The organism is Methanothermococcus sp. (assembly GCF_015523155.1).
Classification (GTDB): domain Archaea; phylum AGJL01; class Methanococci; order Methanococcales; family Methanococcaceae; genus Methanofervidicoccus.
Map to the genome: position 1 here is coordinate 1 of NZ_WAKW01000067.1, position 44,593 is coordinate 44,593.

Sequence of the window (44,593 nt, forward strand, 5' to 3'; positions counted from 1 at the left end):
TTTCCTGGCCAGTTGTGGTTCTAACGGCAAAAATCATATATATCACCAGATTAAATAATAAAAATTAGAAAAGTTTTTTATATCTATAAAAGCCATATTAAAACTTTTAAAATAGAATTAAACATCTTTAAAAGAAATTATAAAGTTTTCAAAAAAATATTAGGTATTTATTTTATATATATCTTATGGTTTTATAAAATCTTTAATGTATGTTATTGGAACATGTATTACATAGCCAATAGCACCAAGAAGGCATATTCCAAGGCCTGTTACTTTGGATACATTCAAAAATTCATCTTTTGTAGGTTTTCTTGAAATCATTAAAACCCTTTTACATTGATTTAGAAATGATTTTAATTCATCAATTTTTGTATTTATTTTTGATTTATTTATATTATTAGCATTGTTGGAATTATTCTTTTTTACCTCTTTTGCCATAATATTCCTCTATAAACTTATTAGATTGTAGGGATATCTATAAATACTTTCTTAGTTCCCTTGGGTGTATTAAATGGACATATACCTGAGGATTTTGTTCCAGTAATTATTAACAATACCCTTAATACATTCTCAGAATTTTCATCAATTGTAGTTCCCCAAATTATTTTTGCATTCTCATCTAACCTCTCTGAAACTGTTGAAACTATTTCTTTTGCTTCATCAAGGCTCATATCATCAGGACCTATTATATGAATCAGAGCTCCCGTGGCTCCATCTACATCAACACACAACAATGGACTGTTCAATGCCATATTTATAGCTTCTTTTGCTCTCTTCTCAGAGTCACTTTCGCCAATACCCATCATTGCTATACCGCCATTACTCATAACAGCCCTTACATCTGCGAAATCTACGTGTATATCCCCAACATTTTGAACTAAATCAATCATTCCTTTTACTGAATTTATTAATAACTCATCTGCAACTTTAAACGCTGTCCTCAAAGGCATATTTGGGACAATCTCTAACAATTTATCATTTGGTATAATAACAATTGTATCTGCTGCTTCTTTCAATTTATTCAATCCTGTAATTGCATTATCCATTCTAACTTTCCCTTCCATTGAAAATGGCAGTGTAACTACTGCAACAGTTAATGCACCCATTTTTCTGGATATTTCTGCTACAATAGGGGCTGAACCAGTTCCAGTTCCACCACCCAAACCGCATGTGATGAATACCATATCTGAATCTTGGAGTGCTTTTTTAATATCTTCTGCATTTTCTTTTGCGGATTCTTCACCCTTAGTAGGATCTCCTCCAGCACCTAAACCCCTTGTTAGGTTTCTGCCTATCAATACCTTTTTATCAGCTTTTGTTTTTATTAACTGCTGGGCATCAGTATTTATTGCCACAGTTTTTGCATCCTTTACTCCTTCAATTGTAAGCCTATTTATAGCGTTATTTCCTGCACCGCCACAACCTACCACTGTAATTCGAACTTTTGATTCATTTATTAATTCCAAAAGTTCTCTATCAACATCGGAGAGGTTATCCATATTTTCTTGCAAGGGATTATCTTCAATTGATATGTTTTTTAAGAATTTCAAGATATTACCTCCTAATAACTTATATATCTTATAATAATAGATATATATTTTTACGATAATGTTAAATAAATTATTTTAAAGGATTATAATATATAAATAATAATTATATATATAAACATAATCAATATTTTTATTTTTTATGTTATTAAATATAAAAATTATCATATAAAAATCATACTAAATATTAAACTACTATAATTTACATATATTTTAATTTATTTTTAATTTAATATATTAAGTTTAACGGTGGAACTATGATATCATCAAAAGCAAGAGAAGATGCCAAGAAAAAAATTATTGATGTTGCAAATCAGATGTATAATTGCTTACTTAATGGAAAAAGACCAAAACTCAAATTTCCAGTTAGAAGTTTAGCAAATGCTAAGTTTGACCGGGAAAGGGGAACATTCGTATTGATAGGCAAGGAAAAAGAGAGGACTTTAACAGTTAATCAGGCTAAAATATTTGCACAAACTGTAAAAATGATGGAATTTTCAAAAGAGCTTTTAGATACCAACGATTTTTCAACACTTAGGGAAGCATATTATGTTTCAAAAAACTGGGGAGAAGCAAGATTTGATGACCAGCAGCCTTCAAATAGTGTTATAGAGGACCTTGAAGCTGCTTTGGATTTTTTAAGAGAGGAACTTGGGTTTATACCTGAAGAAGATGGTTCTTCTGTTGTTGGACCTCTCAAAATCGTTGATAAATCACCAGAAGGAGAGGAATTAAAGATAGATTGTGAAAAATTGGGCACTGGTGCATACAACATCCCAAACGATATTACAAGATTGGAATTTGAAACAGATGCAGATTTTATACTTGCAATAGAAACAGCAGGTATGTTTGCAAGATTGAATGCTGAAAAATTCTGGAAAAAACACAATTGCATTTTAGCATCCTTAAAGGGTGTTCCAGCTAGGGCTACAAGGAGATTTATAAAAAGATTAAATGAAGAACAAGGTCTGCCTGTTTTAGTATTTACAGACGGTGACCCCTATGGTTATCTTAACATTTACAGGACATTAAAGGTAGGAAGTGGTAAAGCCGTTCATTTAGCTGAAAAACTTGCAGTTCCTGATGCTAGATTAATTGGTGTTACGCCTCAAGATATTATCGATTATGATTTACCCACCCATCCTTTAAAAGACCATGATATTAAAAGATTAAAGGATGGTCTAAAAAACGATGATTTTGTAAAAAGTTTCCCTGAATGGCAAAAAGCATTGAATCAAATGATTGAAATGAAAGAAAGGGCAGAACAACAATCTCTGGCAAAATACGGTTTAAAGTATGTTGTTGAAGAGTATCTTCCAGCAAAGATTGAAGATAAAAGAACATGGTTACCTTAATTAAATCGAAAATTTATACCACATATTATTTTATTTTTTAAATTAGGGGAAAATATGGCTAAAAAACCAATTATGGCGAAGCTTTCAGATGAAAGAGTTTTAATATTCAGTAGAGATGGTATTTCAAGATTAAATGCAAAAGGATACGGCGAATTAAATGATAATTTTTTATCCATTTCATTAATAGAATCTCTATATTTGGTTTCTAAAAACTGGATTAAGATTAAAAAAAAAGATAAATTTTTATCTTTTGAAGAATTATATGACTATGCACACAGCATTGATGAGAGATTGTGCATAAAATATTTAGTTTATAAAGATTTAAAAAATAGAGGTTATATAGTTAAAACTGGTTTAAAATACGGTTCTGATTATAGATTATATAGTAGAAAAAATATCAACGAAGTTCATTCTGAATATCTTGTTAAAGTTTTTTCCGAAGATAGACCTTGTGCTATTTCGGAGCTCACAGGTTTTGTAAGGGTGGCACATTCTGTAAGAAAAAAACTTATAATTGCCATTGTGGATGATGATGGTGATATTGTTTATTATAATATGGGATATTTACGACTTTAAATATATGATTAATATAATTAAATAAATAATCAAATAAATGCATAAATAACTAAATAAGGTGATACTTTGAAACTTATGCCAGAAAATGAGAAAAAACTTATTATAGATATCTTGATGAAATATGGGGTAAATAAAAAAGACGCAGAAACCACAGCAAATATATATGTTGAGGCGGATTTAAAGGGTTTTACATCGCATGGAATTGGAAGATTCCCTCAAACAATAATAGGTCTTGAAGTGGGAAATATCAAACCAAATCCAAAAATAAAAGTCATAAAAGAAAGCCCCGCAACTGGGACAATTGATGGTGGTATGGGATTGGGTTATGTAATTGGTGAAAAGGCAATGAATATGGCTATTGAAAAGGCTAAAAATGTAGGTATTGGTGCAGTTGCCACTGTTAATGCAAATCACTTTGGCATTACGGGACATTACTCAGAAATGGCACTTAACGAAGATTTAATAGGTATGGCAATCACAAACACAGAACCTGCAATGGCTCCCTTTGGAGGAATCAAAAAGATTTTGGGGACAAATCCAATAGCAATAGCAATTAAAGGAAAAAAACATAAATATTCTCTCGACATGGCTACTGCATCCATTGCCCGAGGTAAAATATACGAAGCTTTAAGAATTGGTAAAGAAATTCCAGAGGGCTGTGCAGTGGACAAAGATGGAAATATAACTACAAACCCAAAAAAAGCATTAGAGGGTAGCATACTTCCATTTGGGGGACCTAAGGGATATGGTCTTGCTTTGGCTGTTGAAATCATTTCAGCAATAGGAGGTGCCCAAATGGGAACAAATGTAAAGGGAACAGCAAATCCAAAGGACAAATGCACAAAAGGAGATTTCTTTATGGCAATAGACCCTGAATTCTTTGGAGATAAAAATGAATTCATGGAAAAAGTAGATAATCTTATAGAGGAGATAAAAAATTCAGATCCGGCAGAAGGATTTAATATATTAATTCCAGGAGAAATTGAAAAAATGAATATTGAAAAAAACAAAAATGGCATTGAAATAGATGATAAATTATATTATAAATTAAAAGATATTTGCGATAAAAATGGAATGGCTATTGAAGATTATTTTTAAAAATATATTTATATAATATTTTGTTAAATAAGAATTATTATTTATATTTATTATTAATTGGAGGGAATTAAATGAAAATAAACTATAAAGTAATGGCAAGTATTCCCATAATATTAACCATTATTTCGGCTGTTTTTGTATATGCCCATGGATTGAAGGAGAGTATCGATGTAAGCGGAGGTACAGAAATAACAATAACATCACCTAACAATGTAGATATCATTAAACTAAAAAATATGCTTCCAAATGGAGTTAAAGTTAAGAAATCCCAATCTGCATCTGGGACATTTGTTATAATAGATGCTGGAAAGAATACAGATGTATCTCAAATTGAAATAACTTTAAAAAAATTTTTTGGTGTGAATGATCTAAACGAGCTTCAATATTCACAAAAACAGATTGGAGCATCATTGAGTGAAAAGTTCTGGAGGGATGGATTTAAAGCTGTTGGATTTGCATTTCTCTTTATGGCTATTGTTGTATATCTTGTATTTAGAACGCCAATACCAAGTGCAGCCGTTATTCTTGCAGCAGTGTCAGATATAATAATTGCAGTTGGCTGTATGAGTTTATTTGGGATACCCATATCAACAGCCACAGTAGCAGCCCTTCTTATGCTCATTGGATACAGTGTTGATACAGATATTATGCTCACAACAAGGGTGCTAAAAAGAAGATTAGGAAGTTTAGATGAAAGAATAAAATCATCTATGAAAACTGGAATAACAATGTCTATAACAACTATTGTAGCTATGTTTGTATTGTATTTGGTAGTATCCTATATCGTTCCTGCTGCAAGTTTATTGAAGAATATATCTGCTGTTATATTATTTGGATTAATTGCAGACTTAATGACTACCTGGATGACAAATGCGGGAATTTTAAGATATTATGTTTCAGAGTATAAAGGTAGAAAATAAAATTTAAAAATCTCTATGAATTTTAAAATAATTGAGGGATATATTATGAAACTACTGAAAGATAGTAAAATACTAATCCTAATTGGATTTATTATTTTATCGATACTTTTAATATCTTTTAAAGGAATTTCCTTTGGGGTAGATTTAAGTGGTGGTTCTACAATTGTGCTAAAAACTAATGAACCCCTTTCAGAACAGAACATGACTGTTGTAACTACCATATTAACAGAAAGACTTAATGCAAATGGTTTAAGTGATATAACAGTATATCCAAGGGGAAATGATGAAATAATTGTTGAAATTCCAAAAAATGCTGATTTAGATAGAATAAAAAAGATTTTAACACAGCAAGGGGTGTTTATAGCTAAAATTGATAACATCACGGCATACACTGGACAGGATGTAGCTTATGTTGAAGAACCTGGAATAACACCATCAGGATATGGCGTAAGTTTTGAATTAACATCAGAGGGAGCCAATAAATTTGCAAAAGTTGCATATGGAAAAGGAGGTCATAAGGTTGAACTTTATATGGATGGCAAATTGGTAAGTAATCCCACACTTTCCCCAGGATTGGCAGACGGAAAACCCCATCCCGACCAAATAATTACTGTTTCAGGGAAAAATCCTACCAAAAATGATGAAGACGAGGCTTGGGCAATATATACCGCATTGAAATCGGGTTCTCTACCAGTTAAAGTTAGTATCGAATATGTAAATTCCATATCTCCAACACTTGGGAAAGATTTTATTAAAGGAGCAGGGATAGCTGGATTAATTGCATTTTTAGCCGTTGGAACTGTTGTTGCCATTAGATATAAAAAACCAATAATTGTGCTTCCTATTATGCTAACCTGTGCCTCTGAAATTTTACTTATACTTGGATTTGCGTCGGCAATTGGCTGGAAACTCGATTTAGCCTCAATTGCTGGAATCATAGCATCTGTTGGGACGGGGGTTGATGACCAGATAGTAATAACTGATGAAATATTATCAGGGGAATCGAAAAAAGTAAAAAAAAGTATTAAACAGGCATTCTTTATCATATTTGCAGCAGCAGGGACTACAATTGCAGCAATGCTTCCATTATTTGTTATGAGTATTGGAATGTTAAGAGGATTTGCTATTACAACAATAACGGGGGTATTAATTGGTATATTCATTACAAGACCTGCATTTGCAAGAATTGTTCAATATGTGGTAAAAAAAGGATATTAAACTTCTTCCTTTTTTATATTTTTTAAATTAATTAAAATAATTTTTAGAGTAATTATATCTAAAATTTAGGAGCACTATTTTTATTATGATATGCATTATTAGTAATTAGATGTAGAATGATATTTTATAATATTCTATAAAAATATTCTAAATTAGGGATGTGTATGGATATAAAGAGAATTTTAAAAAATATATTATTATATGGCATAGGCATTATTATCATATTGTTGATAATGTGGCATATAGGTATTAAAGAAATCATTGTAGTATTTTTATCTATGAATATATATCTTTTTTTAGTAGCATTATTTATGTATCTTCTAACTATTTTTATCATTGCGATGCGTTGGAGGTCCATATTACTAATAAATAATTGCAGTGCAAAATTTATAAATTTACTTTTGTTGATTTTAATGGGTCAATTTATAAACAACATAACACCATCTATGAAAGGAGGAAGTGAGCCATTTAGAGCATATTATCTTTCAAAATTAGAAAATATCCCAAATCATATTTCATTTTCAAGTGTAGTAATTGAAAGATTGTTAGATACATTGGTATTTTTAATATTAACATTTTTTGTAATTATATATTTTGTGATAAATGGAATTATCTATGTAAAGGAACTCATATTTGTATGGGTTGTTATTGGCGGATTAACTATTTTAGGTTTATATGTTATAATGCATAAAACACTAGCTTTTAAAATCGCATTAAAAATAGCAAAAATTGTAACAAAATATTCTTCAAAAACCATAAATGAAGATAAGATAAAAGAATCCATACGTTTATTTCAAAATAATATAAGATTTTTTAAAAATAATAAGAGTAAAATAATCATACCATTTATACTATCATTTGGCTGGTGGATTCTTGATATTATAAGAATATACATATTATTCTTAGCAATTAAATGTAATATTTCACTTTTAGCTGTATCCTCAACATATTTGGTGTCTCTTCTTATAGGAATTATTCCAACATTGCCTGGAAGTCTCGGAACCTCAGATGCTGTAATGATTGGTATGTATTCGCTATTTAATGTATCCTATTCAAAAGCCGCCGCTGGAACAATTTTAGATAGAATAATTTCCTATGGATTAGCCACAATAATGGGGGCTCTTGCATATGAAATAATAAAAAAGAAATTAAAAAATAAAAAATAATATAAAAATATAAAAAAAAAAGATAATAAATTTGGTGAAACAATGGTAATCAATATTATCACTGGAAGAATGATGAAATCTATTAAAGCATTTAAAGGTTCAAAACCAATTTATAATAAAAATGGGCTTTTAATTGTAAGGGGTGTTTGTAGAGATAAGGACTTTGAAAATTACGATTCAATTAAACAATATCTTGAAAGTAAATTGAAAGAAAATGGTTTTGAAATTATAGATAATGATGAGATGGTTTTATTTATGGAAAAAATAGATGATAAACTTGGGGAAGAAAGCACCATATACCCAGATACCTTTGGATTTGAGATTTTAAAAAAATCTTTTGAGGATATGGGATGTAAATGTGATTATGCCGTTGGAAAAAAAGGAGAGCTCATGCTTGGAATAAGTTTATGGTATGATAAAGTTAGAAGAGCTCCGAAGTTTGTAGAGGTTGTTTGTTGCTAAATTTATTTTTTTATTTTTTATTCTTTATATTTTATTATTCTTTTATTAATTCATTCCTTGTTTTTTCAATAAATTCGATGACTTTATCAATTCCTTCATCATTTTTTATCGAGGTTAATATTACATCCATATTATCGTTTAATTGTTCTGCATCTTTTTTCATCTTTACAGGGTCGGCACCAACGGCATCTGCAATATCTGTTTTATTTATAATAGTCAAATCTGCGGTTTTAAATATCATAGGATGCTTTTCAACTGTATCATCTCCCTCTGTAACGCTGACAACCACTATTCTTTTATGAGTTCCTAAATCAAAATCAGCAGGGCATATCAAATTTCCAACATTTTCTATAAATAATATATCGATATTGTCCAAATCTAAGTCTGTTAGAGCATGCCCAACCAAATGTGCATCTAAATGACATTCTTTTCCTGTATTCAAAGGTACAACTTGAACATTGTGGCTTTTCATTCTCTCAGCATCGTATTTTGCTATAACATCACCTGCAATACAGCCTATTTTATACTTGTTTTTTAAATTTTCTATCAATTTTTCTATAAGAAGTGTCTTTCCGCTTCCTGTTGCCCCCATAAAGTCAAAGGCAACTACCTTATATTTATTTAATAATTTTCTATTTTTATCTGCATGTTTTTTATTAGCTTTAAGTAAATCTTTTCCTATATCTAATATACTTACAAAATGCATGTTATCACCCTATAATTATATATTCAAACTCTAAAAATTATAATATTAAAACCTATTTATTAATTATGACATACATATAATATAATTTATAATAAATAAAAATATATATCGAAAATAAAATTTTGGTGAAATAATGGGGTATATAGACATATTTAAATTTAATTCCAAAGAAATTAAAGATTTATCTATCTCAACTTTTGCAATTGCATTAATATTTGCATGGTATGGTAGAGGAATACCCAATATAGATTTTTGGTTTATATTGCAATTTATTATAGCAGTATTTGCGGTTGGAAGTGGGTTTATACTTCATGAGTTAGCACACAGAACAGTAGCTCGTCATTTTGGAGCATGGAGTGAATTTAGGGCGTGGTATGAGGGATTAGCCATTGCATTGGTATTAAAAGTATTGTTGGGTTTTACATTTATAGCCCCTGGTGCAGTTTATATTTATAAGGATTATCTAACCACGGAAGAAAATGGACTTATATCCCTTGCAGGGCCTTTAACAAATGTTGTCTTGGCATTTATGTTTTATATATTAAATATTCCACTAATATCAAGCATAGGTTTTCATGTTAATTTATTCCTTGCAGCATTTAATATGATACCAATATACCCACTTGATGGAAGTAAAATTATAAGTTGGAATCCTTTAATATGGGGTGTTATATCGATACCTTTGTTTTTATGGGTTTTGGGAATTATTTAGAATTAACTATTTATTTATATTTAAGATATTAAAATTAAATTATTTATTTTATTTGATTTTTGAAATTAAAAAAATAAAAATGGTGAAATTATGAATTACACTATTTATATAATTGGAATATGCATTGTAATGTTTATATTTGAATTATTCTTTAACAGTTTAGTTCCCATCTTATCATTTAACCCAGCAAATGCGTTGAACATGCCTTGGCAGTTTATAACTGCAATGTTTATTCATGCAAATTTTATGCATCTGTTTGCCAATATGTTTGTATTATTTTTCTTTGGAATAAAGCTTGAAAGATTGATAGGAGGGGCAAATTTTATAAAGGTATTCTTTATATCCGGTATTGTTGGAAATATTGCTTATTTATTGTATTCAGATTACACTAACACATATATTCCAGCACTAGGTGCGTCAGGGGCAATTAGCGGTGTTTTAGGGACCCTAACAATTTTAGAACCAAATATGAAAATTGTAATGTTTCCTCTACCTATACCTATAAAACTCAAAACTGCAACAATGGTATTTGCTATATTTGAAATAATATGTGTGCTATTTTCAATATTACCTTCAATAGGTCACATATGTCATTTAGGTGGGTTATTCACTGGAATATTCTTTGGAAAAATGTTTAAAAAAAATACCTATAAATCAAATATATATTTTTATTAGCTAAGTTTATAGGTGCTAAATATGGAATTTGAACTTTGGATAAGAATTATAAAGGAAAGTATAGATAAAAAAAACATAGAACCTTGGAATATCAATATTGCGGAAATAACCGATGAATATATTAAAACACTTAAAGAACTTAAAAAATTTGATATAAGATTATCCGCAGATGTTATTCTCGTAGGTGGAATATTATTACGAATGAAATCTCAAATACTATATGGAGAATGTGAAAATGCATTTAATGAAGAAGAAGATGAAGAATTTGAAGATGAACTAGATGAACTCTCTGAAAATGAGGAGGATTATAACGAATATAAGGAATATGAAGGAAACTATAACGATGCTATTGTAAATACCACAAAAAAAAACAGAAAAGACAAAATGAATAATAAACATGCCATAAATATTGGTGCTAAACAGATAACATTTAACGATTTAATAAATACTTTAAAATCAGAGCTTAAAAAGGTTAAAAAAACAAAAAAACAAAAAAACAAAGGGGGAACTCCAGTTTATAGTATTATGGAGGATATGGAAGAGGAATATGATATTTCTGATTTGATGGAAAATTTAATATCTGAACTTAAAAAAGAAGGAGAGTTTGTATTTCAAAATAAATTTTCCAATAAAAAAGATATTATAAAAAATTTTTTACCCTCACTTTATCTTGCAAACGATGGTAAAATTGAAATTTTTCAGAAGAGTCTCTTTAAGGATATTATTCTAAGATGTAAAAATTAAAAAAAAGAATAATTCCATAAGAATAACATTTACATAATCTCTTTTGCATTCTTTAATTTAATTTTATATTTAATTTTTATATTTGTATATATTATAGTGTTTTAAAATAGCACACCTCAGTAATGTTTATATAGAAGTTCATAATCATATACATACCGTTAGAATAGATAATATAAATAAAAAAATAAAATAATCATATAAAAAATAAAAATTGAGGTGATGGTATGGCTCAGGCAACAAGTCAACCAATAGTCGTATTACCAGAAAATGTAAAAAGATATATGGGAAGGGATGCTCAGAGAATGAATATATTGGCAGGAAGAATTATTGCTGAAACCGTAAGATCCACATTGGGACCAAAGGGAATGGATAAAATGTTAGTTGATGATTTGGGAGACATTGTTGTTACAAACGATGGTGTAACAATCTTAAAAGAAATGAGTGTGGAACATCCTGCTGCAAAAATGTTAATCGAAGTTGCAAAAACTCAGGAAAAAGAAGTTGGAGACGGAACTACAACAGCCGTTGTTATAGCTGGTGAATTATTAAGAAAAGCTGAGGAATTACTTGACCAGAATGTTCATCCAACAATTGTTATCAAAGGATACCAGTTAGCACTTGAAAAAGCTCATGAAATATTAAATAACATTGCTATTGATGTAAAAGCTGACGATAAAGAAATGTTAAAGAAAATAGCAATGACATCAATCACAGGAAAAGGCGCTGAAAAAGCTAAGGAAAAATTGGGGGACATAATTGTTGAAGCTGTTACAACAGTTGTTGATGAAAACGGTAAAATCGATAAAGATTTAATAAAAGTAGAGAAAAAAGAAGGAACATCTGTTGACGAAACAGAATTAATCAGAGGGGTATTAATCGATAAAGAAAGAGTAAATCCACAGATGCCTAAGAAGGTAGAAAATGCAAAAATTGCATTGTTGAACTGCCCAATTGAAGTTAAAGAAACAGAAACAGATGCTAAAATAAGCATAACAGACCCTGCAAAGATGATGGGATTCATCGAACAGGAAGAAAAGATGTTAAAAGACATGGTTGATGAAATAAAAGCATCTGGTGCAAATGTTGTATTCTGTCAGAAAGGAATTGACGACTTAGCTCAGCACTACCTTGCAAAAGCAGGAATCCTTGCAGTAAGAAGAGTTAAAAAGTCAGACATAGAAAAACTTTCAAAAGCAACAGGGGCAAACATTATTACAAACATAAAAGACTTAACAGCAGACGACTTAGGAGAAGCTGGACTCGTATCAGAAGAGAAAGTTGCTGGCGACGCAATGATATTCGTTAAAGAATGCAAGCATCCAAAAGCAGTAACAATCTTAGTAAGAGGTACAACAGAACATGTTGTAGATGAAGTAGCAAGAGCTATCGATGACGCAATAGGCGTTGTAGCATGCACCATAGAAGATGGTAAAATCGTTGCTGGTGGTGGGGCAGCAGAGATAGAATTGGCTATGAGATTAAGAGACTACGCAGACACAGTAAGCGGAAGAGAACAGTTAGCAGTTAGAGGATTTGCTGATGCATTGGAGGTAATCCCAAGAACATTGGCTGAAAATGCTGGTTTAGATGCTATTGAAATGCTCGTAAATCTCAGAGCTAAACATGCAACAGATGGAAGCTCAACATATGGATTAAATGTATTCACAGGAGAAGTTGAAGACATGGCTGAAAATGGGGTTGTTGAACCATTGAGAGTTAAAACACAGGCTATCCAGTCAGCTACTGAATCATCTGAAATGTTGTTAAGAATAGACGATGTAATCGCAGCTGAAAAATTAAGTGGAAAAACAGGTGGAGAAGCAGGTGATATGGGCGGAATGGGAGGCATGGGCGGAATGGGCTACTAATAACCCTCCCATTACTTTCTTTTTTAGAAAAATATATTTATAAATTTAAATAAATTATATAAAAAAATAAGAGTAATAAATTAAAAATAATAAATTATTTAGTATCTCTCAATTCCTCCTATATTTTTCACAACTTCCAAAAATGATTCTTCTAATGCCTTCAAATCATCTTTTTTATAGGAGTATATTCTAAATGTAATGCTTTTAAATCCATTTTTAATATTGCTTCCTTCATATACATCTATAATTTCAATATCAAACATGCAGTTCAATAATTTCAAAATAATATCCGGATTCACTTCTTTTTTAAATAATACTGATATATCATAGTAATATTTTTTTAAATTTTGCTCTTTCCATTGTTTTAATTCCTCATCATTCATTAAAATTACATTTGCTATATTAATTTTTAAATCCTTTCCATTTTTATTTAGAATTATAAAATCACCAACAATATTCTTTACAATCCCAAAATGAACTTTATTTGAATATACATGCCTTAATCCAATTTCTTTACCTATTGATTTTTTGATTCTCTCGATTTCTTCGGTAATTGCACCAACTGCCTTATTTGAGTAATTCATACCCCTGATGGTTTCATTTCCAAAGTGTTTGGCAGCCTCTTTCATTATATTTGCAAACGATTCTCTGTCCTTTTTTTCCACTACCTGTTTTATATCATTACATTCTTTTATAAATGTTTCATGAATATGTTTTATTTGTGGATTGTGCATCTGAATATCTGCATATAAATAGGGATTCTGACCAATAATCCTTGCTATGATATTTATCATGAGCTCATATATTGGTGAGGCATATTTTCTTGATTCTTTAATATTTATATCCAATTTTTTTAAAGTTGCAGCAAGAGAAATATAAGCATAATGGGTTAAACCTTGAACAACACCCATAATCCTGTCGTGCTTCTCAGGAGATATTACAATAACCCTTGCCCCTTCCTTTTCAAGGAAATTTTTTATTTTATCAAACCATGGATTATTTTTATGCTTTTTGGAGGGTGTGAGTATTACAACCTGTCTTTTTAATGAAGGAGTAGCAGGCCCAAACATTGGGTGGGTGGGTATTACGCAAACGCCATCTTTTGCATATTTTTCCATGGCTCTTGATGGATTTTCTTTTATAGATGTGATGTCCATCAAAACACAATTTTCCCGCACGTGTGGGGCTATTTCTTGAATAACCCTTTCGGTAATATTTATAGGGACTGCAACCATTACAACATCTCCAATTTTAGAGGCTTCAATGTTGTCGTTGGTGTATTTTACACCCAATTCTTTTTCAACATTTTTACCTTTTATCACATCTCTTCCAGTAACTACTACATCAAAACCTTTATTTTTTAAAAATCTTGCAAACCATTTTCCTAGTCCATCTGTTCCGCCGATTATAGAGATTATCATAATAATTCCTTAATGTTTTTATAATTTTTTACTGATATCTACGATACCCGTCATGGTATATGTTATATTTATTTTAATATTTATAATAACATGACCAAAAAGTTTATATATTAGAATTGTATTTTTAATGTATGAATTAATTATATATATTGGTATGCCAGGGTAGTCTAGTCCGGCGAGGCAGCGGACTGCAGATCCGCTTCAGAAGGGTTCAAATCCCTTCCCTGGCTCTTTTATAATGTGGAAAAATTAATTTGCAGGATTTATTTTTGTACAATAATATAATCTATTTTAAATATTATATAATTAAACTCTTTTTAAAAGAGAATAATTTTTAAAAAATTTACTAAAATTTATAATCTTAATAACTTATAATCATTAAATATATTAATACCATCAATAATATTTTTTTTAGATATGTTAATACTTTAAATTAAATCGATAAGTTTTTATATTAATTTATACAATAAATTTATTACAAAAATTGAGGTGATATATTGAAAATTGCTATATTGGGAGCAGGATGTTATAGAACACACGCTGCATCTGGAATTACAAATTTTTCAAGAGCAGCAGAAGTTGCAAAGGAAGTAGGAATACCTGAAATTGCACTAACTCATTCTTCAATAACTTATGGGGCTGAATTATTACATTTAATCCCAGAAGTTGATGAAGTTGTAGTTTCTGACCCATGCTTTGCAGAAGAACCTGGATTGGTTGTTATCGATAAATTTGACCCAAAAGAAGTTATGGAAGCTCACTTAGCAGGAGAACCAGAAAAGGTAATGCCTGCTATTAGAGAAGCCGTTAAGGCTAAGGCAAAAGAACTACCAAAACCACCTAAAGCCAATATTCACCTTGTTCATCCAGAAAAAGTTGGATTAAAAGTAACATCTGATGATAGAGAGGCAGTGGCAGATGCAGATATTGTAATTACATGGCTGCCAAAGGGGGGAAGTCAGCCATCTATTATTGAAAAATTCGCAGATGCTATAAAAGAAGGAGCAATTGTAACACATGCATGCACCATCCCAACACCAAAATTCGCAAAAATTTTCAAAGACTTGGGAAGGGATGATTTAAATATCACCTCTTACCACCCAGGATGTGTTCCTGAGATGAAAGGCCAGGTTTATATTGCAGAGGGATTTGCACCAGAGGATGTTATCGAAGAATTTTATTGTATGGCAAAAACTGCAAGAGGGAGTGCATACAAGTTGCCTGCAAATTTAATCAGTCCTGTATGCGATATGGGTTCAGCAGTCACTGCACCAGTTTATGCGGCAATATTGGCATACAGAGATGCAGTCACAAATATACTAGGAGCTCCGGCTGATTTCGCTCAGATGATGGCAGATGAAGCTATCACACAAATGTTGGAATTAATGAGAAAAGAGGGTATTAGAAACATGGAAGATAAATTAGACCCAAAAGCCTTAACTGGAACAGCAGATAGTATGTGCTTCGGTCCATTAGCAGACATCCTTCCATCAGCATTAAAAGTTCTTGAAAAACATGGTAAAGATAACAAATGCGAGTGTGGATGTAATATAAAACCATAATATTTTACCAACATATTTAATTATATAACAATACTTTTTTATTTTATTCTCTTTTTATTTTTATTAAAAAAATTATAATTTTATATTTTGGTGATGTAATGAATTTTTCAAAAATAAAAAATAATTTTCAAGATTTAAAGAATGAAGAAATTGATGTAAAACAGGGATTACTGTCAAAAGAAGATGCTTTAAATTTATTCAGTATTGCCCATTGGAAGGACTATTTAAAATTATTTAGTATTGCATCAGAAGTAAGGGATTATTTTAAAAAAGAGATAGAAATTACATCAACAATACATATTACAAACATCTGTAAAATTCGTCCAAAATGTCTATACTGCGGTTTTGCCGCTGGAACTTCAAAAGAGGGATATTACACACCATTTAGAATATCAGATGAAGGGATAAAAAATTCCGCTATTGCAATAGAAGAAAGTGGAATATGTCGTGTAAGTTGTTCATCAGGTCATGGTTATGAAGGTAGGGAAGTATTAAGGGCTCTAAAAATAGTTAAAGAAAATACTAATTTAGAGGTTTTAGTAAATGCAGGTGCAGATTTAACAGAGGAATCTATAAAAGAAATGAAAAAATACGGCATAGACACCATTTGCTGTAATTTGGAAACTACAAACAAAGTATTATTTAAAAAAATAAAACCCGGCGAAGAGTTAGAGGATAGAATAAAAGTTTGTAAGTTGGTTAAAAAATATAATATAGAACTATCATCAGGTTTATTAATTGGGGTTGGAGAAAGTTATGAAGATAGGGTAAATCATCTCTTATATTTAAAAGAATTAGATGTGGATGAGATACCAATTATGGGATTCAACCCATACAAGGGAACCCCTATGGAAAATCATCCAAGATGTTCTTCATTGGAGCAGGCAAAGACCATTGCAATTGTAAGATTGATGTTTCCAAACATAAGAGTTACATCACCAACCCCCACGATAGGTGCTGAGCTCATGCAGTTTGCACTGATGGGGGGAGCAAGCAACATAGCAACTGTGATACCGGATAATCATCCTATGAATATAAAAGGAGTGGGAAATCCAAAAACGGGGAATTTAAAAGATGTAATTAAAATGATTAAAGAGCTGGGATTAACACCTAAAATAAAAAAATAAAAAAAAAGCAATAAAAAAACTTAATCTAATAAAATACATGATAAATGATGATAATTATGAGGGGGATAAATCCATTTATATTAAAATCTTATCCTTTTAATTTCTTTAATTATGTTATTTATTGCAGTATGTATCCACATGAGCTCAGCAGTTATAATATTTATAGCTACAATTTTGTTTATATCAATAATTTATGCCTATTCCTTCATAAAAGTGGGGAGGATGAACAAAGGTAAAATACTTAAAAATAATAAGCCAAATTTATCTAAATTAAGATATGAGTCATTTATAGTTATAACGTTGGGAATTGCACTTATATTATACTACAAAAATATAATACCCATATGGTTGCCAGTAATACTTATAATATCGGACATTACATATAAATTATTGGGAAGATATAGTTTCCAGAAACCACCCATTAAAGTATATGAAAAAGGCATTGTTTTAGGGGATATTGCATTCTATACATGGGATGAATTAAATATACATAAAGAAGGGGGCAGGGTAAAAATAAAGATAAAATATATTCCAAAGGAAATTGTTTTGGATAAAAATGTATTAAGGGGTGTAAATTATGAAAGGAATTAATCCTCTTTATTTTAAACTAATAAACACAGCCACTATATTATTAATATTAGTGCCTTTAATGCTTCATACTGTTGATTTTAAAACTGCTATTTTTGTGGCAATATTATTGGGCGTAATTATTTTAATAGGAATATACTACAATTGGAAAAAAATTTCAGAAATAGATAAAGGGGACATTGTAAAATCGGTAAAGGGAAAAATCGGAAGTTGGCACTATTTTTTAGTCGGGCTGTTGCTGGCAGGAGTTGGAGGATACTTAATTATAACCATAAATTCGTGGATTATAGGAGCTCTCATAATATTATTGGGGTATATTATATCTAATTTTAACCATACATATAATATTATAATTTATGAAAAGGGGGCAGTATTTGATGGATTGGCATACTATACATGGGATGAAATTAACAAAATTGATAATGGGGGCAAATTATCATTTAAAATAAAAAATATTCCAAAAGAAATAGTTATTGTAGATAAAGGTAATTAGAAATAAGGTGGTTTGATGATAGGGGTAAATCCAAATAAATTTAAAAATATAAAAATTATTAAAAATAATTATTATTTTAAATTAGATGAGATATTGGGATATTATGAAAGTTGGTATAACCAAAATGTATAGAGATATTGCAGAAATAATTGGTATTGAGGACTACGATGTAATTAATCCATACAACAATGAACTAAAAGAACATTATGATTTATTGATTATTTCAAAAGGGTATAAGGAAAGAGTGGAAAAACTAAATCCATATCCTATTTTTGAAATAAAATCCGCCACATTTGATGATTTAATTAATAGTATGAATGGGTTGAAGAAGTTGAATATCGGAGATTCTAATAAAATAAAAGATTACATTGAAACCATCAATAAAAAGAAAAATGAAATTAAATCCCTAAAATACAATAAAAATGTAAAAATTAACTCAGAAACAGAATTTATAAAAAAGATTATAGTTGATTTGGACATCAGCCTTTCAGATGATGGAATTTTGATAATTCCTGATTATATGATTGATAAAAATACAAATAATAAAAATGATAAAAGAACTCATAAAATAATCTTACATACTCACAGATACGATTTAAATACCCTTGAAAGAATTGAAGATAGGTATTTATCCATTATAAAATCCATTAATAAATTAGCGGTGGAATAATGAAAGATATGATAAAAAATGCAGTAAATGATTTGGATGCCTGTTTAGAATTGAGAAAAGAGGTTATTGAAAAAATAACAAAAAATAAACTATCTGAAAAAGAAATAATAGAAATAGTCGATACAGTTGATGATTTAAGTATTGAGGAAATCCAAAAGCTTGGAAGTAATTTTAGAAAATTCCCCCTTGGATGCGATTTAGTGGAAATTGGCATAGGTCCATGTGCCTCATCATTGACTTTAACGGAGTTCATGGAGAACTGCATTTTAACTGATTATTTGGGGTTTCCAATACATATATGTGCATATGCACTTGGAGATATTGCGGAAAAAGAAGGCATGACGCCATTGGAAGTTTTTAAAACTATCCACAATAAAATCAGGGTTCCCATTGATTTAGACCATTTTGGAAAATACGGAGCAATGAGGTTTCCAAAAGAGATTACCCACTGCATGGGCGAGTGTTATTACAAAGGACCGCCATACATGGGATGTCCGAAAAATAGAATACACAAACGACTTATCGACAAAGAAAAAGAATATTCCTATGAATTTTACGACTGGGTAAAATTATCATCTACTGTATGTATTAATGTTGTGGGGGAACAAGGCGGAGAAGAGCATGCCGCACCGTTGGATGAGATGAAAGTTGTTGCAGAAGCTGCTAAAAAATACAGCAGAGGATTGGAAGGTATATTCCATATTGGAGATGGATACGACGATCTAATCACTGGTTTAAAATCATGTATCGATTTGGATGTGGATGTGCTTGTTATTGAAGGAGCTCCGTTTAATAGGGCAAAAGATAGGTTAAAAGCATTTGCAAAGGCAGTTGCAGTATCCCGTATATTGGTAAAAGGAGGGGTGGTTGCCACCAATGGTGCATATGAGGATGAATGCAGAATAGGGCTCAGGAGTGGTTTAAATGTAATATTAAGTGGATTCAGCGGGAATCATCATGGTTATATGTGTGGCTACTCACCAAAAACTGCCAAACGAGGAAACTTTGGAGTCCCGAGAGTTTTAAGAATTATTAAGGAAGAAATTGAATACAATAAATTGGATACCCGCATACTGGATAAAAATATATTGAAAGCAATAGCAAAGGGAAGCAAATTTTTAAACTACAATAATGAGAGCTTAATTTATCCAAATAATTTAGGCGGGCATTTTATTGGTGATGCTCACTGGGTAGCAGTTAAAAACAGCAATTTATACAACAATATCCACAGCAAGACAATTGACGACATTGGAGAATGGAATAAATTAGGTTTATTGGGTGGTAGATATATAGCATGGGGAATGGCAAAGGTATTAAAGCCGGAGGAAGTTTATATTAGCGATGCTAACAAATGGGTGGAGAAAACCACTGTAAAAATATTAAATGATGCTGGAATAAACGCCTATGGATGTAATGGAGACGATAAAAAAGTAATGGAAAATGCCGATAAATCCTTTATCACTTCATTTATTCCCGAGATAGTTCTAAGAATAAAAAATAAAATTAATGCGGAAAGTTTGATTTAAAAAAACATCCTCAGCTACCCCAGGTCTCATCTTATACAGCATCAGCAGGGATGACTCTCATCACCGGATGTTTTTATATTTTATTTATTTTCTCTTTTTCTATGTTTTACTTATAATTTTTTATCTACCACAAATTTCCATCTAAGTGGCTTTTTATTTTATCGTTGGTTGAATTATACATTCTTCCTATTTTAACTTTGTGCATTCCATTTTCTAGTTTTTGTTTTTCCTTTATTGTATATGCAATATGGAGTTTTTTCAAATATGCTAAAAACTCATTTAAATCTTCTTCACTATCTAAATATATCTCAAAATCCTCTGTAATAAATTCACCTTTTGAAATATTTTTTATAGTATCTACCATTGGATAAAGTATTGATTTTCCTATATTTTTTGCCCTTTCCCCCATTTCTTTTTCATCTTCATTGAATTCGAATGACTGATATCCCTCCCTAACTAATCTGCTGAACATAAAATCGATACCTAAATCATATACATACCTAAATGCCACAGATAAATCATTGCACTGGGTGTAGTGAGTGGTGTATTTTATAGGGTTTATTAACATGTCAGGGTCTTTTAAAACTATCCCCTCCCTTTTTTCTTCATTTAACTTTAATATTATTTTTTTTATGTGCTCAACATTCTCTTTATCAAATACCCCAATTGGTTTTACATAGGGGAGCCCATATTTTTCAAGTATTTCATCCTTTTCCGTTATTGAAAGTGGCTTATTTGTTTCCCTATGCCTTACATCAAATATATAAAACCCTAAATTCTCAATAATTTTATTATTTTTATCCTTTTTCTCAATTAACACATTATCAACTTCTGGATAATAATGGGGAACATAGGGATTGTTTAAACCTATCATCTCACCACAAAGCATTAAATCAGGAAAATCGTCCAATATATTCGTATTTAAAAACCTTAATGCTTTTTTTGTCGTGAATGGACAAATTCGCCCTCCTCGCGTAATTGCCACTACTCCATTATCAATTTTTGCTATCCTCACATTGTATCCGTCTAGTTTTTCCTCAACAACAATTTTATCAATAAAATAATTTTTTAAAGTGGGATAAAGCATCATTGCACGCCTTATTTTTGGATAGCCCATCACAATATCCATATTATTATTTAAAAATAAAACCGTCCCCCTCTCAATATGCCTGAGCTTCTTTTTAAATAAAAGGTATTTTTTATTATCATACTCATCAAAAGAAATTATTTTTCTTTCAAATGCCTTTTTTATGTCCGATTCATCTAATTTCAACCTTTCCGAGACCTTTAAAATATCAATATCCATAATAATCACAATTATGTTTATATGTATTTATATTTACATATCTATATTTATTTTATTATTTAATTTGCTTATTTTATATCCTATTTTATATCTTGTTTTTTATAATATTCAATTTCCTTAATTTTTTAGACACTTTGCTAAAAAACAGAATATTTAATGGGGTTCCCAATTTTGTATAACATTTTGGCTCTTTATTCTTTTTTAGTGCCTTTAAAAATTCCTTTGGATTGTCTTTATCAAATTCATCAACTTCCATATATGCATTGCCGAGCTCCCATGGAAAATGGGAATCGCTCCCTACACCCATTAATAGATTATTTATTTTAGCATATTCATAAGCCATTATATTTGGTTCCTCTTCTATGCATCGACTATTAAATACCTCGACAATATCGACTCTCTTAATAAATTCTTTATTATTTAACACATCAAACCTACACAGCGCTCTTCTTCTCCTCCCATCAAATGGATGAGGTAGATAAATCAATCCACCCTGCTCCTTTACCCTATCCATCGCCTCAAAAATATCCTTTTCATTTATTTGTTCGTTTAAAAATGCCCCGATAAATTCTCCTTTTTCTGTGGCTATCTCCTCTCCCGAAATCCCAAAATCCACCTTTGTCAATATATTATGGTCTGCTATAACGGGCAGTATTTTTTTCACCGAACATACTTTTTTTAGAAGTTTTATGGGATTTATTGAACATCTGGAACAAATCGTATGGACATGCATATCAACTTTCATTTATTTTTCACCGAAATAATTTAATTAAATTTTTCCTTTATTTTACCTATCTTTTTATAAATATTGTTTAAAAACTTATCCCCGAATATGAATTTTTTATTTTCCAATAATACTCTTCCATTCACTATTACAGTATCCACATCATTTCCATTTGCAGAATATACAATATTTGATTTTATATTATTTACTGGTCGTAAATGAGGTGCATTGAGGTCCAATAATACAATGTCGTTATTTTCAAATCCCAATATTTCACTGTCAAAAGCCATCTTCAAAACTGTGTCGATATCTCCCACTGTTGGGTCCCATCTGTGTGCTTTGTGAAGTAATGCGGTGATTTTCATCTCTTCCAAAATATCTAAATTGTTGTTGCTCGCAGGTCCATCTGTTCCAATGGATACTTTTACGCCCTCATTTAACATCTCCACAAGGGGCATAACTCCACCGCTGGCAAGTTTCATATTACTTCCAGGGCAGTGGGATACTTTCACATTATGCTTTGCAAGTTTTTTTACCTCATCCTTTGTAATCCATACACAGTGAGCTCCTATTACATTGCTATCCAACACCCCAATATTTTCCAAGTATTCAATAGGTCTCATTTTTATATTATTTTCCATTTCCACTACTTCGTATCTAGTTTCAGATATGTGGGTGTGCAATAAGGTGTTGTATTCATCGGCTATTTCCTTACATGTAGTATATGTTTCCTTTGAGCAGGTATATGGAGCATGTGGAGCTATTGCTGGTTTAACTATTTTTTCATCTTTATGCTTTTTTATAAACTTCTCCGCCATCTTTAAAAGTTTGTTTAGGTCCTTACTTTCAGGAGTTCCAAAGTCAATTATTGGAAAACTTATTACTCCTTTCAATCCAATTTCTTTTGTGGCTCCCAATATCTCTTCCGAAAAGAAATACATTTCATTAAATGATGTAATCCCAAACCTAAGCATTTCAAGACCTCCTAAAAAGGAGCCATAATAAACATCTTCTTTTGTGAGTTTTGCTTCATTAGGCCATATTTTATCATTTAACCAGTTCTGTAAAATCATATCATCGGCAATTCCTCTTAAAAGTGTCATTGGGATGTGCGTATGGGTGTTTGTTAATCCTGGCATTGCACATTTATTTTTTCCATCGATTATTTTTAAATCCTTCTTGTTTAGGTTTTCCTTTTCCAGAAGGTTCTTGCCAATTACAATTTTTGTTTTTTCATTTTCTTTTTTTATTAAGATATCAACACTTTCATAGACATTTAACTCTTTATCAACCACATAATTTAAATTTTCTACCAATATCATCATATTATCACTAAAATTTGTAAATTATTTTATAAATATAACATTAAATTAAAAATAAAAAGATATATTAAATATTAATTTCTTATATAAACAAATACATCATATTTATTTCCTTCATTATCATAGGCATGGGTTTTTTTCCTGAAATAATACTCTCCTTCATCCTCATAATCGTCAAATATCTTTAATTCATCTTCTGATATACCAAATAAAATAATTCCTTCGACAACTGAATTTTCTTTTTTCCTAATGCCATAATAACCTATATTTTGGTCAAAAAACTTTTCAAATCCAATTATTTTTCCTTTTTTCATTTCTGGAATCCTATTTATCAATTTCTTTAATCTCTCTTTTTTCATTAATTCCCCATAGGCAAATACATTGATTTTATCCATTATATCCCATATTTAGCTTAATATTAGCTTATTATATGCCTAAATTATCAATAACTTAAAAGAAAAACCCATCCAATGTAATTTGTTTATCAATGTTTCGGAGCTCATCCTTTGAAATACCTAATGATTCCATTATTCTCAATACTGGCGGTAAAATTTGGTTATCAATATAATATGATGTATCGTAATCTTTTGCATCTTCTGGAAGGGTTGCTCTTTCACTTATGGATTTGTTTCCACTGACAATTATATACCCTATCACATCCCCTATGTTTAATCTTCCGCCTTTTTTTAATATTTTTTTGGCCACTTCAACATGGGGTGCGGTGGTTTTATATTCGTTGATGTCCTTTGTAAGTTGAGTATATATTATTAAATCTTTTTTATCGATTTTTCCATTTCTTAAATCGGTTATTGTGTTTCTTATAATAGTTTTTGCCTTTTCAATATCCCCTTCTTTTAATAGGGTTTCTAAAACTGCTTTTTGAGTTTTCTTTGCAATATTCGACCAGTCCCTTCTTACAAATTCCAATCCTTTTATTGTTATTTTATCATTTTCATCGATAAGTGCATACCTCTTTTTTGTGATAAATATGCCCCTTTTATAGTATCCTTCGAACTCTAACTCCATATCTTTTGGAAGTTTTTCATTTATTTTGTTTAAAAATTCATAGGTTTTATTTAACAGAGTTTTTTTATCGGTGTTTTTATTTAATACTGCATATAATCCATCAGTATCTGAATATATTACTTTAAATCCGTTTTTTTCTGCCTCTTCAATGGTTTTTTGGATATATGTTCTGCCCAAATGTGTAATTATTTCGGCACATTCCTTTGAATACCACCGAGCTCGTGGATAGGCCATATATCCATAATGACTATTTGCAAGTATCTTTAACGATTTTTGTTCATAATTTAGGAGTTTATAGTATTCATTTTCATTATTTTTATTTTCTTTATCTTTATTATTAATTTCTTCCCCACTGCTCTTTTCCTTTAAAATTTTTTTAATTATTTTTCTCCTTTCAATTAAGTTTCTCAATACCATTGGGATAAGTCCAGTCCTTTTTTTACAAAACCAGTGCCCCAGTATCTTTTCGGATGTATCTTCACAGCATTTGCAGTCGATGGTATCTGGACTTATATTGTAGCTTATTATGATGGATGGATATAAAGCTCTGAAATCCATGCTCACAATATTTTCATGCATGCCCTTAATTGGCTCCTTTACATATCCTCCCTCATAGTATTCCCTTAATCTTTTTTGATATTCTCTGTTTGAAGGTTTATTTGGAGCTAAAAAGTTATTTTTAAATGAATGCTTTAATAAAAGATATTCAACCATCTGGCTGCTTCCCATTCTGCTAACTTCAAATAGTGTTTGATTTACAATTCTTGAAAACATGACCTCCAACGGCAAAAAATACTCTCCAATTTTATAGGTATAATAGGCATCTTGGAAAGAGTATTCAACGAGATTTTTATCCATATTATTCCACAGATTCGATATATTTTGATGCCCAACTTCCAACTTATGCACTCCAAAGAGCTCATAACTTACATCCTCTAATTTATACTTTGTTAGATTTAGGGTTCTTCTTGCTATTGGATATAAATCAATATGCACCTTTCCCGGAATATAACTTCTTAAATGAATTCCCCCTCGTGAAATCTTTATTTTTTGTTTATGCTTCTGTGTTTTTGTTTTTGTTCCTATTTCTGTTTCTTTATCTGCGGTTCTGTCAAAAAATACATCTATTCCAAAATGCTCAGCCCTCCTTTTTAAATAAGGAAAATCAAAGTTATCGCCGTTGTAGGTGTATATTATATCGTAATCTTTTAGGATGTCAATTGTTCTTTTTATGAGCTCTTTCTCATCCTTTACCAGTTCCACATATTCATGCTCAAAAGGTTTGTATGTTATTACTTTTTTTAAGTCCTTTGAACAAAAACTTGTCATCAATATGGGATTTTTTTCTGGGTCAGGTTCTCTACCTTCGCAATATACTTCCATGTCAAAAGAAATGGTTTTTAATTCTGGTAGGTTATTATTTGCTATTGTTCTGGTTTCATCCTCAAAATCATAATAGTATGTTGTTGGGACTATATCATTATCAATTAAATATCGCTTTGTAAATGGGATGTCGTGTTCATATACTTCTCCGAGCTCCTTTAACACCCTTAGTTTTGGAACATCTTTCGGATACTTCACAGTGATTTTTGTAAAATTCCTTTCAATTATCCGATTTTTTAAGTCGTTGAGGTTGCTGTTTATAATTATTCTTTTTACAGTTTCAAGGTCTTTTATATAATTTAGGAGATTTTTTTTATCCTCATCGCTATTTAAAAAGTCATTTATTTCCTTTATAGTAGCATCCACATAAAAATATGGTTTAAAATTAGTATCTTTTAAAATTCTATTTAGCAGATATAGATAGATACATTTGTCTTCTGAATCGTAATTTATATCAATAAGGGCATTCATACTTACACCAAAATACACCAAAAATATAAAAATGTGAAATATAATTATATTTAGTTTTATATTACATTTATATTTTATATTATATATCAAACCCCTTTTTTAATTTATTATACTGATTATAATAATTTTATAATTTTTAATTTAAACGCTGCGTATCATGGTGATATTATGATAATAAAAGGTAATGTTCATTTATTTGGTGATGATGTAGATACTGATGCTATAATTCCAGGACCCTATTTAAAAACAACAGACCCTTACGAGCTCGCATCACACTGCATGGCAGGTATTGATGAGAACTTTCCAAAAAAGGTTAAGGAAGGAGATATAATAGTTGCTGGCGAAAATTTTGGCTGTGGAAGTAGTAGGGAGCAGGCACCAATTTCTATAAAATACACAGGTATTAAGGCAGTGGTTGCTGAGAGTTTTGCAAGAATATTTTATAGAAACTGCATAAATATAGGGCTTATTCCAATTACTTGTAAAGGGATAAAAAAGGAAAATATACAAGACGGAGATATTGTGGAAATAGACTTGGAAAATAAAAAAATAACAATTAACGATAAAAAATTAGATTGCGATGTTCCAAAAGGCATAGAATGGGACATATTAAGTGCTGGTGGATTGGTAAATTATGCTAATAAAAATAAATAAGGAATAAAAAGAAAAAATAAATAAAAAAGGAAAAAACGGAAATAAAAAATGAGAAACTAAATAAAATAAAATTAAAATGGTGATGTAATGGCAGATAGATTGGCTATTTTAGATTATGATAGATGTCAGCCGAGAAGATGTTCAATGGAATGTATAAAATACTGCCCCGGCGTTAGAATGGGGGAAGAAACCATAGTTATGGATGAAGACATTGGAAAACCTATAATTTCAGAAGAATTATGTAGCGGATGCGGTATATGTGTAAAAAGATGTCCCTTTAAAGCTATCACAATTATAGGTCTTCCAGAGGAACTCACCAAAGATAAGATAGTGCATTCCTATGGTAAAAACAGGTTTAGATTATACGGCTTAATAGCTCCAAGAGAAGGAGTGGTTGGTATATTGGGACCAAATGGTATTGGTAAATCCACAATACTTGCCATATTAAGCGGAGCTCTCATACCAAATTTAAACAATATGGATGAAGAACCAAATTATGATAAAGTAATAAAACACTTCTCAGGAACGGAGCTCCAAAAATATTTTGAAAATTTAAAAAATGGAAATATTAAACCTGTTCATAAACCTCAGTATATTGATGCTCTTCCAAAGGTTGTAAAGGGAACGGTTTGGGAATTATTAAAAAAGGTAGATGAAAAGGGATTGTTTGATGAAATAGTAAATATTTTGGAAATAAAAAACATACTTGATAGAACCTTCGACCAGCTCAGTGGTGGTGAGCTCCAAAGAGTGGCAATTGCCGCAGCATGTTTAAGGGAAGGAGATATTTATTACTTTGACGAACCTTCATCATGGCTTGATGTAAGGCAGAGGTTTAATGCTGCAAAGGTAATTAGAAAAATATCAGAAGAAGGTAAAAAGGTTGTTGCAGTAGAACACGATTTAATAGTTTTGGATTATCTCTCCGACCACATACATATTATGTATGGTATTCCCTCTGCCTATGGGGTTGTAACTCATCCAAGAGGAACAAGAGTTGGAATAAATACATATTTAAATGGATTTTTAAGGGAAGAGAATATAAGATTTAGAAAAAACCCAATTGTATTTGAAAAAAGACCGCCAGCAAATTATTCAAATAGACCGTTGCTTTTGGAATATTCGAAGGTTTCAAAAACCCTTGGTGATTTCAACCTGTCTGTTGATGGTGGAACAATACACAGGGGGGAGGTAATAGGGATATTGGGACCAAATGGTATAGGTAAAACAACATTTGTAAAAATACTTGCTGGAATTGTTAAACCTGATGAAGGTAGTGTTTCAAGTGAGGATGTAAAGGTGTCATACAAACCTCAGTATATTTCCTCAGATTATGATGGAACAGTTAGAGACCTTTTAATGAGCATAGCGAATATAAACACTTCCTTTTATAAATCCGAGATAATAAAGCCGCTGAGCTTGGAAAAAATAATGGACTTTGATGTGAAAGACCTCTCTGGTGGTGAGCTCCAAAGAGTGGCAATTGCAGCATGTCTAAGTAAGGATGCAGATATATATTTAATAGACGAACCTTCGGCATTTTTGGATGTGGAGCAGAGGTTAAATGTATCCAGAACAATAAGAAGAATGGCAGATGAAAAGGATGCAGCAATGTTTGTAGTGGATCATGATATATTATTCCAAGATTATATCTCAGATAGATTTGTAGTATTCAGCGGTGAGGCTGGTAAAATTGGAAAAGGTTCTTCACCGTTGGATAAAAGAAGCGGTGCAAATAAGTTCTTAAAGGAAATGAATATAACATTCAGAAGAGACCCAGACACGGGAAGACCGAGAGTAAATAAAGAAGGAAGTCAGAGAGATTTATACCAGAAAGAAATTGGAGAATATTATTACGTGGATGAGTAATTATAAAAATGATAAAAATTAAATATAATTAATAAATTTTTTTGGTGGTTATTATGGGAGTTGATATAAATAAAAATAGAGAGGAGCTCACCGTAAATAATGAAAAAACATATTACTTTATAATTGAAGGCAATGTTCAAGATGTTGGATTTAGGGATGCTATTACAAAGGCATTTATAGATTTAGGTATCGAAGGGGCTGTTTTTAATTATAAGGACAACACCGTAAGACTCTTTGTAAATACTGATAATCCTGATGTAATTAGTGCCATTATCTTAAAAATAGGCAATAAATTAAAAGATGCGGTTGTTGAAAATATAGAATATAGTTCCATTGGTAAAAGATTGGCACTACCTACAAATGAAGACATAAAATTAGATGTTGATTCATTAATAGATATAGGTAGAAAATTAGACAAAGGAGTTAATGCCATTAATAAATTGGTAGAGCTCCAAACTCTTACAGTAAATAAGCTAAATACAATAGATAACAAATTAGATAAGCTAAATGCTATTGATAATAAATTAGATGCCCTAAATAGCAAATTTGACATTTTGATTGATATTCAAAGAAAAACTTTGGAAATACTAAATAAAAAACTTTAATATATGAATTAACAAATATTTGTTTTAATTCCTTTAAAAAAGTTGTAAATATTTGCAACTATTTATTTTTTAAAAACAGTCGTTTTTATATGTTATTTTATACATTGCTACTAAATTATTAATTTTTCAGACCTGAAACTATTGTTAGAACTGTTTCAGATGGTAAAGTATATATATTAAAAATACAAAGTGTTATTTGTAAAAAATTAAATACTCAAAAAAAAATTTGAGGGTGAAAAAATATGGCAATGAGTTTAAAGAAAATTGGAGCAATGGCAATTGGTGGAGCTATGGTAGCTTCCGCATTGGCAAGCGGTGTAATGGCAGCAGCCACAACATCAGGAGATGTTGCAGGATTTATGAAAAATGCAGTTGAAGATGGGCAGCCAAATGTAGATATTGTAGTAGGTTCAAACGCAGCAGCAATGGACGTTGTTTCAGCAGCTGATGTTGCAGCAAAAATCGGTTCAATGTGCTACAAAACAGGAGCAGTTACAGATGGAAGTGCTGATTTAAATGTTCATGTCTCATCAGATGCTAGTAAAGTAGAGTTCAACACAAGTAAAGACGGAAATATGACATATGCAGTAACCCCTGATGACGGTGATTACCCATTATCAAGTGGTGTAAGTTATGGGAGTAAGACATATTACACATCTAATGACGTTACAAAAACATTATCCACATTGATGAAAATTGATGATGTAGATTTAAAAAATATTTATTCAGTAAATGATGATGATGGTATTGAATTAGGATTTTTCGCAATGAAAAATGAATCAAACGAAATTGGTGTTGATTTAGTAGGTTATGCTTCCATAGTAACTGATGATTCAGAATTAAAAACAAACGATACATATTTGGCTCCTGGAGTATTAATACCATTCTTAGGACAGCAATACATGTTTGTTAAAGCAGACGCTGACAATGATGACTTAATAATTGGTAAATTAGCATACAATGGAGTATTGGGTGAAGGAGAATCACAGGATTTAGGGAATGGATACACGGCTAAAGTAAAGACAGTATTGGAATCCACTACAGCTGGAGCAGCTCCAAAAGTAGATGTCCAAATATTAAAAGATGGTAAAGTTGTAGCAGAGAAGTTTGATTATGCCAATGCTACAAAACCATTGGTATTAGTTAGCGGTCCTGTGGGAATAATAGTTACAAATGCATATAAAAACGTAGCTGCTACTACTGGATACGCTGATTTATACTTAGTAAATGATATAAAGAAATTACACTTAGGAGATAAGTACGAAGGAGACTATAAAATATATGCAGTAGTTCAAGATCCTAATACTGATCAAATAAAAATTGAAAAATCTACCGATATCACAGATAGTGGAGTTCCTATAAAAGGTGAAGGTAAGGTTGATAACCAATTAATTTGTGGTATAGCATTAGTAGATGATACAGATCCTACCAACGATGATAATCAATTAAGTTCAAAAGGAGATGAATTCTCAGCAATTGATAATTACTTTAAATTAAAAATAGATAAAGTTGTTGATTCAGCATCAGGAACTTATAAAATATATGTTTATTCCGATGTATCAAAAGATGTAACATTAAATGTTGGACAAAAAGCAACAGTATTAAACGCAGATATTACATTAAATGACCTAAAAGCAAATGCCCAACAAGCAGTTCCAGTAACAGCTCCAATTGCAAAATTAGACACAGAAGTATCATTAGATAACGCAGACAAAAACTTAATCTTAATTGGAGGTCCAGTTGTAAACAAATTAACAAAAGAACTTCAAGATGCTGGTAAAGTTTCAATCGACAACAGCAGTCCAGCAACATTAGCTGTTGTTGAAAATGCTGCAAACGGGCATGATGTTTTAGTTGTTGCAGGTGGAGACAGAGAAAAAACAAGAGAAGCTGCATTAGACTTAATCAAAAACTACTAATTTCTTTTAATTCTTTTTTTCTTTTTTTTCATTAAAATATATTTATTAATTTAAATAGTTAAATTAAAATAGTTAAATAATATAAATTTTATATTTTATTGTAAGAAAGATAACATTACAATAGTGGATCCAGAGATTTTTAAGTTTATATTCTTAGTAAGGTGAAACGCATGAGTTCTACACTATACTCAGATATTTTGGAAATAGTTAAAGATGATAAAAAGGCAAAAAAATTAGTTGATTATTTTGAAAAACGATTGGAAGAAAATAAAAACGAAACAAAAGAAATAGCTATATCCATAGCAAGGGAAGAAACACAATACCAAACAAACATAATTAAACATGACATAAGAGATGAATTAAGAAAATTAGCAACAAAAGAGGATTTATTACTAACAAAAGAAGAATTAATGAGACATATAGATAATAAATAATATCAATTAGATAAAAAATACAACCAATTAGATAAAAAAATGACCATTGGCTTCATAATATTATTCATAGCTGTTGTAGTATTAAATCCAACGACTTTGGAGTTTGTTAAGTTATTTTTTAAATAAGATAAAAACATGAGCTCTACACCATACTAACAGAAACCAAAAATAGAACCAAATTGTTAAAAAAGGAATATTACAATTTAGATAAAAATTATAAAAAAAAGTAGCGGGGCGAAGATTCAAACGCAACCTTTAAAAAAGGTTGCATCGAAAGTCCAAAACTCACTTCGTTCGTTTTGGAACCTAAAATAATAGCGGGGCGAAGATTTGAACTTCGGATCTCCGGGTTATGAGCCCGGCGGGATGGGCCTGGCTACCCTACCCCGCTTCTTTAACTTACTCGCAAAATAAAGAAGTAATATATAATATATAAAGTTTATTGTTATGTGGTATAATTAAACACAACCACACCTATTATTTAAAAAACATCATGCCAACATAAATTGCCAGTATTATTAGCATCATGAGAAAAAACATTTGCTGATTTCTCACTATTTTTTTTCTCTTTTTTAAATATTCTTCTTTGCACTTTTCTGAACAAAAAATTTCATCAGGTGGAATAGATATTCCACAATTTAAACAGTGTTTATGTTTTTCCATAAAATATCACCAAAAAATTATTTTTTATTCCTCTGGAACTATTACAGTTCCATGATGCTTTTCAGATATAGTATTTAATATTTCCTTCGGAGTTCCTTCAATTACCACAGTTTTTAATTTTGCCCTATCTATAATTTTAGATGCTAGTGGGTCAATTATGGAAGAAGAACCTGCGGCTATTGAGGCGGAACCTGTAATATTTAAGAGCTCCTTTGTAGTTATTTTAGTCAGTTTTTTTGCATCTTTGTATTTTCTTGGGTCTTTATCATAGACACCATCAACATTTGTAGCTATAACCAATAAATCTGCGTTAATATACTCTGCCAGTGAAGCCGCTACTGCATCTGTTGTATGTGCAGGATGAGTCCCACCCATAACAACGATTTTATCTAAATTTAAAATCAACTCTGCTTCTTTAAAGTTTTCTGGAATTTTCTTTATAACATAGTTTCCAAGGGCAGACATCAAAAGCATGCTGTTCATTCTTGTGGCAAGTATGCCTATTTCATCACAGAAAGCCTCATTTGTAAATTCTCTGGCAATAGAAATGTAATTTCTCGCAGTATTTCCGCCGCCTACTACTATACTCAATTCATTATCCATATCCTTTATCTTTCTAAATACCTCAGCATATTCTTTTAATTTATCTACTGATGCTCCTTCTTTCGGCATTAAAACCGAACCGCCCAATGCAAAAACTATCCTCATGTTAAGACCTCTATATTAATTTGTAAATAAATATAAAGTTAAAATGTTAAAATTAATTTTTAAATTTTATAAATTAATATTATATAAATTTTATATATAACATAAACATAAAATAAGTATAATTCTAATAATAAATAAAAATAAAAATAGAGAATTAATTATAGGTATACAATAAATTATTACATTTTTAATGCCATTTTTACATCTTCAGCTTTTACTGTTTTTCTACCAGCATGTTTTGCTAATTCTGCGGATTCTTTTGCAATGTCCATTGCAATGTCTTCTAAAGCTTCAACTAATACCTTAGCTGCTTCTTCACTTACTCTTTCAGCACCTGCTTTTTTTAATATTCTTACTACTGGTGCAACTGGAAGTTCTGCCATTATATCACCTCAAAGTTTTGTATTTTTAAATTTAGAAAAAGATATATATAAATCTTTCGGAAATAATCTATATTTAATCCTGCATTCATTATATATGAACTATCAATTATTTAATTACATGTACTCAGGCACCTAATCAATTAATTAACCAACAACATTATAAAGCACCTGTAAATTTTTATAGATATATTTTTATAAATTCATAATGGTATAATAAATAGAATATAACATTTGAGGTGATACTATAAACATTAATAAAAAATTTAATAAAAAGGAGATAATTGAGTGGATAGTTTTTTTAATTGTGCTTTTAACAGTTTGGACTCATGTAAATGTTGTTGTATCAAACAGCATGTATCCTGTGATGGAAAGGGGAGATTTTGTAATTGTAGAAAATGCAAATTGGGAATTCAATCCAAACGATGTTCAGGTTGGGGATATTGTTGTATATAAAGCACACTGGCCAAAATACTGGGAAAATCATGCCCAATATATTGTTAAAATAGATAACAAAACATTAATAAGATTTGACGGAAATCATATTGAACCTGTAATTCATAGAATCATTAAAAAGATAAAAATTAACAACACCACCTATATTATAACAAAAGGGGATAACAACCCAACCTATGACCCCGAACTCATATCCACAAACCAGATAAAACAGAGAGTTGTGGATATAAATGGAAAACCCTTAGTAATTCCATATATTGGATATATCTCAATATTTTTAAAAGAAAATATATGGTTGGTAATATTGATAGTTATAATATGGTATGTCTATGATTATTATGTGAGAAAAAATAAGGAAAAAGATATTTAACTAATAAAAAGAAAAAGAAAAATTAAATAATTTCTTTAAAATATTTTAACAATGAAGGAGCTTTTTTTACCGCTTTAAATGCTATCTTTTTTACATCTACTTCTTCTAACTTTTCATCCATTGCATCAGCCAGTGCATTTAATTCATTTTCAGTTAATTTTTGAAGAACATTTTTATATTTAAGTTCAGCCATTAAGATGTCATAATATTTTTCCTTCCATCTATTTTCATATTCAATTAATGCATCTTTGGAGTAATTATTATTTTTAATACTTTTTGCCGCCACTTCACCAGCCATGGAACCACAACTCATGGATAAATAGATTCCTCCACCGGATAAAGGGCTTATTTGCCCTGCGGCATCTCCAACAACCATTATGTTATCATCCACAGTTTTTTCGATTGGTCCTCCAACCGGGGCTCCTCCACATTTAAATTCAATTGGGGTAGCATCTTTTAATCTTCCTTCCAATATAGGATGTTCTATAAATTCATTCAAATAATCAATTGCCTTTTTATTTTTGTCGATAACACCTAAACCAACATTTGCAGTATCTCCCTTAGGGAATATCCAAGCATATCCTTTTGGACATATATCCCCAAAATAGAATTCCATCATTTCATTATCGAGCAATTTAACATTTGTCATTTCATATTCTGCACAAGAACATACCTGAGTTGGAATCTTTTTAGACTTTAAACCTGCCATTTCAGCAACAGAACTTTCGACCCCATCTGCTGCTATAACAATTTTTGCTTTTACAGTGTATTCCTCTCCAAGATGGCTAATTATTACATCATATCCATCGCCGTTATGTTCCAAACCCACAACCCTACTTTTAACTGCCATTTTTGTCCCAGCTCTTGCACTTCTTATTGCCAGATATTTATCAAATATCTTTCTCTCCACAACATGCCCATCAGTTTTTCCTCCTTTAACCTCTATTTTTTTACCATTTGGAGCTATTAAATATCCCCCTTTTATATGGTTTCTCACAAACTGCGGGTCGGGTATTATTCCAAAATCTTCCAATCTAGGAATTGCCTCTGCACACCTTACAGGCTCACCAATTTCCTGAGATTTTTCAATCAATAGTGTTTTTGCTCCATTTTTAGATGCATAATATGAAGCCATACTTCCTCCGGGCCCTGCACCAACTACAACCACATCATAATTAGCATTATTTATTAACTCTCTCATACTATTCCTCCAATGCGTTTAATGGACATACCATCATACATGATTTACAATCATTACATTTTTCAGTATCTATAACAATTATATTTTCTACCAACTCTATTGCAAGCTTATTGCATACTCCTACACAGGCTCCACAATACCCACATTTTTCATGATTCACTTTCATAACTATCACTTTATAATTTAGGATAAAATAGATTATACTTTTAAATTATTTATAGGTATATTTTTTTATAAAATATTTTTTATATCTTATTTTATATTATAATAATTTCTATTACTTAGCAATCTTGGAACCATAGCCATTAACACTGCATTTTCACATAAATTTAGTCGGTTAATACCGCCATTGGTTAAATAACCTATTATTCCTTCTTTCTTCCCTATATTTTTTATATTATATATTTTTTCAGCTACGACCCCACATTCTTCTCCATGTTTCATTTCTTTGACTAGCTCCACTGGCACTTGAAATCCCTGAGAGGTTCCAATAGTATAATTCAATCCATCAAAAACGGCACAAACATGAACATCTAAATATTTTCCGCCGATTTCAACAAGACCTGCCTCTATACCAATTCCATACAGAGAAGATTTAGCTTCAAATGCATATTTTGCCCTATTTATGGCTCCTTTGGCTGTCTCATCAAATCCTATTGGCTGTTTTGATACTCCGCTATCGGCATCAACCTCCACCACAAGAACGCTTCCTATTGTTTTTTCCATTGCCAATTCAACAGCCTTAACTTTAATAGGATTTTTACTTCCAACAGAAACCACCCTTAATTTATGACCTGCTGGACCTCCTCTTAACAATCTTGCTTTTTCGATGCATTTCTCACTACCACATAAAAATCTTCCAAAAAGATATGTTTTTGCAGGAGCTCCGCATATCTCACATTTTTTATTTTCGAACATTATTATCACTTACTTAATTCATTTATTTTAATTTTTATTTTATCTATTCAATTTTATCATCAACTACTTCCACACCATATCTTATTACATTATTTTTTCTTAAATATGTTCTATATTCTGCAATCTTATAGGGCATCTCTATTATACTTTTTGAATAATTAGTATCCATTGTAAGAGTGTTTAAAAAACTTCTTAAATCGTTTGGTGATTTTATATCGTATATGTTCTCTGCACCGCTTGAAATTATAACAGGAGTATCGTATTTTTTTGCAATAAATAAATTTCTTCTAAATACCCATATTATCCTTGCCCTTTCATAGTATTTCTTTTCCAATAAACTCTTAAAATTCAGTTCAATTGCTATCCTATGTGAGCTCCCCAACCTTGCAAGAACATGGTCAATACCATTGTCTTTTCTGTTTAACTCAGGTGTGGATAAAACATCGACATCATGCATTTCCAATGCCTTTCTACTAATTTTTATAACCCCACCTTCCACAAGTATAATATCAACTTTATTTCTGTATTTTTTAACAAGTTTTGGTAATTCTTTTGAAGATTTTGATAATATTTTTATTCCAGAATATATTTTCAAACCGTGTTTTTCACCATATTCTTTAACACATTCTAATTTTTCATTATCATATCCATCATGATGTTGAACAGCAACTGAACCATACCATCCCAATTCTTTGAGTAATTTAATACCTTCTTCATCAAATATATGATTGATATCTACGGGTTTAGTTATCATAATATCCTCTTTAAATTTAAATTAAAAAATAAAAAATTAAGAAATAAAAGAATATATAATTATATACATTTAAAATTAGCATAAATAATACTTAATACTTCATTCTATCCTGAGGGGTTCTTACCTCCTCAATTATTCTTTTTCCTGCGGCAACTTCATCAATACTATGTATTACACCATTCATAGATTCGATTATCTCCTTTATAGGCTCATACTGTAAATCCATCCCTTCAATGGTAATTTTAATATTTTCTGTGGATTTATCTATTTCATAAACTGTAATATTTACACCATCCACATAATCCAACGCACACAATTTTACCGCTAAATCTGTTAATTTGGGCTCATGTGTTTTTAAAACATCCAACACTATTCTCCTTAGTCCTGGCAATTTCTACTCCTCCGATTTAATTATATATTATTTTTACTAATAAAATATTTAATTTGGTATATATAGTTAATGTAGGATATAAATTAATAATATACTCCATGGAAATCTATATCCCGCATAATAGTAAATACTATATATTTAACCATCTTTTAACATTCCAATTTTAGCAAGCAGTGCACTAAGCTGTATTCTTTCATTTGCTCCTTCAACGATTCTAAAATCACATTCCCCAATTGCTTCAACGAGAGATACTTTTTTTCTTTCTTCAATGTCTAAATTAGGAATCTCCCTAAACATCTGTAATAGGATATCTTCTCCACTCATTCCCCAATCTACCATTAAATTATATAGAAGCTCCCTTGCCTCAATGAATTTGTTATTCAGTGCGAGCTCTACCATTTTTATAATCTCGTCTGGTCGTGCCTTTGATGACACCTTATAAACTACCTCATCATCGATATTTTTTGAAACTGTTGCAGCAGTTTGCAATACATTTATAGCCTTCCTTAAATCCCCTTCTGATACATAGATTATTGCATCGATGCCACTTTCATCGATAGTAATTTCCTCTTTTTCTGCGATTTCTTTAAGTTTTTTTATAATATCTTCCCGTTTCAATGGTGAAAACCTAAATATAGCACATCTTGATTGTATCGGAGGAATAATACGGCTTGGATAGTTGCAACTAAGGATAAATCGGCATATATCCGAATATTTCTCCATAGTCCTTCTTAATGCATTCTGAGCATCGCTTGTAAGAGCATCGCTTTCATCCAAGAATATTATCTTAAATGGTGCATCTCCAATTGGCTTTGTTCGTGCAAAATCTTTTACTTTTGTTCTTATTACATCTATACCTCTTTCATCCGAACTGTTTAATTCCAAAAAATTGTCCCTCCAACTTTCACCATATAAATCCCTTGCAAGACATAATGCCGCAGTTGTATTGTGTAATACAGTTGGTAAGTTTCCACCTATAAAGTTATGGTATTTTGGCACATGCAAATCATATATTGTAAAATCCCCTTCTAATGTTTTTATGTCAGTGATTTCATCCCAATATATCTCGTTGGTTGTTAAGAACAACACATAAGCAATAGCATCTATTAATTTTTCATCATTTAATATTTCACCTATTATTTTGAGCTCAGCGGTTCTTATTTCCTCCAATTTATTAATATCACAGGTGTTTCCTTCAAGATATAATCGAACACTTGAATTCCATGTGCCCATAATTCTTCCGAGCTCCGCATAAGTAGTATAATGTTTAGCAAAATATTTCATTGCCTCAACAGTATCTTCAATATTTATATTAAGACATTTGGCAATTTTAAGATAGTTTTTTAAACTTGGTTTTCTTTTTCCTTTGATGTATTCTAAAATTCTGTCGCTTCTTATTCCTGTTTTTTCGGATATTTCTTTTCTTCTCTTTGCAACCTCATTCCAATCAATTAATATGGATTTATCTATTAACTTTTTAAGAGTTTTTATTTCCTCTAATTTATAATAAACTTTTTTAGATATTTCAAAACTTGTTTTTTTAGTTTTGGCGTATCCCCATCTTTTTTTATCATCAGAGAATTGTATTTTTAACCTATCTGCAATATATCTTATTTTTGATTTATCAATTGCAATTACATCAAGGTTTGGATTTTCGTTTTTTAATAATTCTTTTGCTTTATTATATTTTTTATCTTGATTAAACCCTATTTCTTCCAAAAATTTTCTAATATTGGATGAATTAGATATTACAACATAATAATAATCCTTCCCATGTTTTTTATTATGTCTTGTTTTTAATTTTGAAATTATTCCATATTTCGCAAGTGCATAGCATAAATCCTCAGCCATGTTTTTACTTGCCGTGGATAATACGATGGAGCTATGCTCTACGCCTGCATCACAGTCAAAATACGCCTTTATGAAATATTTTAAAGATGGACTGTTTAACACATAATTTGGTATTTTTATTTTATGGGACTTTTTTCCTCTAAAATTATCAATTATTTTAACTGCTTTTTTTGAATTTACATATATATCTGGAGTTCTATCTTTATGGAGTCTCTCTTTTATTTTTGCATCATCGAACAGTTTTTCGGTGAGCTCTGCAAATCTTTTTCTAAGGTTTTCGTCATTGTTTGTAAAGGTAATTGTATTGCAGTTTTTATCGGCATGCCCATCGCCCATGAAGTAGCCAAGCCATTCCGATAACATATTTTCATATTTATGTTCATCGGTTGAATTATCTAAATTATCTTCATTGAGTGGAATATACCTTGAAGTTGCCAGCTTATCTCCACTTTTCAAATTCTCAGCTTTTTCCCATTTTATAGTTCCATCTTCTTTGTTTATTAAAAGTGGATGGTATGGCGTTACTTTTAGTTCTCGTCCATATCTAGTTTTTATTCTTATTATCTTGTCAGTTTTATCTTTATAAACATACTGCACATCGAATTTTTTAATTTTCCCATCTTCATCGATACCTAGAACATTTAAATTATTTGGATTACTTACAAGCGTAGCTCCAAATTTTCCATTGCTTATTTTTTCTACAACATCCCCTAAATTCTCGATTTTATCGTTTATAATTACTTTTGTATCTCCCGTTAAGCACTTGCCAACGCCGGGCGGACCGCTAAATAACATGTGCGGCATGGATTTCTTTTTTACATAGTTTTTAAGCCGTTTTATGATTTCATCATGTCCTGTAATTTCATCCAATGTTTTTGGACGGTATTTCTCCACCCATGGTTTTTCCATATTTTCACCAGATGGTTATTGATAGCATATATTAATATGATTTATAATTAATAATTAATTTTTCATTATTGTTATTAATTATATTTCATTTATTATTTAAATGCGTAATTTAAAACTTCACCAAATCTTGATTTTACAACAGTTCTTTTTCCCAAAACCTTTGCATGAGCATCCAATTCAATAATACCATAATTATAAACATCCTTTATTGGATGGTATAATCTTGGACCATCGCTTATTCCAATGGTTATTATATTTTTATTTATTTCCTTCAACTCTTCAATAGGAAGTGCATGGGGGACTCCCGAAACTACAACAATATCGGGATTAATTTCCTTTAAGATATCCACAGCTTTTCTTCCAGTAACTGGATATTCATCCAATCCACCCGTGATATAGTCAATAGTTATGTTATTTTTTGAATATTCGTCCAATATATTCTCTGCATCTTTTCTGACCTTTTCAAATCCTATGTTTTTATCTAAATTGGCTATATTCACTATATCTATATTTTTGTTTTTATTCTTATTTTTAATATTATTTTTAATTTTATTAATCTCAATCAGTGGATGAGCGAATAAATATGCAGTTTCCTTTTTTGCATTTAAAACGCAGGCAATTTTTAAATCTTTATCCATAGTTTTCAAACCTTTTAACAGATTTACCACTTCTTCTAAATCATCTTCATAAGTTGGTTTTAAGTATTTATTTTTAGCCATGCCTCTGGTTTTTTCAATCTCCGTGGCTTTTATAAGCATTTTTTTCTGCCTATTAAATTCTTTTTCATTGATTATCCCCAAACTCAAACAGCTCTCCATAGTTTTAATAGCACCGAGGGTATTGTCATTCATTCCGCTATGCACTTCAACTGGAATAATCACAACATCATCGCAATCGTGATAATCATCAACTGGGGCATATAAATCCTCTCCAATTATCATGCTCGGACATGTTCCAACGATGCCTATAATATATTTATTTTTCTTCTCTTTATTTTTTTTTAAGTAATCTATTACCTCCCTTACTGTATTGTTTAATTTTTTCTGAGCTCCAAATATAAAATCATTCTCATCCATTGCTGTGGTGAAAACTCTGATTCCATCTAATTCTAAAAGTCTTGCAGTTCTAAAACAACAGCCACTTGGTCCATGCATAATTATAGCATCAACTCCAACATCCCTCAATTGATACATAGCTGCTGCTATTGAAGAGGGTCTTGGGTGCATTATCGTTACCATATTATTACCTTATCCTTATTTATTAATTATAATTAAGTTATGGTTTTAAACCACCACATAATAGTGATTCTGTTTCGTTGAATCCCGCCATTAGATTCATATTATGTATTGCCTGACCACTTGCTCCTTTTACAAGGTTGTCTATTGCAGAAACTACAACAAGTCGTCCGTGCCTATCCACCTCAAATCCTCCAATGTCGCAGAAGTTTGAACCTCTAACTCCTGTTAGTGTAGGAACTTCTTCATCAAATATTCTTACAAATGGTTCATTTTTGTAGAATTTTTCATAAATATCGATTATCTGTCCCCTATCAACATTTTCTTTTAAAAATGTATGGGTGGTTGTTAATATCCCCCTAGTAATTGGCACAAGATGGGGCGTAAATGACAGTTTTATGTTTTTGTTGGTTAATTTTTCCAGTTCTTTTTCTATCTCCGGGCTGTGTCTATGGGTTGTGAGTTTGTAGGGGTTTATATTCTCATTCACATTTGGAAAATGAGTGGTTTCTGATGGATTAACACCTGCACCACTAACACCAGTTTTTGAATCAACAATTATTCTATCTTCTACAATACCCTCTTTTACAAGGGGTGCCAATGCCAAAATCGAACCTGTTGGGAAGCATCCTGGGTTTGCCACAAGATTTGCTTTTTTAATTTCTTCCCTGTGGAGCTCAGGTAGTCCATATACTGCATCAAGTTTTCCCGTATGTTCTAAATTATACCACTCCTCGTATGTGCCAATATCTTCAAATCTGTAATCTCCACTTAAATCAATAATCTTCATGCCTTTTTCATACAATTTAGGCACTATTTTCATTGAAGCACCGTGTGGTGTTGCACAAAATACAAAATCAGAATCAATATCTTCAGGAGAGATATTCTTAAATGTTATATTATCAAGGTTTTTGATACCTTTCAAATTTGGATGTATTTTTGTTATTTTTACACCATCCATTTTTCGTGAAGTGATATATTTTATTTCAACTTCTGGATGATTTGAAAGTATTCTTAATAATTCGCTCCCTGTGTATCCTGTTCCACCAATTATTGAAACTGTTATCATGTAATCACCATGCTGTTTATTTTTTTGTCTTTTATTTCCCTTATTAAATCAATTACATATTTAACTTTTTTATTTTTTATAATTATACTATCGGATGTTGCCACTACCTCTTTATTCATTAATATGTAATCACAGTTCTTTACACAAAAAACTTCACCATCTATATTATATTTCTCCATCAAGTTTCTTATTTTTTTGGAGAGCTCTCCACTTTTTGATACCTGGGCATCAAAATAAAATATTGGTTTTATATTATAATTTTTAAATAATTTCAACAACAAATTTATGGCTTTTTCAGTATTTGGGTTAATTTTATAATTTCCATAAACTCCCATAAAATCCCTATAAATCCCATCATCGCATAAAACAATATTATTTTTTAAAAATGCCTCGATTCCAATTAATACATTATATCCATCAATATTCAGTTCCTTATTTGATAATTCCCCAATATCCACTAACTTATTTTTTACAGTTTTTATTTCCTCATCAGTATGGGTCGTTCTAATGATTTTTAGCCTATCTTCTTTTGGAATTTTATAATGATTACAGACGACATTTAAAGCATAATCCTTTTTATATCCTCTGTTTATTAAATATCTAAAATCCTTTTTAGCATCGTTTATTTTTATGCTAATTTCTCTATTTAGTTTAGCATCCATTTTTTCGTTTATTTCTTTATGGGGCATATTCTCTCACATTCTTTACAAAATATACAAGAATCTATATCAACTTTAATTATGCAGGATTTTACATAATCAGATGGAGAAACTATTGCATGCATTGGACAAAAATCTACACAAACTAAACAATTTTCACATTTTTTAGAATCTATTGAAATGGTATATTTTTCATTGATATCGTTATATTTGATATATATTGCCTTTTTAGGACATTTTGAAATACATAGCTCACAATTATTGCACTCTTTTGTAATAATTGGAGTTTTTGGTATTGGAATTTCATTTTTTATAATGGGTATTGTACATACCAATGCACAGTACCCACATTTTATACATTTATCTTTATCAATTGTAAATCTATTAAATAAAATAGCATTGTTGGGGCAGGCCTCAACACAAGCCCCACAATGGGAACAAATTACATTTCTAAATTTAAAAATTTTTATGGCTTTTGTAGGGCATACATTAGCACACAAACCACAACCTATGCATTCATTTAAAATCGGTTTTTCTGTTTTTTTAGATTCTTGAAATTCGTCTTTTTTAAATATATTTTTAAAAATTTTTTTTAATAAATTTCCTTTATTTAGCACCCTATTTATCCCATTATGGTCCATATTTTCGCTCTTTAACATTTTTAATATACATACCATCAATAGTTATTGAATATATTTAGATATATAAATATACTTTTATAAACTCAAATGAACGCCCTGGCCGGGATTTGAACCCGAGTCACAGGAGTGACAGTCCTGTATGATAGGCCGAGCTACACCACCAGGGCAGTATAAAAAAAGGCTGACGGCGTCACCCTGTTCCCACCAAAAGGCAGTACTTAGGGTATCGCTGGAGGGCTTA

46 protein-coding genes and 3 tRNA genes are annotated in these 44,593 nt (G+C 30.7%); 24 read left to right on the plus strand and 25 right to left on the minus strand.

The features are described 5' to 3' along the window. Window positions 1-183: 183 nt before the first annotated feature. Both F7B34_RS06685 and ftsZ read right to left on the minus strand, forming a co-directional pair. Window positions 184-438, minus strand: a complete 255-nt coding sequence (locus F7B34_RS06685) for a protein translocase SEC61 complex subunit gamma (RefSeq protein WP_292461058.1) — start codon at window positions 436-438, stop codon at window positions 184-186. A 20-nt stretch (window positions 439-458) separates the two neighbouring features. Beyond that, the gene (gene ftsZ / locus F7B34_RS06690; protein ID WP_292461059.1) at window positions 459-1,550 is read right to left on the minus strand and encodes a cell division protein FtsZ; all 1,092 of its coding nucleotides are present in this window, start codon (window positions 1,548-1,550) and stop codon (window positions 459-461) included. Window positions 1,551-1,804: 254 nt separating this feature from the next. Here ftsZ and F7B34_RS06695 point away from each other — a divergent pair, with 254 nt between their 5' ends. The 7 genes from F7B34_RS06695 to F7B34_RS06725 all read left to right on the plus strand — a co-directional run bounded on the left by F7B34_RS06695 (window position 1,805) and on the right by F7B34_RS06725 (window position 8,342). Continuing rightward, the gene (locus F7B34_RS06695) at window positions 1,805-2,902 is read left to right on the plus strand and encodes a DNA topoisomerase IV subunit A (protein ID WP_292461060.1); all 1,098 of its coding nucleotides are present in this window, start codon (window positions 1,805-1,807) and stop codon (window positions 2,900-2,902) included. A gap of 54 nt (window positions 2,903-2,956) precedes the next feature. Then, on the plus strand, window positions 2,957-3,478 hold the full coding sequence (endA, locus tag F7B34_RS06700; protein ID WP_292461061.1) for a tRNA-intron lyase: 522 nt from the start codon (window positions 2,957-2,959) through the stop codon (window positions 3,476-3,478). A gap of 66 nt (window positions 3,479-3,544) precedes the next feature. Next, complete coding sequence (comC, locus tag F7B34_RS06705; RefSeq protein ID WP_292461062.1) at window positions 3,545-4,576, plus strand: L-sulfolactate dehydrogenase; 1,032 nt, start codon at window positions 3,545-3,547, stop codon at window positions 4,574-4,576. Between the two features lie 71 nt (window positions 4,577-4,647). Then, the gene (locus tag F7B34_RS06710; protein ID WP_292461063.1) at window positions 4,648-5,496 is read left to right on the plus strand and encodes a protein translocase subunit SecF; all 849 of its coding nucleotides are present in this window, start codon (window positions 4,648-4,650) and stop codon (window positions 5,494-5,496) included. A 45-nt stretch (window positions 5,497-5,541) separates the two neighbouring features. Continuing rightward, a complete protein-coding gene (locus F7B34_RS06715) occupies window positions 5,542-6,714 on the plus strand; it encodes a preprotein translocase subunit SecD (RefSeq protein WP_292461064.1) in 1,173 nt (390 codons plus the stop codon). 164 nt (window positions 6,715-6,878) lie between these two features. Further along, the gene (locus tag F7B34_RS06720; protein WP_292461065.1) at window positions 6,879-7,880 is read left to right on the plus strand and encodes a flippase-like domain-containing protein; all 1,002 of its coding nucleotides are present in this window, start codon (window positions 6,879-6,881) and stop codon (window positions 7,878-7,880) included. 42 nt (window positions 7,881-7,922) lie between these two features. Then, window positions 7,923-8,342, plus strand: a complete 420-nt coding sequence (locus tag F7B34_RS06725; protein WP_292461066.1) for a DUF2120 family protein — start codon at window positions 7,923-7,925, stop codon at window positions 8,340-8,342. A 34-nt stretch (window positions 8,343-8,376) separates the two neighbouring features. Here the strand turns inward: F7B34_RS06725 and hypB are convergent, their stop codons facing one another. Beyond that, window positions 8,377-9,048 (minus strand): hydrogenase nickel incorporation protein HypB, encoded by a 672-nt coding sequence (hypB, locus tag F7B34_RS06730; RefSeq protein ID WP_292461067.1) that lies wholly within the window; start codon window positions 9,046-9,048, stop codon window positions 8,377-8,379. Window positions 9,049-9,181: 133 nt separating this feature from the next. Here hypB and F7B34_RS06735 point away from each other — a divergent pair, with 133 nt between their 5' ends. The 4 genes from F7B34_RS06735 to thsA all read left to right on the plus strand — a co-directional run bounded on the left by F7B34_RS06735 (window position 9,182) and on the right by thsA (window position 13,047). After that, window positions 9,182-9,760 (plus strand): site-2 protease family protein, encoded by a 579-nt coding sequence (locus tag F7B34_RS06735; RefSeq protein WP_292461068.1) that lies wholly within the window; start codon window positions 9,182-9,184, stop codon window positions 9,758-9,760. Between the two features lie 90 nt (window positions 9,761-9,850). Beyond that, the gene (locus tag F7B34_RS06740; RefSeq protein ID WP_292461069.1) at window positions 9,851-10,435 is read left to right on the plus strand and encodes a rhomboid family intramembrane serine protease; all 585 of its coding nucleotides are present in this window, start codon (window positions 9,851-9,853) and stop codon (window positions 10,433-10,435) included. 21 nt (window positions 10,436-10,456) lie between these two features. Next, window positions 10,457-11,179 carry a ScpA family protein gene (locus F7B34_RS06745; RefSeq protein WP_292461070.1) on the plus strand — a complete coding sequence of 241 codons (723 nt, stop codon included), beginning with the start codon at window positions 10,457-10,459 and terminating at the stop codon, window positions 11,177-11,179. 224 nt (window positions 11,180-11,403) lie between these two features. Beyond that, the gene (gene thsA / locus F7B34_RS06750; protein ID WP_292461071.1) at window positions 11,404-13,047 is read left to right on the plus strand and encodes a thermosome subunit alpha; all 1,644 of its coding nucleotides are present in this window, start codon (window positions 11,404-11,406) and stop codon (window positions 13,045-13,047) included. A 98-nt stretch (window positions 13,048-13,145) separates the two neighbouring features. Here the strand turns inward: thsA and F7B34_RS06755 are convergent, their stop codons facing one another. Next, entirely contained in the window at window positions 13,146-14,468 is a 1,323-nt protein-coding gene (locus tag F7B34_RS06755; RefSeq protein WP_292461072.1) for a prephenate dehydrogenase, read from the minus strand. Window positions 14,469-14,624: 156 nt separating this feature from the next. On the opposite strand from F7B34_RS06755, the gene F7B34_RS06760 reads away from it, so the two are divergent. The 7 genes from F7B34_RS06760 (at window position 14,625) to hmdC (ending at window position 20,434) form a co-directional block, all read left to right on the plus strand. Beyond that, window positions 14,625-14,698 (plus strand) — tRNA-Cys (locus F7B34_RS06760). Window positions 14,699-14,965: 267 nt separating this feature from the next. Next, window positions 14,966-16,030 (plus strand): 5,10-methenyltetrahydromethanopterin hydrogenase, encoded by a 1,065-nt coding sequence (gene hmd, locus F7B34_RS06765; RefSeq protein WP_292461073.1) that lies wholly within the window; start codon window positions 14,966-14,968, stop codon window positions 16,028-16,030. Window positions 16,031-16,128: 98 nt separating this feature from the next. After that, entirely contained in the window at window positions 16,129-17,157 is a 1,029-nt protein-coding gene (gene hmdB / locus F7B34_RS06770) for a 5,10-methenyltetrahydromethanopterin hydrogenase cofactor biosynthesis protein HmdB (RefSeq protein ID WP_292461074.1), read from the plus strand. A gap of 222 nt (window positions 17,158-17,379) precedes the next feature. Beyond that, window positions 17,380-17,748 carry a hypothetical protein gene (locus F7B34_RS06775; protein WP_292461075.1) on the plus strand — a complete coding sequence of 123 codons (369 nt, stop codon included), beginning with the start codon at window positions 17,380-17,382 and terminating at the stop codon, window positions 17,746-17,748. Next, entirely contained in the window at window positions 17,735-18,238 is a 504-nt protein-coding gene (locus tag F7B34_RS06780; protein WP_292461076.1) for a hypothetical protein, read from the plus strand. Before F7B34_RS06775 ends, F7B34_RS06780 begins: the two co-directional genes overlap by 14 nt. A gap of 103 nt (window positions 18,239-18,341) precedes the next feature. Next, the gene (locus F7B34_RS06785; RefSeq protein WP_292461077.1) at window positions 18,342-18,908 is read left to right on the plus strand and encodes a hypothetical protein; all 567 of its coding nucleotides are present in this window, start codon (window positions 18,342-18,344) and stop codon (window positions 18,906-18,908) included. Further along, entirely contained in the window at window positions 18,908-20,434 is a 1,527-nt protein-coding gene (gene hmdC / locus F7B34_RS06790; protein WP_292461078.1) for a 5,10-methenyltetrahydromethanopterin hydrogenase cofactor biosynthesis protein HmdC, read from the plus strand. The genes F7B34_RS06785 and hmdC overlap by 1 nt, the downstream gene beginning before the upstream one ends. Window positions 20,435-20,558: 124 nt before the next feature. On the opposite strand, the gene F7B34_RS06795 is transcribed toward hmdC, so the two are convergent. From F7B34_RS06795 to F7B34_RS06815, 5 genes are all read right to left on the minus strand, one after another. After that, window positions 20,559-21,740 carry an RNA ligase gene (locus F7B34_RS06795; protein WP_292461079.1) on the minus strand — a complete coding sequence of 394 codons (1,182 nt, stop codon included), beginning with the start codon at window positions 21,738-21,740 and terminating at the stop codon, window positions 20,559-20,561. 85 nt (window positions 21,741-21,825) lie between these two features. Further along, window positions 21,826-22,485, minus strand: a complete 660-nt coding sequence (locus F7B34_RS06800; protein WP_292461080.1) for a PHP domain-containing protein — start codon at window positions 22,483-22,485, stop codon at window positions 21,826-21,828. 20 nt (window positions 22,486-22,505) lie between these two features. Then, a complete protein-coding gene (locus F7B34_RS06805; protein WP_292461101.1) occupies window positions 22,506-23,786 on the minus strand; it encodes an amidohydrolase in 1,281 nt (426 codons plus the stop codon). Window positions 23,787-23,860: 74 nt separating this feature from the next. Then, a complete protein-coding gene (locus tag F7B34_RS06810) occupies window positions 23,861-24,181 on the minus strand; it encodes a gamma-glutamylcyclotransferase family protein (RefSeq protein ID WP_292461081.1) in 321 nt (106 codons plus the stop codon). Window positions 24,182-24,236: 55 nt separating this feature from the next. Then, window positions 24,237-26,666, minus strand: coding sequence for a DNA-directed DNA polymerase (locus F7B34_RS06815; RefSeq protein WP_292461082.1), 2,430 nt, complete (start codon window positions 26,664-26,666; stop codon window positions 24,237-24,239). 168 nt (window positions 26,667-26,834) lie between these two features. On the opposite strand from F7B34_RS06815, the gene hacB reads away from it, so the two are divergent. From hacB to F7B34_RS06840, 5 genes are all read left to right on the plus strand, one after another. Further along, on the plus strand, window positions 26,835-27,320 hold the full coding sequence (gene hacB, locus F7B34_RS06820; RefSeq protein ID WP_292461083.1) for a homoaconitase small subunit: 486 nt from the start codon (window positions 26,835-26,837) through the stop codon (window positions 27,318-27,320). A gap of 87 nt (window positions 27,321-27,407) precedes the next feature. Continuing rightward, window positions 27,408-29,189, plus strand: a complete 1,782-nt coding sequence (locus F7B34_RS06825) for a ribosome biogenesis/translation initiation ATPase RLI (protein WP_292461084.1) — start codon at window positions 27,408-27,410, stop codon at window positions 29,187-29,189. Window positions 29,190-29,242: 53 nt separating this feature from the next. Beyond that, window positions 29,243-29,794 carry an acylphosphatase gene (locus tag F7B34_RS06830; protein ID WP_292461085.1) on the plus strand — a complete coding sequence of 184 codons (552 nt, stop codon included), beginning with the start codon at window positions 29,243-29,245 and terminating at the stop codon, window positions 29,792-29,794. A 242-nt stretch (window positions 29,795-30,036) separates the two neighbouring features. Then, window positions 30,037-31,713, plus strand: a complete 1,677-nt coding sequence (locus tag F7B34_RS06835; RefSeq protein WP_292461086.1) for an S-layer protein — start codon at window positions 30,037-30,039, stop codon at window positions 31,711-31,713. A 170-nt stretch (window positions 31,714-31,883) separates the two neighbouring features. Beyond that, a complete protein-coding gene (locus F7B34_RS06840; RefSeq protein ID WP_292461087.1) occupies window positions 31,884-32,147 on the plus strand; it encodes a hypothetical protein in 264 nt (87 codons plus the stop codon). A 2-nt stretch (window positions 32,148-32,149) separates the two neighbouring features. Here the strand turns inward: F7B34_RS06840 and F7B34_RS06845 are convergent, their stop codons facing one another. From F7B34_RS06845 to F7B34_RS06865, 5 genes are all read right to left on the minus strand, one after another. Next, the gene (locus tag F7B34_RS06845) at window positions 32,150-32,284 is read right to left on the minus strand and encodes a hypothetical protein (RefSeq protein WP_292461088.1); all 135 of its coding nucleotides are present in this window, start codon (window positions 32,282-32,284) and stop codon (window positions 32,150-32,152) included. A gap of 178 nt (window positions 32,285-32,462) precedes the next feature. Then, window positions 32,463-32,538, minus strand: a tRNA-Met gene (locus F7B34_RS06850). A gap of 86 nt (window positions 32,539-32,624) precedes the next feature. Further along, entirely contained in the window at window positions 32,625-32,810 is a 186-nt protein-coding gene (locus tag F7B34_RS06855; protein ID WP_292461089.1) for a DUF2116 family Zn-ribbon domain-containing protein, read from the minus strand. A gap of 24 nt (window positions 32,811-32,834) precedes the next feature. Next, entirely contained in the window at window positions 32,835-33,518 is a 684-nt protein-coding gene (pyrH, locus tag F7B34_RS06860) for a UMP kinase (RefSeq protein ID WP_292461090.1), read from the minus strand. Between the two features lie 179 nt (window positions 33,519-33,697). Beyond that, window positions 33,698-33,901, minus strand: a complete 204-nt coding sequence (locus F7B34_RS06865) for a histone family protein (protein WP_013866738.1) — start codon at window positions 33,899-33,901, stop codon at window positions 33,698-33,700. A 250-nt stretch (window positions 33,902-34,151) separates the two neighbouring features. On the opposite strand from F7B34_RS06865, the gene F7B34_RS06870 reads away from it, so the two are divergent. Next, entirely contained in the window at window positions 34,152-34,724 is a 573-nt protein-coding gene (locus F7B34_RS06870; RefSeq protein ID WP_394355319.1) for a S26 family signal peptidase, read from the plus strand. 22 nt (window positions 34,725-34,746) lie between these two features. On the opposite strand, the gene F7B34_RS06875 is transcribed toward F7B34_RS06870, so the two are convergent. The 11 genes from F7B34_RS06875 to F7B34_RS06925 all read right to left on the minus strand — a co-directional run bounded on the left by F7B34_RS06875 (window position 34,747) and on the right by F7B34_RS06925 (window position 44,519). Further along, entirely contained in the window at window positions 34,747-35,925 is a 1,179-nt protein-coding gene (locus F7B34_RS06875; RefSeq protein ID WP_292461091.1) for an NAD(P)/FAD-dependent oxidoreductase, read from the minus strand. Between the two features lies 1 nt (window position 35,926). Then, window positions 35,927-36,091 carry a DUF362 domain-containing protein gene (locus F7B34_RS06880; RefSeq protein WP_292461092.1) on the minus strand — a complete coding sequence of 55 codons (165 nt, stop codon included), beginning with the start codon at window positions 36,089-36,091 and terminating at the stop codon, window positions 35,927-35,929. An 86-nt stretch (window positions 36,092-36,177) separates the two neighbouring features. After that, window positions 36,178-36,843 carry an inosine/xanthosine triphosphatase gene (yjjX, locus tag F7B34_RS06885; RefSeq protein ID WP_292461093.1) on the minus strand — a complete coding sequence of 222 codons (666 nt, stop codon included), beginning with the start codon at window positions 36,841-36,843 and terminating at the stop codon, window positions 36,178-36,180. A 43-nt stretch (window positions 36,844-36,886) separates the two neighbouring features. Beyond that, window positions 36,887-37,597, minus strand: a complete 711-nt coding sequence (gene rnp3, locus F7B34_RS06890; protein WP_292461094.1) for a ribonuclease P protein component 3 — start codon at window positions 37,595-37,597, stop codon at window positions 36,887-36,889. A 91-nt stretch (window positions 37,598-37,688) separates the two neighbouring features. Next, window positions 37,689-37,988 (minus strand): DUF211 domain-containing protein, encoded by a 300-nt coding sequence (locus F7B34_RS06895; RefSeq protein ID WP_292461095.1) that lies wholly within the window; start codon window positions 37,986-37,988, stop codon window positions 37,689-37,691. A 138-nt stretch (window positions 37,989-38,126) separates the two neighbouring features. Further along, window positions 38,127-40,748 (minus strand): replication factor C small subunit, encoded by a 2,622-nt coding sequence (locus F7B34_RS06900; protein ID WP_292461096.1) that lies wholly within the window; start codon window positions 40,746-40,748, stop codon window positions 38,127-38,129. Window positions 40,749-40,840: 92 nt separating this feature from the next. After that, entirely contained in the window at window positions 40,841-41,986 is a 1,146-nt protein-coding gene (gene cfbD, locus F7B34_RS06905) for a Ni-sirohydrochlorin a,c-diamide reductive cyclase catalytic subunit (RefSeq protein ID WP_292461097.1), read from the minus strand. A 37-nt stretch (window positions 41,987-42,023) separates the two neighbouring features. Then, window positions 42,024-43,052: an N-acetyl-gamma-glutamyl-phosphate reductase gene (gene argC / locus F7B34_RS06910; protein ID WP_292461098.1), complete on the minus strand. Its 1,029-nt coding sequence runs from the start codon at window positions 43,050-43,052 to the stop codon at window positions 42,024-42,026. Then, complete coding sequence (locus tag F7B34_RS06915; RefSeq protein ID WP_292461099.1) at window positions 43,049-43,741, minus strand: DUF434 domain-containing protein; 693 nt, start codon at window positions 43,739-43,741, stop codon at window positions 43,049-43,051. Before F7B34_RS06915 ends, argC begins: the two co-directional genes overlap by 4 nt. Continuing rightward, entirely contained in the window at window positions 43,723-44,352 is a 630-nt protein-coding gene (locus tag F7B34_RS06920) for a 4Fe-4S binding protein (protein ID WP_292461100.1), read from the minus strand. Before F7B34_RS06920 ends, F7B34_RS06915 begins: the two co-directional genes overlap by 19 nt. A 92-nt stretch (window positions 44,353-44,444) precedes the next feature. After that, window positions 44,445-44,519 (minus strand) — tRNA-Asp (locus F7B34_RS06925). Window positions 44,520-44,593: the final 74 nt, after the last annotated feature.

Excerpts from the sequence above, each read along its gene's own strand:
- F7B34_RS06725 (WP_292461066.1), top strand. The coding sequence starts at position 7,923 with ATGGTAATCAATATTATCACTGGAAGAATGATGAAATCTATTAAAGCA.
- hmdC (WP_292461078.1), top strand. The coding sequence starts at position 18,908 with ATGAAAGATATGATAAAAAATGCAGTAAATGATTTGGATGCCTGTTTA.
- F7B34_RS06755 (WP_292461072.1), bottom strand. The coding sequence starts at position 14,468 with ATGATAATCTCTATAATCGGCGGAACAGATGGACTAGGAAAATGGTTT.
- F7B34_RS06825 (WP_292461084.1), top strand. The coding sequence starts at position 27,408 with ATGGCAGATAGATTGGCTATTTTAGATTATGATAGATGTCAGCCGAGA.
- hacB (WP_292461083.1), top strand. The coding sequence starts at position 26,835 with ATGATAATAAAAGGTAATGTTCATTTATTTGGTGATGATGTAGATACT.
- F7B34_RS06710 (WP_292461063.1), top strand. The coding sequence starts at position 4,648 with ATGAAAATAAACTATAAAGTAATGGCAAGTATTCCCATAATATTAACC.
- F7B34_RS06810 (WP_292461081.1), bottom strand. The coding sequence starts at position 24,181 with ATGGATAAAATCAATGTATTTGCCTATGGGGAATTAATGAAAAAAGAG.
- hypB (WP_292461067.1), bottom strand. The coding sequence starts at position 9,048 with ATGCATTTTGTAAGTATATTAGATATAGGAAAAGATTTACTTAAAGCT.
- F7B34_RS06795 (WP_292461079.1), bottom strand. The coding sequence starts at position 21,740 with ATGGATATTGATATTTTAAAGGTCTCGGAAAGGTTGAAATTAGATGAA.
- rnp3 (WP_292461094.1), bottom strand. The coding sequence starts at position 37,597 with ATGATAACTAAACCCGTAGATATCAATCATATATTTGATGAAGAAGGT.
- F7B34_RS06800 (WP_292461080.1), bottom strand. The coding sequence starts at position 22,485 with ATGAAAGTTGATATGCATGTCCATACGATTTGTTCCAGATGTTCAATA.
- F7B34_RS06735 (WP_292461068.1), top strand. The coding sequence starts at position 9,182 with ATGGGGTATATAGACATATTTAAATTTAATTCCAAAGAAATTAAAGAT.
- F7B34_RS06775 (WP_292461075.1), top strand. The coding sequence starts at position 17,380 with ATGAACAAAGGTAAAATACTTAAAAATAATAAGCCAAATTTATCTAAA.
- F7B34_RS06855 (WP_292461089.1), bottom strand. The coding sequence starts at position 32,810 with ATGGAAAAACATAAACACTGTTTAAATTGTGGAATATCTATTCCACCT.
- F7B34_RS06845 (WP_292461088.1), bottom strand. The coding sequence starts at position 32,284 with ATGTTTTTATCTTATTTAAAAAATAACTTAACAAACTCCAAAGTCGTT.
- pyrH (WP_292461090.1), bottom strand. The coding sequence starts at position 33,518 with ATGAGGATAGTTTTTGCATTGGGCGGTTCGGTTTTAATGCCGAAAGAA.
- F7B34_RS06745 (WP_292461070.1), top strand. The coding sequence starts at position 10,457 with ATGGAATTTGAACTTTGGATAAGAATTATAAAGGAAAGTATAGATAAA.
- hmdB (WP_292461074.1), top strand. The coding sequence starts at position 16,129 with ATGAATTTTTCAAAAATAAAAAATAATTTTCAAGATTTAAAGAATGAA.
- F7B34_RS06685 (WP_292461058.1), bottom strand. The coding sequence starts at position 438 with ATGGCAAAAGAGGTAAAAAAGAATAATTCCAACAATGCTAATAATATA.
- F7B34_RS06715 (WP_292461064.1), top strand. The coding sequence starts at position 5,542 with ATGAAACTACTGAAAGATAGTAAAATACTAATCCTAATTGGATTTATT.
- F7B34_RS06920 (WP_292461100.1), bottom strand. The coding sequence starts at position 44,352 with ATGGACCATAATGGGATAAATAGGGTGCTAAATAAAGGAAATTTATTA.
- F7B34_RS06835 (WP_292461086.1), top strand. The coding sequence starts at position 30,037 with ATGGCAATGAGTTTAAAGAAAATTGGAGCAATGGCAATTGGTGGAGCT.
- endA (WP_292461061.1), top strand. The coding sequence starts at position 2,957 with ATGGCTAAAAAACCAATTATGGCGAAGCTTTCAGATGAAAGAGTTTTA.
- F7B34_RS06830 (WP_292461085.1), top strand. The coding sequence starts at position 29,243 with ATGGGAGTTGATATAAATAAAAATAGAGAGGAGCTCACCGTAAATAAT.
- F7B34_RS06780 (WP_292461076.1), top strand. The coding sequence starts at position 17,735 with ATGAAAGGAATTAATCCTCTTTATTTTAAACTAATAAACACAGCCACT.
- F7B34_RS06805 (WP_292461101.1), bottom strand. The coding sequence starts at position 23,786 with ATGATATTGGTAGAAAATTTAAATTATGTGGTTGATAAAGAGTTAAAT.
- F7B34_RS06720 (WP_292461065.1), top strand. The coding sequence starts at position 6,879 with ATGGATATAAAGAGAATTTTAAAAAATATATTATTATATGGCATAGGC.
- F7B34_RS06880 (WP_292461092.1), bottom strand. The coding sequence starts at position 36,091 with ATGAAAGTGAATCATGAAAAATGTGGGTATTGTGGAGCCTGTGTAGGA.
- argC (WP_292461098.1), bottom strand. The coding sequence starts at position 43,052 with ATGATAACAGTTTCAATAATTGGTGGAACAGGATACACAGGGAGCGAA.
- F7B34_RS06875 (WP_292461091.1), bottom strand. The coding sequence starts at position 35,925 with ATGAGAGAGTTAATAAATAATGCTAATTATGATGTGGTTGTAGTTGGT.
- F7B34_RS06740 (WP_292461069.1), top strand. The coding sequence starts at position 9,851 with ATGAATTACACTATTTATATAATTGGAATATGCATTGTAATGTTTATA.
- F7B34_RS06695 (WP_292461060.1), top strand. The coding sequence starts at position 1,805 with ATGATATCATCAAAAGCAAGAGAAGATGCCAAGAAAAAAATTATTGAT.
- F7B34_RS06785 (WP_292461077.1), top strand. The coding sequence starts at position 18,342 with ATGAAAGTTGGTATAACCAAAATGTATAGAGATATTGCAGAAATAATT.
- yjjX (WP_292461093.1), bottom strand. The coding sequence starts at position 36,843 with ATGTTCGAAAATAAAAAATGTGAGATATGCGGAGCTCCTGCAAAAACA.
- thsA (WP_292461071.1), top strand. The coding sequence starts at position 11,404 with ATGGCTCAGGCAACAAGTCAACCAATAGTCGTATTACCAGAAAATGTA.
- F7B34_RS06815 (WP_292461082.1), bottom strand. The coding sequence starts at position 26,666 with ATGAATGCCCTTATTGATATAAATTACGATTCAGAAGACAAATGTATC.
- F7B34_RS06840 (WP_292461087.1), top strand. The coding sequence starts at position 31,884 with ATGAGTTCTACACTATACTCAGATATTTTGGAAATAGTTAAAGATGAT.
- F7B34_RS06900 (WP_292461096.1), bottom strand. The coding sequence starts at position 40,748 with ATGGAAAAACCATGGGTGGAGAAATACCGTCCAAAAACATTGGATGAA.
- F7B34_RS06865 (WP_013866738.1), bottom strand. The coding sequence starts at position 33,901 with ATGGCAGAACTTCCAGTTGCACCAGTAGTAAGAATATTAAAAAAAGCA.
- F7B34_RS06915 (WP_292461099.1), bottom strand. The coding sequence starts at position 43,741 with ATGCCCCATAAAGAAATAAACGAAAAAATGGATGCTAAACTAAATAGA.
- cfbD (WP_292461097.1), bottom strand. The coding sequence starts at position 41,986 with ATGGTAACGATAATGCACCCAAGACCCTCTTCAATAGCAGCAGCTATG.